Source organism: Chryseobacterium lathyri, assembly GCF_003290185.1.
In the GTDB taxonomy this organism is placed as follows: Bacteria; Bacteroidota; Bacteroidia; order Flavobacteriales; family Weeksellaceae; genus Chryseobacterium; species Chryseobacterium lathyri.
On record NZ_QNFY01000002.1, the window covers coordinates 346,030 to 403,700 of the forward strand.

Below are 57,671 nucleotides of genomic sequence, written 5' to 3' on the forward strand. Positions count from 1 at the left end.
TGAAAAAGAATTTCACCTTCCGTTACCTCATACTCCTCTTTTCCTGCAATCACAGAAGAAAGAGTAGATTTTCCAGCTCCGTTAGGTCCCATGATGGCATGAACTTCTCCCGGTTTTATTTCAAGATTAATACCTTTTAAAATTTCTGCGCCATCTTCAATTTTGGCGTGCAAGTTTTTTATTTCTAACATTTTTATTTGCTAAACAAATTATTTTTGAATTCTATATACTAAACTTTCAGGCTGACCGGGAACATCATTAAGCTTTCCTATACGTATCATACCTGCCTTTTCCAAAACTTTAACAGAAGCTATATTGTCAGGACGAACAATTCCAAATATCTCTTCTTTACTGATACTGGTAAATCCAAATTCTATAGCTTTCTTTGTGAACTCTGTTGCATATCCTTTTCCCCATGCTTCAACAGCAAAGCGATATCCGAGATTTAGTTTTTCTTCCTCTCCATACATTTTATAGCTCAAGCCTCCAAAGCCAATAATACTCTTGTTTTCTTTTGCTATAATGGTCCAGCCTCCAAAATTATATTGATCCCAATGTTCCTGCATTCTTTTGAATGTACCTTCTGCTTTTTCAATGTTCATTGGTCCACTTGGGTTATACAGATTGGTCTGTGGATCTCTGTTAATTTCAAAAAACCTTTCAAAATCATCATTTTCAGGTTTTCTTAAAATTAGGTTTTCTGTAGTTTCCATCCTCAAATTATCCAACAGAACCCTCAAGAGAAATCTCCAATAATTTCTGAGCCTCAATTGCAAATTCCATTGGAAGCTTATTCAATACTTCTTTACTGAAACCATTTACAATCAATGCAATAGCTCTTTCTGTATCAATACCCCTCTGGTTGCAGTAGAAGATCTGATCTTCTCCAATTTTTGAAGTAGTAGCTTCATGTTCCAGCTGGGCAGTAGGATCTTTGATTTCAATATAAGGGAAGGTATGCGCACCGCATTCATTACCCATCAACAGGGAATCACACTGGGAGAAGTTTCTTGCTCCTTTTGCTGAAGGCATTACTTTTACCAGTCCTCTGTATGAATTCTGAGATTTTCCTGCAGAAATACCTTTTGAAATGATCGTAGATCTGGTATTTTTCCCAATGTGGATCATTTTTGTTCCCGTATCTGCATATTGGTGATTGTTGGTTACTGCAATAGAGTAGAACTCACCAATAGAATTGTCTCCTTTCAGGATACAAGACGGATATTTCCATGTTACGGCAGAACCTGTTTCAACCTGCGTCCAGGAGATTTTTGCATTTTTCTCGCAAAGTCCTCTTTTTGTTACAAAATTGAACACCCCGCCTTTTCCTTCTTCATTACCCGGATACCAGTTTTGAACAGTGGAATATTTAATTTCGGCATTATCCATTGCAATCAATTCAACAACAGCTGCGTGAAGCTGGTTTTCGTCTCTTGATGGGGCAGTACAGCCTTCAAGGTAAGATACATAACTTCCTTCGTCAGCAATCACAAGCGTTCTTTCGAACTGGCCTGTTCCCGCCTGGTTGATACGGAAATAGGTTGAAAGCTCCATCGGGCATCTTACACCTTTTGGAATATAGCAGAAACTTCCGTCAGAAAATACTGCGGAATTCAGTGCTGAATAAAAATTATCTCCTCTTGGAACTACTTTTCCAAGGTATTTTCTTACTAGATCAGGATGGTTTTTAATAGCTTCTGAAATAGAACAGAAAATAATTCCTTTTTCCATTAAGGTATCCTGGAAAGTGGTTTTCACAGAAACGGAATCCATTACGATGTCTACTGCAACTCCTGAAAGTCTTTTTTGTTCTTCGATATTGATTCCTAATTTTGCAAAAGTGGCCAACAATTCGGGATCTACCTCATCTAAGCTCTCCAATTCTGGTTTCGCTTTCGGTGCGGCATAATATTTAATAGCCTGAAAATCAGGTTTTTCATATTTAATATTTGCCCAGGTAGGCTCTGCCATTTTCAGCCAGATTCTGAAAGACTCCAGACGCCATTCTGTCATCCATTCCGGCTCCTCTTTTTTCGCGGAGATCGCACGGACAATATCTTCGTTTAAACCGATTGGAAACTCTTCATAATCGATCTTCGTTTCCCACCCGAATTCATATTTTTTATTTTCTAGATCGACTCTTAAATCGTCTTCAGTATATTTACTCATTGTTTTTTTAATTTCAGATATTAGACTTAAAATCTCAGAAACAGGTCTGATATCCAGTGTCTAATGTCTTTTCTATAAAGAAAAACTCTCTCCACAACCACACGTTCTGGATGCATTAGGATTGTTAAAAACAAACCCCTTTCCGTTTAATCCTCCTGAGTATTCAAGAGTTGTTCCTGCTAAATAGAGGATAGATTTTTTATCTACAACAATTTTGATTTCATTATCTTCAAAAACCTGATCTGCATCTGTTTTTTTATTGTCGAAACCCAAAACATATTCTAAACCAGAGCATCCTCCACTTTTTACCCCTACTCTTATATAATCCTCAGCAGCGTTGAAACCATCCTCTGTCATCAGCTGAATGGCTTTTGCTTTTGCTTGATCTGATACTTTTATCATTGTATTTATTTAGAATGATTTAATTATGCAAAAATACGTACAATAATTAGGAAATAAAAATCCGGAATTTTATTTTATCGATTTTTATTATTGATGGCTTAACTTTGTTAACCTTTTGAAATCCAAACAATAAATTTATTCTATAATGAAAAAAATTGGCATCATTGCTTTAGCGCTGTTTATGCAGCATATTTCTGCACAGAACAACCGGTTTGTATATCAGGTTACCATGAAACCGGATGCAGAAAATAAAAGCGATATTAAAACTGAAAATGCATATTTAGATATTTCCGCCGAAAAGTCTCTTTTTTATTCTGAAAACAGATACAAGAGAGATTCTATCCTGCAGAAAGCTTTCCAGGGTGGAGGAGGCAGAGGCTCAGTAAGCAGAGAGCAGATGGAAGGAGTAAGAACCAATATCAATTATTCTGTAGAAAAAGATAAGGCCAGCCAAAAGACCTACTTTAAGGACAGAATAGGCAGAGACGTCTACGTTTATGAGGAAGACCGTCCTTTGAACTGGAAAATGTCTTCTGAAACAACGAAGATAGGAGATTATAAAGTTCAGAAAGCAACAACGGATTTTGCCGGAAGAACATGGACGGCCTGGTTTACTACAGATCTGCCTTATCAGGATGGACCGTATAAGTTTGGAGGGCTTCCTGGGCTGATTGTGAAAGCAGAGGATGATAAAGGTGATTATTCTTTTGATTTAATGAAGAATTATAAAATTGCTGAAATCGTAACTTTGAGCCAGTTTGGAAATACTTTGAAAGTAAAAAGATCGGATTACCTGAAACAGCAGGAAAAATTTAAAACAGATCCGATGTCATTCATGCAGAGTGGCGGTGGAGGAGGCTTTCCTGCGCCACCGAGAGCTGGCGGAGGAAGAGGTGGAAATCAGAATCCAGCTGATATGAGGAAGAGAATGGAAGAGAGAGTGAAAGAGGAAGCGAAGAAAAACAGCAACCCGATTGAACTGCAATAAAAAAATAACCCCTGGAGAATTTCTTCAGGGGTTTAATTTTATATGTGTTTTTTCCAAAATTATCTTATTGTAATACATTAATTCTGGTATAGCTACACAATTTTTATTAATAATATGGATGTTATTTTTCGTAAGTAGTGCTTTGTTATTTTCAGACAATGGGAGCGTGCCAAAATGATAATATTTCATTCTCTTTTTGATATAATCATTTATAGCAATTTTCTTCATATTTAAAAAGAGGGCATCATTTTTTTGAATGCTATAATATTCAGCCGCTGGAATATTAATACATAAAAAGATTGCAATAATAATGTTGAAGCTTTTATTTTTCATTGTGTAGAATTGAAACGAAAAAATCAAGGCTTTAAGCCTTGATTTTTTCGTTTTTTATTATAAATGATCAGGGCAATACATAAAATTGTGAGCAAATGTTTCTAGTTTCTGAATCCACAAAGCTGAAGCTCCGGGTCTTCTATCTTCGACATTATACGAGTGGCATGGTGTATGTCTCATTCCTCCACCAATATTTTTCATTACATCTTTAGAAAGTTTAATAGCCTTGTTTTCGAAATTTCTTGTTTTTTTCATTGAAATATATTTTTATATTGTAGATTACTAATATAAGAAAAGTTGTTTATAACAACAAATTACTTTAAAAGTTGGTTAAAAGTATCTCCCTGTTTGATGTCTCCGGTATTATATCCTTTCATAAACCATTCTTTACGCTGGGCGGATGATCCATGGGTAAAGCTTTCCTGATTTACATAGCCTTGGGATCTTTTTTGAATGTTATCATCACCAACAGCTTGGGCTGCATCTATGGCAGATTGTATATCGCCCGGTTCAAGAATACCTTTTGTATCATTTGTTCTTTTTGCCCAAACACCAGCATAAAAATCTGCCTGAAGTTCGGTGGCAACAGAAACTCTGTTCATTTCTGCCTCAGAATATCTTCCGCTTCTTCTCAGTTGGTCTACCTTTTGTGTGGTTCCAAGAAGAGTCTGCACGTGATGTCCTACTTCATGAGCTAAAACATAAGCAACAGTAAATTCAGTTACTTTGGCTCCAAATCTTTGTTGAAGCTCATTAAAAAAGCTCATATCCATATAGATTTTCTGGTCTGCAGGGCAATAAAACGGCCCCATGGCAGATTGAGCTGTTCCGCATCCGGATTGTGTGGTTTCTTCAAAAAGAACAATCCCCGGCTTTGTATATGTCATTCCATTTTCTTTAAAGATCTGGTCCCAGGTAACGATGTTCCATTTACCCATCATATCAACCATTTCTCCAATTTTGTTTTCTTGGGCAGTAAGTTCCCGTTGTTGTTCGTTTCCGGAAGATTGTACACTGCCGGAGTTCAAAATCCCTGATGGATCACCTCCCAAAAAGAAAATAATCGCAGCTACAATTAAAGTTCCAAGTCCTCCACCTACAATCATACCTCCGCTGCCCCCAGAGCCACGGCGGTCGTCTACGTTCCCGCCTCTATCGTCTGTCCATTTCATAATAAAAATTTTTGTCCTGTAAATTTAAAATAATATCATTACTAAATTACTACTTTTGTGAAAAATTACAGCCGACGTGAAAAAAATTAAACTTTGCCTGTTATCAGTTGGGATCATGGCATTTACAGCATGTAAAAAAGAAAAAGAAGATGAAGTAAATAGTGTAGATAAGACTGGCTCTATTGAAACAGTACTTTCTGTTGAGCACCTGGATACTGCGGATGTTCTTATTACGAAACACAAGATATGGAAAGATAAAAAGCTTTTTAAAGAGATCGTTAAAAAAGATACTATTCCTAGTTTGGGTGATACCCTTGTTGGCGGCGAAGACAATGACGGCAATGATCATATTGCCAAAACGAAAAAAGACTATGAATTTTTTATAACGGTTCAATAATGAAAAAGTCAAGTTCTATAAAATTACTTTTCGTAACGGGTGTATTGGCTGCCTGTTCCCAGGAGAAGCCTAAAGAGAAAGCCGAAAAGAAAGTCTATATGAGGTCCGACACTACAGCTTCTTACACGAGGAGTCATGGTTTTTTGACGGGAGTCCTTCTTTATCATGCGTTCAGACCGTATGGTGCTTATAGCTATGGATCTTATCAGAAGGCCGGTTATTACAGTGATGCGATAAGCAGCAAATCCAATATCGGAAGAAATAATTTCAAAGGAAATGTAGTAAGAGGGCAATTGGGAAGAAGCGGTTTCAGTGCATCATCATAAAATATGGAAAGAATTCAATCACAGTTCAGAAAAAACTGGCAGCATAAACTAGAGAATCTTGGTTTCGGGTATCACTCCCTGGATGGCCTTTATTGGGATGAAAGTCATTATTACCAGTTTAGCGCAGAAGAAATTAATACAATAGAAAAGGCTACTGCAGAACTCTGGCAGATGTGCCTGGAGGCGGTGGATCATATCATTGAAAAAAAACTTTGGGAAAAGTTCAATATTCCTGACTGGTTCCGGAATTATATCGTTACAAGCTGGGAAGAAGATCATCCTTCTATTTATGGAAGATTTGATTTTGGTTTTGACGGAAAAAATTTAAAGCTGCTGGAATTTAATGCTGACACGCCGACTTCACTATATGAAGGTTCGGTGATACAATGGTACTGGCTTCAGGAGCTGTTTCCTTATAAAGATCAGTTTAATTCCATTCATGAGAAACTGGTAGATTACTGGAAGCATCTTAAAAATTACATGAACCCACATCATATTTATTTTGCTTCTCTTACCAATATTGAAGATGTTACCAATGTGGAATACATGCGTGACTGTGCTTCTCAGGCAGGATTCGATACGGAATTTATTCCTATTCAGGATATTGGCTGGGCTGAGGATATCTCTGAATTCATTGCAGCTGACCGGTCGATCATGGAATATATTTTCAAGCTTTATCCTTACGAATGGATTCTTGCAGACGGTTTTGGAGAAAAACTTGTAAAAAACGGTTTCCGATCGCAATGGATTGAGCCTGCATGGAAAATTTTACTTTCATCCAAGGCTCTTCTTCCGATCCTTTGGGAGATGTATCCCAATCATCCTTACCTGTTGGAATCTTATTTTGAACCGAAACATCTGAAAGATTTTGCTAAAAAGCCTGTTTATTCCAGAGAGGGAGCCAATGTAATTTTGTATAAAAATAATATTCCTGTCGAGGAAAATGATGGTGTATATGGTAAAGAAGGTTTTATTTACCAGCAATTATTTGATCTCCCCAATTTTGATGGCAATTATCCGGTGATTGGCAGCTGGGTAATAGGGCAGGAGCCTGCCGGTATCGGGATCAGGGAAAGTGTTCACCTGATCACCAATAACCAGAGCCGTTTTGTTCCTCACCTTATCGGTTAAGTTTCTTTTCTTTAAGCCAGAATGATGTAGACTGATAGGCGGAAATAGCATCATTAACGAGTTTCTGCTCAGGCTTCTTGATCAGCTTTTCATCATAATAGAGTTTGAATTCAGGGGCAAGGCTGCTGGATTCAAGCTGTAAAGAATACTGTTTTACTTTTTTAACCGGTGAAATGATTGTTAAATGTCCATCTTTTACCAAACCGAGGTCCTGATAAGTGGCTATATAAGCTTTTGGCTGGAATTCTTTTTTGAAGACATCCTGACCAAGGAATTTGGATTTATAGTTAAAATTCAGCAGTCCGAAAAGGGTAGGCATAATATCTATCTGAGACATCAGCTTATCAAACTTCTGAGGCTGGATAAAGTCTTCTGAAAAAATCATCGCCGGAATTCTGTATTTGTCCATAGGAAGTTCTGTTTTCCCTGCACTGGATGCGCAATGATCGGCAATGATCACGAAGACCGTGTTTTTGTACCAGTCCTGTTTTTTAGCCATTTCAAAGAACATTCTAAGTGAATAATCAGTGTATTTTACCCCTCCGTCACGGGATTTTGCTGTTCCTGGAATATCAATCCTTCCATCTGGATACGTAAAAGGCCTGTGGTTGGAAACCGTCATCCAATGATTGAAAAAAGGTTTGCCGGATTTGGCCTCAGCATTCATGGTCTGAATTGCTTTTTTAGCCATATCTTCATCGGCAACGCCCCAGACATTGGCAAAGGTGATTTCTTCGGGTTTAAAATTGTTTCTGTCAACAATATCATAACCGTTTCCGGCAAAGAAGTCCTGCATATTATCGAAATAGCTGTAACCTCCGTACAGGAATTTCACATCATATCCTTTGGATTTGAATACACTTCCTGTTGTAAATTTATTTTTATTGTCATCTCTTTTTATAACACTTTCCCCTGCAGTGGGAGGAATGCACAATGTTAAAGCTTCAAGTCCCCTTACGGTTCTGTTTCCGGTGGCATAAAGATTGGTAAACATGATCGAGCGGTCTGCCAGGCTGTCCAGGAAAGGAGTAATCTTTAAAGTACCCCCATAATGTTCCATAAAATCGGCGGATAAGCTTTCTATAGAGATGAGAACTACATTTTTCTTAAGTTCCGGCTGCTCTGAAATTATATTTCTTGACAACACAGGTTCCGAATACTGGCTTAAAAAGTTCTTTTCTGCTTCCTGTTGTCCTATTTGCGGATAAAACTGAAAATAATCCAGCTCGTTGTGGGTGAAGGCCCAGTAGAATTTGGGAAGACCATTGCTTTCGATCTCATCAGCAAAAACATTGTCTGAACGGATCTGCATTAAAGAAGATACTCCTAAAATACTGAGGCTGGCCATAACAATAAAAGTTCCCAGTAATACCATTTTTTGCTTAAAATCGGGCAGTTCCAGCAGCTCATCTTTTGTTTTTTTATAGATGAACCATGTAATGGCTAAAGTAACAATAAGAATTGCAGAAAACAGGGGAACAACCGGATAGCTTTCCATGATGTTTCCAATGACCTCATTGGTGTATATCAAATAATCTACCGCAATGAAGTTATAGCGTACCCCGAACTCATTATAGAAAAAGTATTCACTTACAGCGTTAAAGATAATGAGAAGAACGTACAGCAACAGTGTGATGAAATACAGAACATTCCGGATCCTGATCCTTTTTGAAGGGAGAAAAAGCATCAAACCAAATAAAATGGTTTTGAGTCCTACAAAAGCTAAGGCGACTTCTGATATAGAGCCTCCATACTGGTTGAAAATATTATTCGGAATGAGCAGAATGTATAGAAAAAACAGTACTAAAACTCCAAAAATAATATATCCATACGGCTTATTATATTTTGAATTGGATAGAAATAAAAAGTAAACGGCCAATAATGTACTGGCTAAAATAAAAACAAAAATATCATTCAACAGGCCGATTGACAGGACTTTTATGATCTCAAAAAATCCGAAAGTGGCCGTAGTGATTGGATGAAATAAAAACACGATCCGTACAATAAGCGAAATGATAAGATAGAAAATCCCTAAATATAAGAATGGTTTTATTTTACTTGAAAACATGTACGTTAGATTAATTTCCGCAAAGATAGTTTTTGTATATAACTTTTAATGAAAAAAAATGGAAACATGCTATTTCTTATCATTTTTTTGAATTATTAATGAAGATTTAACGTATTATGTAGTGAATGATTGGTAATATAAAAAGTAATGGTACGCTGAATATCAATAAAAAAGGACTATTAAAAATAGTCCTGTATATTGTTAAGATGTATTAAAGATTAAGAATGCCCGAAACCGATGTTTCCTTTTTTATCAGAAAGATTCTTTTTAAAATCGATCATTCTCAAAGCGGTTACAGCTGCTTCTACACCTTTATTTCCTAGGTCTCCACCGCTTCTGGCAATGGACTGTTCTTTATTATCATCGGTCAGAACGCAGAAAATAGTAGGAGTGTCCGTTAAGACATTGCAGTCTTTAATTCCCTGTGCCACTGCTGAACAAACAAAATCAAAGTGAGGGGTTTCGCCGCGGATTACACACCCGATAGCAATTACTGCGTCGTATTTTCTTTCTTTGCAGAGCTGCATGCTTGCATAGTTGAGCTCAAAAGCACCCGGAACCGGAAAAAGCTTAATGTTTTCTGGTTTTACCCCTTCTTTTTCTAAGATTTCAAGGGCTGCATCACGAAGATTGTAGGTTACAAAATCATTCCACTCAGAAAAAACAATGCCGATAGAAAAATCTTCGGCATTTGTTATATGAAGTGGCTTGTAATCGGAAAGATTAACTGTTGCCATTTTTTAAAAGTATTTAGTCATTTCAATATAAGAGTCAGACATTCCGTTATCATAGTCCTGATACTTCTCGTCAATTGCAGAGAAATATTTTTTAGCTTCTGCATTTTTCTTCAATCCTAATGCTACAATACCTGCTTTTCTTGTGAAATAGTAAGTGGTATAAGGATCATCAGAAGCAGTTGAAGCTTTGTCTAATAAGGAAAGAGCTTCATCGTTTTTGTTAAGACCTGATTTTGCATCTGCCATAGCACCGAATTTCAATGCCATTAATGTTTTGTTGTCAGATGAAAATTTATCTAAAAGATCGTAAGCTTCCTGGAATTTTCCTTCTTTGAATTTTAATAAACCTGCATTATAAGCAGAAAGTTCACCAACCTTCGTGTTCGAATATTCATTATATGTTCCTATAAAACCTGGATTAGCTGCAGATTTTCCGCCTAAAGCTTCTTTATCTTTCCCTTCTGTCTGTTTTTTCTGAGCAGCGAGGAAACTTTTTACAGCTTCAACGTTCTTAGGAGCTACTACAAACTGTTTGTAAGCAAAGAATCCTAAAACACCCAAAACCAGTACCCCGAATACAATACCCAACTGCTTGGAGTATTTCTCAAGGAATCTTTCAGTGTTTAAAGCTTCTCTGTCAAGGTCTTTGAAGAACTCAACCGTTTCTTTACCTTCTTGCTCATTTGGAGCATTCTTTCCCAATTTTGCCATAAATTTTTAAAAATTGAAATGCAAATTTAATTGTTTCTGAATGATTTACAAAATACTTTGTGAGTATTATTGTTATTCCCGGAAAAATTATTCTGTTTTATTATAAAATTTCAATCTGAAGATTTTATATTTTGTCCTTTTTTCTTTTGGTAAATGGATCTGTGAGATGGTGAAATATAAATTTCCGGCCTTATCGAAGGCAAAAGAATCCGGCCATTTTATTTCCGGGTCGCTGATGATTTCTGATAAAATTCTGTTTTTATCAATTCTGCTGATGGCATTTTTCTCTAAACTGCTTAGATACAAATTTCCCTTTTTGTCAAATATGATTCCATCATTGGCCGTACTTTCTGCATATTTTTCTACTGTTGCCTGAAGTGAACCATCGGGGAGATTTTTATTCAGTAGCGATGATATCGGTATTCTGTATATGTTTTTGCCCATAAGTGCGCAGTAATAGAGGTGTTTTTTATCAGGATCTATCGCAATTCCGTCAGAATGTACCGGATGTTTTCTTTCATATCCTTCTATTACTATTTTATCTACTTCTGCAAGTGTGGAATGGTGATTGGAAAGTACTCTCCTTACATCAGCAGTTATCATATCCAAAATCACAATTCCGCCAACCTGCGAATCGGTAAAATAAACGGAGTGATTTTGATTATCAATCCTGAAGTCATTTAAATAAGCCTTTGGGCTGATCTTCTCAACAGATAATGTATATTTTACTTTTAGATTATTATTTCGTAGATCAAAGCAATATAAAAAGGCTCCTTGGGTTGCATCTGTCTTTAAGTCATATCCCGTGTCTAAAATCCACAGCTGGTTAAGTTCGTCAATGTAAACACTTTGGACACAGATAAACTGATTTTTGCTGCCTGCATTTTCATTCCATCGGTTCCATGCTGCATCCGGAAACGGGATGGTTTTTCCGTTAATGATTTCTGCCACTGAAACGGGAGTGTCTGCAGACCATCTTGGAAAACTCACAAAAACACGATTGTTCTTTGAAATGGCAATTCCTGTCCATTGGTTTTTGCTTTCTGCAAAAAGACTCATATGAACTTTTGGTGAAATGGGACTAGTGTTTTTTTTCTGGCAGCCCACTGCTGCATGTATAAATAATACAAAAACAAGGATTATATTTTTCATGGAGAAGATATTTATGTAAATAATTGAAGGTACTATATGCCTGTAAAAGCCATTTTTATTGCTAATGCCATTAAAATACCGGCAATGGCCCAGTTCTGGACCTTTATCAGTTTTGGATTTTTACTCAGCCTTATCTTTGATTTCGAGGCGCTGAAAATAATCAGAGAATTTATTAAAAGACTGATTGTAATAAAGAAGGAGCCCAAAAGTAAAAACTGATGTCCTATGTCTCCGGATTTCGGATCCAGGAACTGTGAAAATACAGAAACAAAAAACAATGCCACTTTAGGGTTTGAAATGGTGGTTAGCAAACCTATGACAAATAATTTTTGCGGCTTATCTTTTATCAAACCTTTGTGTGATTTTGTGCTGTCAAAAGAAGGGACTCGTACGGCCTGATAAGCAAGATAAATCAAGTATAGGGCACCGGATAGCTTTAGTATATGAAACAATAAAGGAAATGTAAAAAGTGCGGTTGAAAGTCCGAATGAGGATAACAGGATGTAAAAAAGATCACCTGTAACAATTCCAAGCAGAGAAATCATTCCTGCTTTTTGCCCTTGCAGTAAGGAGCGGGAAATCAGATACAGCATTGTCGGGCCTGGAATAATGATCAGCACTATAACAGACAATGAAAAATAAATAAGTTGAGTAATCGGTAACATGTATAAACTAAATTGTATTAAAATTGAATACAAAGATCAGTTTATAGCATTGCAGGTAAAAGGAGCAAAGTCACAATTATTTTGTGATGTATCTCACAATCTGGAATTTAAACGGCTTAAAGATTCTCTTGAAACTCCCAGATAGGAAGCAATTATGGTTTTTGATACCCGTTGAAAAAGATCCGGGTACTGTGAAAGAAGAATTTCGTAGCGTTCTTTTATATTATTTGACAGAAAGGAAAGCATCCTTTTTTGTAAGGCAACAAATCCGCTATTCGCTTTTTTCCTGAAAAAATATTCTACTTTCTGCAGTTCAGAACAAAGCTTTTCCCGGTTTTCGTAGGACAGGCAATATAATTCGGAGTCTTCCAGGCAGTCAACATTTACAATAGCCTGTGTTTGGGTAAAGTAAGCCTGATAATCGGTGATCCACCAGTTTTCCATTGCAAACTGAATGATATGCTCTTTTTCTTTCTCATCTATAAAGGTTGCTTTCAGTAATCCTTTTTTTACCCAGTAGGAATGATGTACATGATCGCCGGTCTGTATAAGAAACTGATGTTTTTTTAATTTTTTTACAGTGAAGTAAGAAAGTATGGACGCAAATTCTTCATCAGTTAAATGAATGAGTTCTTCAAAATGCGCCCTCAGTTCTTGTGCATCGGAAATTTTGATTGAACTCATATTTTCCTGATTATCATTTAGAATTCTAAAATATGATAGATCTCGGCATTGAACTTTTTCAGTTTTTCATCCCCGTTCAAACCTTTCAGACCAATAAGGAAACTGAATTGCGAAACAGTTGCCCCTTGTTTTTCCACAAGTTTTGCTGCAGCTTCTGTAGTTCCTCCTGTAGCCAATAAATCGTCATGGATCAGAATTCTTTGTCCCGGCTTTATCTGCCCTTCACGGGTTTCGATGACAGCACTTCCATATTCCAGGTCATAATTTTCTGAAATAATGGGTGGCGGTAGCTTCCCTGCTTTTCTGATTAAAATGAAAGGGACTTCCAATGCTACTGCAATGGCAATTCCGAACAGGTAGCCTCTGCTTTCTATTCCGCATACGGCATCTATTTTTCCTTTGCTGAAAGCAACAAGGTCTGCAATGACTTCTTCATATAGCTTTGGATTCAGGAAAATAGGTGAAATATCCTTGAACTGAATTCCCGGGATAGGAAAATCAGGAACATTTTCAATAGTTTCTTCCAGTTTTTTAATCAGTTCTTGTGAAGCCATTAATTATGGGTTTATTTTATAGCTGGAAATTTTCCAGTCTCCGTTTACATTTTTAAGTCCGAAAGTTACCTTTAAAGAAGTGGTTTTCCCGTTCTTGTCTGTAACATCGTATGTTGCATTTACACTTGCTCCGTTGGCCGTAGTACCATTGGTGGTAATGTTTTTAACACTTACGTTTTTCACTGATCCGAAACCTGAAGTAGGGTTGGAGAACGATTCATAGCTTCCCCAGCTAGGGTTGCTTGACGTTTCATAGGCTGCCTTAAGGTTTTGTGAGCTTACACTGTTTAAGAATTTGCTTACTGTACTTTTTGGATCTGCTGCCGGCTGTTTAGGAGCAGCTGGGGTTGTAGTAGTAGCATTTGGATCTGTAGGTGTTGTAGGTGTAGCTGTGGGATTGTTTGGGTCGATTACAGCATTAGGATCCTGTGTTACAGAAGTTGAGTCCGTTTTAGGCACAGCGGGAACTTTTAAGGCAGATGCATTGACATCGAGTCCAATCTTAGACATTTTGAATGTCTTTGCTGTGGTTTTTACTGAAACGGTAATATCTATTTTATTGTCTACCACTTTAGCTGCAGGAATTGAAGAGAATTTTAGATTGAATCCTTTAAAATTATTATCCTGCATCAGGTTTTTCGCGGTAGAAAGTTTTACTCCATTACTGAATACTTCCAAAGTAGCTTCGAGTCCGGCTCCGGTAAATGAAACAGGGTTTCCTGAACCATCTACAAGTCTAGGTACGATCTGAATGGCCGTTGGTGCTCCGGATCCGTCATCGCCGGTTGGTCTGGTGATAATGCTAAGTGAGCTTGCTTTTACATCATTCGCATCGGTTTCTTTGGCTTTATCGTCTCCAAAGATATTCATTTCTCCAAGAGAAGGTGGGGATGTGCTGGCCCATTCAATTCCGTTTTTCTGTGCAACTTCATCGGCCAACGCAAGAATTTCAGGGACTTTTTTTCCGTCGATAAGCTTTCCAAGGGCTTTAAGTTCCTCTACATCACCTTCTGCCTCTACACCAAACGTCTTTAGGATATAAAGCGCTTCATTGAACTTGATTTGTTTAATGGTTGAAAGACTGGAAGTCATGTCATTGATACTTGACTGCAGCGTTTTAGTATTCGTAGCATCTACATGATCCTTCTTGCATGCCGTAAATAGCAACAGACTGAGAACAAGTAGAAAAGAAAACTTTTTCATTTTATTTTGTTTATTGCAAATTTAATAAAACCTTTATTAATAGTGAGTTTTTATTTTTGTTTTGTGTTTTTAGGGAACAAAAGTAATTGATCATTAAAGTTTTTAATAAGGGAATGGTGAAATACCCGGATCATCCGGAACAGACTTTATGTGGTTTAAGTTATTATTGGGCAGTATTAAATTGAATGATAATGAGAACTTTCAATAATCAATGACTCTTGTTTTTTGAAAAAATATTTTTTGGAATTTCTATAGCTCTATAACATGAGGTTTCATGCCTGGATCATGATTGGCAATGGCTTCTATACAAGTTGGTTTTTCACTTTCACTTTTAATCCACTTTAATGAGCTTACCACTTTATGCTTATTTACCTGGACACCGGGTAAAATCATTTGTTCCCATGATTTTTTTGCATAACCAACATCACTAGCTAAGAGTACAAAATTTTCTTTATTTTTTATTATAGTCGAGGCAAGTCCCATTGTGTGGCCTGGTGTAGAAACAAATACTACTGTCCCGTCATCAAACAAATCGTAAGACAACCCTTCCGGCCCTATTCCTGTCTTGTTAAAGTTAAATAATTCAAAATCAACATCCTCCCACATACTTTTCACGTATCGCATTGATCTGTCTTGGGTTTCTTTCCATTCTAAATCACTTACCAGAATCTTTTTAGCGTCTTTTACCAGTTTTATGCCGCTTACATGGTCAGCGTGCATATGGCTCAGTACTAAATAATCAATATCGGAGGTTTTATACCCTAATTTTTCTAATTGCTCATTTATAGCATCACCATCCGGTAATAAGGCTCTGCTTACAGAATATTGCAGAAATCCGAGATGCTCTTTTTGATGGTTTCTAACATCAGAATGCCATCCCGTATCTATCAGGACAAGACCCTTTGGATGTTCTATTAGGTAAACTGAAACAGGAAGCCAGACCTGATGCTTTTTGCTTCTAAATAATCCGGTATAGGCTAAAGGATTAATGCTGTTTTCGTGAAAAGGGAGTGAGCTGTCTACTCTTACCTGCCCGCAATGTAATAGGTGTACCTTGATCATTATGAATTTATTTTTGGGTAAATTTATAATGACTTTTGGATAAGATTTTTGATTGAAATCAAAAGCGGGTTATTTTTTATTCCTCAATCTACTTAATGTCTCTTGCGTCATTCCCAGGTAAGAGGCGATATTTCCCAATGGTACATCTGAAAGATTATCGGGCATTTCGAGTAGGAAAGTTTCATATCTTTCTTTTGGCGTTTGAAATTTAAGGTTGTAAATCCGGTCATTTGATTTTTTGATATAGTCAATCATTCCGCGATAAATGAATTCCTGCATGGGTGCATTATTGCTGATAATATTGATCCACTGTTCATAGTCAATCATCGCAACCTTTGTTTCCGATAAAGCTTCAATTCCGAACTTACAGATATTATGATAAAAAATACTCTCAATGGGAAGCCCTATCATATTTTCCTGCAAGAAGTATAAAGTTACGTCTTTCTCTTTTTTATTATAAAATACTCGTGCTATGCCCTGTTCAATAAAATAAAGCTGTTTGGAAGTATTTTCAATACTCAGAATTAATTCTTTCTTAGGGATTTTTTTTCTACGTATACATTTTGCCAATTCTTTTGCCTCTATGTCATTCAATAAGTTCTTTGATTCAAAAAAATCTACAATGTTCATGTTTGTAAGGTATAATGGTTGTAAAATTTCATTAAAGTCCCAGCAGTTTGCGGAGTAGCGGAATGAAAAGCCAGAACTTTCAATTATTTACTACCGTAAGTAAAACAGTGAGGGTTTACTAAATTACAAAAACAAAAGTACACACTAGATGATTTTTTTTGCTTAACCAGCACTTTTACTGAACTGTTTGATGAAAACCATCTTTTGTGTATCATGCTTTTTATTTTTTGATTCCCCTATTTCTTATTCTGCTGTTCTTTCAAATCATCTTTGAAAAAAGAGCTAAAAATAGTCTGCATATTTGGAAAAGAAGGCTCCTGCCAGTATTGGGTTTTATAGTTACTGTTTTCTTTATCAAATTTCACTTTTTCTATATAATCATCGTTACTGAAATTAAGTTCTGATGGATAAAAATTATTGTAGAGAATGATCTGGTTATAATCAGGTTCACTTTTATGCTTAAGTTTTACAAAAGCCACCTCATTGTATTCAAGGAAATCTTTGAGGCTTTTTTCTGATCCTTTTTCGAAAGACATATTGAGGATTGTTCTGATATCAAAAAACCTGAACCCAAATAGAGAAAACTCCTTTTCCTGGAGTGCAGCACCTGTTACCTCGATCTGATCCCTGCGGTCACCTTTTAATTCTTTGATGGTATTTCTTTTGGTTTTGTATTCTTCGGGATTTCCGACATTTTTGAGTTTCGGAAGCTGTAAGGAATTGCCGTAATCCCATGTTGAAGTTTCTTTCTTCTCATTTTTGGCTTGTAATCTGAAGACTCTATACTGCTCAACATTTGTACTTTTCAGTTTTTTGGTTTTATTGTCAAAAATATAAGTGACAATTCCATCTGTATAGCTGTTAAGTTTATTGTTCACCGTTACATAGGCATTAAAATTTCCTTTGATCATAATATATTTTGCCGGCTTCGTGTTCTTGATGACCACAGTTTCTATTTCCTTAACCTGATCATTGATTTTAATAACATCCTGATTGAGTTCCGAAAAAGTGAGAAGGGCGACGGGAAAATTATTATAAACCAATTGAAATTTTTCCTGAGCAGGCGATATTGCCTGTTTATCAATTTTACCGTCAATATCAGAAAAAGCAAGAATGCTTCCGTCTTTTCCGAAGACTGAAACTTTAGGCAGAGGTTTGTTCGTCTGTTCGGAAACGAACGTTATGGATTGCGCCTGAATAAGGCTAAATAAAAAAATGAACAGGGCGAATAGGTGATAACGTCTTTTCATAGTGATAATTTGTTTATGGTTTACTGAAATAATTCATCGATCTTTATTATGAAGACCCCAAAAATTCAAAATGGTTGCCTGAACAGCTTAAAATATTCACTTGTGTGCATAAAAAAAGACTGATCATTATAATCAGTCTTTTTTATTTTATTTCTGTTACAAGTCCTTAGAAAGGATACTCATAAATTTCAGATTCATGTAAGAATGGGTTTCCTGTAGGAATTAACTTTAATTTAGATAAAGCTGATAGTACAGTAAACATAAATAATCCTGCTACAAATAGAACAGCTCCTGCTATTAATAGGAATACTTCAGGATTTTTCCAGTAAGGTCCTACCGTTCCAGGCATTACCATATTGAAGTAATCTAAAAGGTGACCTAGAATAACCACTACAGCCATAGTTGTTACTACTTTGTAGTTCCTCTTGATGCTGCTGCTTACTAATACCAATAAAGGTAATAAGAAGTTGATGATCAACATTGGTAAGAACGTAGGTCCATAGTGCTGGAATCTTCCAAAGAAGTAGTTAACTTCTTCCGGAACGTTCGCATACCAGTAAAGCATAAACTGAGCAAACCATGTATATGTCCAAAGCATACTTGTAGCGAAAAGGAATACTCCTAAATCGTGTAAGTGATTGTCATTGAACTGAGGTAAGAATCCGTTTTTCTTCAGGTAAACACTTAGAAGGATAATCACAGCGATTCCACTTGAAAGGCAGCTCACCATTGAATACCAGATATACATTGTAGAATACCAGTGTGGATCAATAGACATCAACCAGTCCCAAGCCCAAGCTGCAGAAGCAAATCCGAAGAATGCAATATATCCTACTGCCCATCTGTAAAGCATCTGATAATCTACTTTAGATTTAGTCTCATCTACTTTCTTAGACTGAGCTTTAAGTTTCCATGCAAAGAAAGAAGCACCTACTACATAAATGATCGTTCTGATAGCATAGAAAGGAATGTTTAAGAATCTTTTCTTTTCGAAAAGGATCACATCGAAATGTGCAGAATTAGGATCTGTCAATTCGGGATCCATCCAGTGGAATAAATGGCCATTGTGAGTGATATTCAATATCATCATAATAACCAGAATGGCACCACCATATGGGATATAAGAAGCAATAGCTTCCATTACTCTTGTAATAATAATAGGCCAACCTGCATGTGCAGCATGCTGAATACAGTAGAAAAACAATACAGCACAACTAACTCCAAAGAAAAAGACAGCTACAAAATGCAGCGATGCAAGAGGCTGGTTGTGAACCTGAAGCTCTGCGTGCTCTAAATGAGACGCATGGTCCTGAGGTCCTACCATTTCACTTGAGTGTGTAGGGGCAGTATGACCGGCAGAATGAACCGCTTCCATCATGTGCTCTATTTTCTCAGTAGTCATTCCTTTATTCATAAAGAAACCGATAGCAAATAGAACTAAACCTACAACAAGAAGGATTATAGAAGTTGATTTTAATTTTGGTGAAAAACTATACATTTCTTTTCTTATTTTTTAGTTGCGGTAGTAGTCTCTGTTGTTGCGGCCGCTGGTGTAGCTGTAGCCGTTGTAGCTGCTGCAGGTGCTGCTGCTCCTTTTTTGAAGGCACTCATCACATACATTGCCACTCTCCATCTGTCACCAGGGTTAAGCTGGCCAGCATAAGATCCCATTGCATTTCTACCGTTAGTTAATACATAATGAACAGATCCTACAGTAATTTCTCTGTCAGCATAGTTGGGTACACCAGAGAAAGCTCCGCTTTGTACAATTGGACCTTGCCCATCTCCACCAGTTCCGTGGCAGGCTGCACAAGTATGATCAAACAGCATTTTTCCTCTTTCAATATCTTTAGCTGCATTAGCTGGATTAAGAGGTGATGTTGTCATTGTTTTGGAGGCGTCATAACCTGCATTATATTCATCTGCATTTTTAGGCAGAAGACTTTCTTCAAAAATCCCGTCTTTATTTTGAGCGACACTTCCTTCTACAGGAGAAAGACCTGTTGCACCATTATTTTTTACAAATGCAGGGATTTCATTTTCATGATCTGAATAAGCATCCTGAGCTTTCATCAATGGATCGTAAGCTACCGGAAAGTACATATCAGGAAAATATACCAATGGTGTATTTTCTTTTGGTCCGCAAGAATTAAGTAAAACCGTTGTTAAACCTAAAACAGCTGTAATTTTTAATACATTCTTTTTCATTTTAAGTATCTTTAACAGTTATTTCTTCAACCCCGGTTTCAATCAGCAACTGTTTTACAGACTCTACGTCATCAGTTACAAATTCCATCATGAATTTATCATCAGTAGTTCTTGGATCAGGATTCTGAGCCGGAGCTCCCGGATACATTTTGTTTCTAACAAGGAATGTTAGAGACATCATGTGAGCTGCACAGAATACCATTAATTCAAACATTGGAACCACAAATGCAGGCATGTTGTGTGCCCAGTCAAAAGCAGGTTTACCACCAATATTTTGAGGCCAGTCATGATTCATCACATACCATGTTACAGTAGCACCGATGGTAACACCGTAAAGAGCATAGAAGAAAGCAGCATCAGAAATTCTGGTTTTCTTTAACCCTAAAGCTTTATCAAGTCCGTGAACCGGGAATGGAGTATAAACTTCGTTTATCGCAATCCCTTTATCGTTGAATGCTTTAACGCCGTTCATCAAATCGTCGTCGTCAGCATAAAGTCCGTATACAATTTTAGTGGTGCTCATCTCCTTCTTTTGCTTTATAAGTTTCACCTGAAATTTTCAGAATCGATTTTAATTCAGCCTGTGCAATTACAGGGAACGTTCTTGCGTATAGTAAGAATAATACAGAGAAGAATCCGATTGTTCCTAAATATACACCCACATCAATGATCGTTGGCTTAAACATAGTCCAAGATCCTGGTAAGTAATCTCTAGAAAGGTTGATAACGATGATATCGAAACGCTCGAACCACATACCAATATTGATGATCAATGCAACGATGAAAGTCCAGATAATGTTCGTTCTCAGTCTCTTGAACCAGAATGAAGCAGGAATGATCAAGTTACAAGTAATCAATGCCCAGAAAGCCCACCAGTAAGGTCCAACAGCAGCACCAGGAGAAAGATAAGTAAAATCTTCAAATCTGGATCCTGAGTACCATCCAATGAAGTATTCAGTAGCATAAGCTACCGTTACCATACCCCCTGTAAGGATAATTACAATGTTCATAATTTCAATATGATACATTGTGATGTATTCTTCAAGGTGACATACTTTTCTGGCAACCAGCAACAGGGTCTGTACCATTGCGAATCCTGAGAAGATTGCACCGGCAACGAAGTAAGGAGGGTAGATCGTAGAGTGCCATCCTTTAATAACCGAAGTTGCGAAGTCAAAAGATACCGTGGTGTGTACCGAGAATACAAGTGGAGTTGCCAAACCTGCAAGAACCAAAGAAAGTTCTTCGAATCTCTGCCAGTGTTTTGCTTTACCACCCCAACCGAAAGCCAGGAATGTATAAATTTTTCTTGTCCAAGGAGTTTTTGCTCTATCTCTGATCATTGCAAAGTCAGGGATTAGTCCCATGAACCAGAATACAGTTGATACTGAGAAATACGTGGAGATTGCAAATACGTCCCAAAGTAGAGGAGAGTTGAAGTTCCCCCAAAGAGAACCAAACTGGTTAGGTAATGGGAATACCCAGTATCCTACCCAAACTCTACCCATGTGGATTACAGGGAAGATGGCCGCCTGTACAACCGCAAAGATCGTCATTGCCTCTGCAGATCTGTTTACAGACATTCTCCAACGCTGTCTAAATAATAATAATACTGCGGAGATTAGGGTTCCGGCGTGACCGATACCTACCCACCATACGAAGTTGGTAATATCCCAACCCCAGTTAATAGTTCTGTTAAGCCCCCATGCTCCAATACCTGTTCCGATAGTATAAGCGATACAGCCAAATCCGTAGATGAATAGAACTAAGGCTGCATATAGTGAAATCCACCATAGTTTACCTGCTCTTTCTTCGATAGGTCGTGCAATATCTTCTGTGATATCGTGATAAGTTTTGTGACCAATAATTAGAGGTTCCCTTATCGGAGCTTCGTAATGTCCTGACATTTTTTACCTATTTATTATTTAAACTTTATTTTTCTACTCTGTTTCTTACTTTAGTGTGATAGAACACATTTGGTTTTGTGCCAATCTCTTCAAGTAAATAATATCTTCTGTTGCTGGAGTATAATTCTCTCACTTCAGATTCTTTGTCATTCATGTCTCCAAACGTCATTGCTCCGGTAGAACAAGCAGCAGCACAAGCACAAGAATTTTTGAATTCGTTGTCTGTTACTTTTCTGTTTTCTCTCTTAGCAGCTAAGATTGTAGCTTGAGTTTCCTGGATACACATTGAACATTTCTCCATTACCCCTCTCGTTCTTACCACAACATCCGGGTTAAGTACCATTCTTCCAAGATCGTTGTTCATGTTGAAATCGAACTTGTCATTCAGGTTATACGTAAACCAGTTGAAACGTCTTACTTTATAAGGACAGTTGTTAGCACAATATCTTGTACCGATACATCTGTTATAAGCCATATGGTTCTGACCTTGCTTACCGTGTGAAGTAGCCGCTACCGGACATACAGTTTCACAAGGAGCATGGTTACAGTGCTGACACATTACCGGCTGGAAGATTACATCTGGATTGTCTGCAGGGTGGTTGAGTGCACCTCCGTCTCCGAATGCCGTACCATACAATTCTGGTACTGCCATTCCTTCTTTCAATCCTTCGTATACTTCTACTTTCTGTCTTGAAGAATAGTAACGGTCAATTCTTAACCAATACATATCTCTGGACATTCTGATCTCTTCTTTACCTACTACAGGAACGTTGTTTTCTGCCTGACAAGCAATGATACATGCTCCACAACCCGTACAAGAGTTTAAGTCGATTGATAGGTTGAAGTGAGGTCCGTCCGTATCATCGAAAGCATCCCAAAGGTCAATCTTTCTTGCCGGAAGAGCTCCGCTGATGGTGTGATATTCCAAAGGCTTGTTCCATCCTTTGTGCTCATCATCAAATGCTACGTTTAAGAATTCTGCCAAAGGAACTTCCTTGGCGATTTCGTAACGTCCCATTAATGTATTCTGAAGCTGGATACCTGCAAATTCGTGGTCTTCTCCAGTTTTTTCGATCTTAACTCCTGAAACAGTTAAGTTAGAACCGTCAAATAATGGATAAGCGTTTACCCCAGTATCAGCAGTTGTTCCTGAGTCTTTTTTACCGTATCCAAGCGCAAGACCTACAGATCCTTCTGCCTGTCCCGGTTGAATGAATACAGGAACATCTTTTATTGTTACTCCGTTTACAGTAAGGTTTACGATAGAACCGTCCAGCTGCATTCTTGCATTAAGGTCGTTTTCAATCGCGAATTTTTCTGCATCTTTAGGAGAAATTGTTAAATAGTTATCCCAAGACATTCTTGTGATAGGATCCGGTAATTCCTGAAGCCAAGGGTTGTTAGCCTGAGTACCGTCACCCATTGAAGGCTTGGTGTATAATACTAATTCTAATTCGGAAGCTTTGAAGTTTCCTAGTTCAGCAATAGCCTGGGCAGCATTTCCTCCGGCGTAAGATAATGCAGTTGCATTATTTGAAGTCGTGATACCGTTATATAGGGCTTTATTGAAAGAAGTAGCTCCTAAGATAGAGGCAGAACTGGCTTTCAGATAGTCATAATAATTATTGGCAGTATTGTTCTTCCCGTTTTTCCAAACCAGTAAAGATTCTTCAATCTGTCTTGATTTGTAGATTTTCTGGATGGTTGGCTGCATTAATGAATATACTCCTGTCTGAGGTTCAATATCACCCCAAGATTCTAACCAGTTAGCTACAGGAATTACAGCTTTCGCTGCTTTGTACATTTCATTTTTCTTATCAGCTACAGCTACTACACAAGCAACTTTAGCTAAGGATTTTTTGAAATCTTCTCCTTTTGGATGGGAGTAGATAGGGTCTACGTTGTTTGCAATCAATACGCCAACCTGACCTGCATTTATCCATCCTAAGAATTCCTGGTATCTTGCTTTATCAAATTCTTTAAGGAAGTTAGCTTTACCTGTGAAAGCTACTGAACCTAATTTTTGGTTGATTAAGTGTGCTAAAACCTGTGCTCCTTTAGAACCGTCGGCAAAAACAACAGCTTTGCTGCCTTTTGCTTGAAGTTCTTTTGCAATTTCAGAAGCAGTCTTATCAGAAGTACCACCACCTACGATTGCGTTGTAAACTTCCACTAAAGTTTTATTGACAAGGCTTGGCTTTAATCTAACTCTTTCATCTGCATTAGCACCAGTCAATGACATGTTGGATTCCACCTGAATGTGTCTCAACATGTTTGGTCCCGGTTTTCTTGCTGCTGCATAAGAAGTTTCTAAGCTTGAAGCGTTATAATCTCCTAAGAAATCTGCCTGGAAAGAAACAACCAATTCTGAACCTTTAAGGTCATAAACCGGTAATGCTCTCTGTCCGAATACCTCCTGAGCTGCATCTAAAGCCGCAGCGTGAGGATAAGCATCATACGTTACAAGTTCAGCAGTCGGATATTTAGCTTTGAACTCAGCAAATAACTTTTTGAAAGTAGGAGAAGGGAAAGAGTGTGACAAAAGCACAATCTTTTTACCTGCTGCATTGGCATCTGCCAGACCTTTAAGGATAAAACTGTCTACTTTATCGAAAGTTTCATCTTTACCGTCCAGTTTAGGCTGTTTTACTTTATCATTATCATAAAGAGAAAGTACACTTGCCTGAGCTCTTGCGTTGGTTTTTCCTAAATCTCCTGCTGCCGGGTTCGGATCTATTTTGATAGGTCTTCCTTCACGGGTCTTTACTAAAACGCTGGCGAAGTCGAATCCGTCAAAATAAGTTGAAGCGTAATAATTCGGAACCCCCGGAATAATATCGTGTGGTTTTACCACGTAAGGAATCGTTTTGATCACCGGAGCTTCACAGGCAGCCAATGTTACGGCTGCTGTAGAGAATCCTAATATTTTTAAGAAATCTCTTCTTGAAGTACTGGATCCGTTCTGTTCAGCATCTCCAAGGAAATCTTCTACCGGAATTTCTTCCTGAAACTCTTTCTGAGCCAGCTTATTGTTCAAAGCCGGATCTTTAAGTTCATGAATACTTCTAAATTGTATTTTGTTTGAAGCCATTTATACTTCTAATTTTTTAGTTATTAATAATGACATTTACCACACTCAAGACCTCCAATTGCATCTACAGTGATCTTACCGCCATCCTGAGGATATTGTTTTTTCAACTTGTCATGTAGATTCTTGAAGTATTCTTTATTATAACCGTTGTTCATATCAACCTCAGTAGTTCTGTGGCACTCGATACACCATCCCATCGTGAAGTCATTAGCCATCTGAACAACATTCATTGTATCAATTTTTCCGTGACAAGCTTTACATACAACATCAATTTTGTTGTTTGGATTCTTTTTATTGAAAGAATTGATGATCGCCTGCTCACCCGCTACTACGTGCTGAGAGTGGTTGAAGTACACGAAGTCTGGCATGTTGTGAATTCTAGTCCATTCAACTGGCTGTGTTTTTCCAGTGTACTGCTGTTTTGCAGGATCCCAGCCTGTAGCTGCATAGATCTTCTGGATCTCACCGTCGTAGAATGCTTTATCTTTTCCTGGCTCCATGTAGTGATCTGCGTTATACTCAGAAATTGTTCTGTGACAGTTCATACACACGTTCATGGAAGGAATTTCAGATACTTTTCCGTATTTGGCACTGGAGTGACACAACTGACAGTCAATTTTCTGTTCTCCTGCGTGAATTTTGTGAGAGAAGTAGATAGGCTGTTCCGGCTTATATCCTTTGTAAACCCCGATCCACATGATCCAGTTCCAAACTCCATAAGCGGCCAGAAGGGCAAGGATACCCAGTACTGCTTTACCGATGTAGTGGTATTTCTCGTAGATTTCGCTGAAAGATTTAACTCTTGTTTCGTTAAGGCCGGCTAAGTCTTCAGATTGACCTAATTTAACCAATTGTCTCAGTTTAATTAAGATCCAAACTAATAAACCTGCTATTGCAATAAGCGAAATAATAACAACGCTTGTGGTTGTTTTGTCTGCCGATGCTGCAGCTGCTCCGTCTGTTGCAGGCGCTTTGGCGTCAGTTTTTGCTGGCTCGGGAGCCGGAGGATTAGTTGTAAACGCTAAAATGTCGTCAATATCCTTATCTGTAAGATTTGGAAACTGTAACATTTCGGTTTTGTTGTACTTTTCAAAAATCTCATTGGCGTATTTATCCCCAGAAGCTCTAAGAGCTTTGTTGTCTTTGATCCACTTGTGAAGCCAATCTTTGTCTACACCACCTTCTGTCTTTACTCGCTCTACAACCCCTTTTAAAGGAGGTCCTATTACTTGTTTATCCAGCGCGTGACATGCCGTACAATTCGCTTTGAAAAGTTTTTCGCCGTTTTTAGGATCGCCGTCTTGCCCGTAAATTGAAGCACTGGTTGATAGCAATAAGCCTATCGCGATCAACGTTTGTTTATAATGCTTTCTCCAACTAATCATTTAAATTATCTTATGTTAGTAAAATATTGAACCAATCAATTCGGCAAAAATAATATTTTTAACAGGAATTTAACGGTATATGGAAAAGGGAAAATATCATTTACGTTTAATTTGTATTGATTCTAAATAGTGTTGTTTGGTATAATTTTTTAATTTTAATAGATTTGCAGAAACAAGTTTAAATGAGAAATTTAATCAAAATATTTTCAATATTATCTTTATTTGGGTTTTATAGTGTTGAAGCCCAACAGGTTGTTCAGAAAGATACTCTTGCCGGAACAGAGCTGATTATGACTATGGATTCCAAAGTAAGCACTGCTTTGGGGGGAATTGAAGACAAATGTTCAAGGACTGCAGGTGGTCCTTCGGTGAGAGAAAATAATACAGACAGTGGAATTGTGACGAGTCCAAGGCCTCCAAAAATTTATGTTCCGAGCAGAGAACTGAGCAATGCGGAAATTTGTCGTAAGAATCCAAGGATTTTAGGATTTAAGATCCAGATCACAACGGTGAAAAGTAACGAAGAGGCTAACGAAGTGAAATCTTATTTCAGAAAAAGATTCCCGAACCTAAAAGTGGAAACGGATGCTTCTTTAAGACCGAATTATAAAATTCTGGCAGGAAGTTATTTTACGAAACAAAGTGCAGCTTCAGACCTGTCAAAAATACGAGAATACTTCAAATCGGCCATCGCTGTACAATACAGAATTTTCTGTTCTGAAGCAAGATAACGGAGATGAGATAACAAACTAAAGCTGGGAATTTTCCCGGCTTTTTTTATTGGTAATAAGTATCTAAAAACTGGAAGAAATCAGACATTCTGAACAGGTTATTAGTCAGTAAAAAAGCAAATAGAATAACCAGTGTCAACACTAAAAATGATAAAATTTTTGGTTTCGTTCTGTAAGCGTAAAAAAGCCATCCCAAAAGCAGCGGATAGACAAAAATAAAATGCCCCGCGTAGATATAAGAAGTATGGAGTCCGAATCGCATAATGCAGTGAATCAGAATGTCAAACATGAATGAAATGGCAATAATCTGTACCAGTTTATTCTTAAAATTTTTAAAATAACTCCATAAAATAAGGGCGAGCAATATTATGATAAAAGCATAACAGAAAAAGGATGAATAGGGCTCCATTAAAAGGCCTTTGAAATTAAATCCTTTCATATTATGCTTATCCGTCGTCATAAAACTGGGAAACAGAATACTGCCCCCGAAAAAATAAGAAAGCATCATGTCCCAGTCCGGAATGGATTCTACATTGGAGAACTTTTCATACTGCTGGTTGGTTTTGGAGAAGATATTTTCATATTTAAAATCTATTCTGAGCAAGTAAAGAAATGCAAAGCACACCGTGGCAAGTGCAACACGGAAAACTGCGTTTCCAAATTTTTTCCAGCTTCTGAAAACATCCTTTTCAAATAAAACGGGAATAAAAACTTTAGCCAGATTGGTGATGGTAATACCTCCAATGGTAATTCCGGCAAGCGTTAAGGCGGGTCCGGGTATCTTTTCTTCTTTTCTGAGTTTTACGGCTGCATAATAATTGTAAATACATAGCAACAGCAAGGTGTAGGTGAAATTCTCCGGAGTAAAAGAAAGAATAATACTTGTAGAAAAAAATCCAAAAAACAAAACAAGCAGTAAGGTGATCTTTAATGGAAGTCTGATGATATTATTTAGGTACTTAAAAATCTGAACGATGCATAAGCTTATGGCTATATTGCTAAGCCATGCCAGGGTTAGTCTGAATGTTGCATTCATTTTTCCACCAGAAACAAAAAGAGAAAACTCCCGGACCCAATTGAAAAAATAGTAGGCCAAAGGATGTCTCTCAAAGCTTCCGCCGGTCATTACAATCGCTTTGTTGTCAAAGCTGAAGTAGGCATCCCAGGGAATTCTGCTGTCAAAAATGATCCTGTAATGAAGAGCAATATAGGTGCCCAGTATTCCGTAACAGAGCAGGAAGAACATAAATACTGCTAATTCTGTGTAAGAAGATGGGAAGACCTGTTTTAATAGGTTGATGAGTTTTGTTTTAGTAAAAGACACGTGTCAGTTTTTTGCAAAAATAAAATAAAAAAGCTCACCAGACTTGGTGAGCTTTAAAGATTATATGGAAAGTAATTATTCTTTAATTATTTTTTCTGCTGTAGCTGTTCCATCTGCAAATTCAACCTGAAGCAAATATGCTCCTTTTGAAAGAGAAGAGATATCTACTTTGTCAGATGTTGATTTCAATACTGATTTTCCAGAAAGGTCTAAAACTGTTGAAGATTTGATTTTTTTATCAGTTTTAATATTGATCTCTCCTTTTGTTGGGTTAGGATAGATGTTTGTTGCTTTTGTTTTTGCTCCTACTTCATCAGTTGCAAGAGTTCCAGTTGTGATTTTTACATCATCAACCATAAACATATAAGCATTAGGGGAAACACACTGAATACCAATACGAACTGTTTGTCCAGCATAAGCATCTAGAGAATACGTTTTTTGTTCCCAGTTTGGATAAGGAGCTGATAATGAGGCGGCACCTGAAATAATAGTAAAATTTGCAGAAGATGTAGGGGTACCTGAACCAATATATACGCCAATTTTATATTTCTCCAATCCATACGAGTTAGACATTGATTTTACCCATAATGAAAGTGAATTAGAAGCGGCTCCTAATGTTACGGAAGGAGATATAAGCCAGTCATTGTTGGCAGTAGCAATATCTGGAACACCTGCCCAACAAGCAGCATATTTTTGACCACTGTGAGGATCGAAATTTCTCACCTCTGTTCCTGTTGTTGCATTAGTTACACCAGCAGCAGCAGGGTTAAAAATTTGATATGCCATAGGGGCACCAGCGTTATTCCATGTTGGGTCGTCTGTTCCTCCTGTATAAGTGTTAAGTTGGTCTAGATCTAAGGTTTGCCAGTTACCAAATCCCGTAATTACGAAATCTGTGTAAGAATCGAAATTTTCATTTAATAATACCGTTTGTGCTTGAGTAGTGGCTCCTGTAAGCATTAAGCTTAGAGATAGTAGAATTTTTTTCATAATATTAATTTTTTCTAAAATTAGTAAAATTAATAATATGATGTAAATAATTTAGCAAAAGTGATGTAAAATTGTAATTTATTCGTCAAGAACTGCAGGAAAGTGTAGAACATCCGGTGGTGTCATCATAAGCTGCAGGCCTTTTTACAGAAAATTCGGGATACAATTCTTGATAAGGATTTTCCAGAGCACGAGTGAGTTTTCCCAGCATTTCTGTTTTTCCGGTATCTATCTCTTCGATGCACTGATAAAGAAGATAATTTCTCAGTGTAAATTTTGGGTTTGACTGTTGCATAAGTGATAATGATTCTTCTTTTGAAATCGTGTTGGATGATAATCTTGCCTCATATTTCTTTGTAAAATCTTCAAGCTTTTTTATTTTCTCGTCATTCAAAACAGAGTAGGAAATATTTTCAAAAAGAGATTTAATATCGCTATTGGGACTCAATTTTTCCAGCTGATTAAAAAACAGCTTATAATCTAGGTGAAGTTCTTGCATCAACCCCTGCCAGTTAGTAAAAAATTCTTCATCACTCTCCCTCAATTCATCGAATCCAAATTTTTTGCATAGCATTTTATCATGAGCTTCCCAGAAATAGGTTCCATACCGGTTTAAAGTGTCTTCTAAAAACTTTTCGTCTTTAATGAGTGGATGAAGGGCATTTGCCAGCTGCCAGAGATTCCACTGCGATATCTGACCCTGTTTTCCAAAGGCGTATCTTCTTCCCGGAAGGTCAGTTGTATTCGGGGTAAAGTTCAGATCATATTCATCCATCATCGAATAGGGTCCGTAATCTATGGTCAGGCCTAAAACAGACATATTATCAGTATTCATCACGCCATGAACAAACCCGACCCTGAACCATTCAGTCATAAGGTCTGCTGTCCTGGTGCCTATTTTTTCAAAAAAGTCTTTGTATTTCTGAACTCCGTCTGTTGTAATTTCCGGATAATAATTTTCAATCGTAAAATCTGCCAGATCCTGCAGGGTATTGTATTCCTTTTGTGCAGAAAGCAGTTCAAAATGCCCGAAACGGAGAAAGCTTTCTGCAGTTCTGATTACAACTGCTCCTTTTTCCAGCTGAGGATTTCCGTTATACATCATGTCCCTTACCACATCTTCACCGGTAAAAGCAAGGCTTAAGGCTCTGGTTGTAGGAACTCCCAGGTGGTACATAGCTTCGCTCATCAGGTATTCACGTACTGAAGACCTCAGCACCGCTCTTCCGTCTGCATGCCTTGAGTATGGTGTTGCCCCGGCACCTTTCCATTGAATTTCTGTTTTCTTCCCATCTTTATTGATGATTTCCCCGGCCAGTATCGCTCTTCCGTCTCCCAGCTGTCCTGCCCAGTTTCCGAACTGATGCCCGGCATAAGCGGTAGCATACGTTTTTACATTTTCAGGAAGGTTATTTCCTACGAGAAAATCCAGGTCTTTTTCTTCATATTGTCCTAGTCCGATCTCTTCGGATAAAACTTCATTAAGGGCAATTAGCTCTGGCTCATCAAAACCGGCCGGCTTTACAGTTGCAAATAAAACTTTAGGGGTGTTTCTCTGCATCGGGTTGCCGGAAAGATCTCCTGGAAATATATCGGTAAAAGGCTGTTTGATCTGTTCAATATTCATAGATCAAAGATATTAATTATAAAAGAAAAGACCTTCCAGATTATTGAAAGGTCTTGTATATTTCTAAAAGAGAATTTATTTATTGAAATCTACCTCATCGGTGGAGTGAAGATTGTCATTGATATTTTCTTCTTTCTTTTCCGGATTGTTTCTAGGTGTTGGCTCTACCGGTCTTGGATTTTTGATCTCATCAATAGTCTGAAGTCCACCATCATCTCCATATCCTTCACCCAGGCCTTTTAAATTCGAACATCCGTCTTTCCAGTCTGATGGTCTGGTGAACTTATCGTCAGGACTAATTCCCAGAGACTTGTCTGCCCATACCTTCTTCATGAAAATGGCCCATATTGGTAATGCCATTTTCGCACCCTGGCCTTCACCGGTTCCGAAGAAGTGAGTTGCTCTGTCTTCCCAACCTACCCAGGCTCCTGTTGCCAGTTTCGGGGTGATTCCCATGAACCAACCGTCAGAGTTGTTCTGTGTAGTACCTGTTTTAGCCGCGATTTCCACGCCTTTTGAGATCCCTCTTCTTCCTAATTCTCCTGAAGCGGTACCGTATTGCGCAACACCCTTCATCAGCTCGATCATGGTATAGGCGTACATTGGGTTCATTACTTCTTTCGGTTCTACATTTACTTCTTTGATCACTCTTCCGTTGGCATCTTCAATTCTCCAGATCATTTCCGGTTTATTGTAGTTTCCGTAGTTGGCGAAAGTACTGTAGGCACCAAGCATTTCATAAATGGTAATATCTGATGAACCTAAAGCAATAGTATTGTTTCTAGGGATGTCTTCTGTAACTCCCAGGTCTCTTGCTGTCTGAATAACGGCATCTACACCCGTCATTTCAATAAGACGAGCAGCTACCGGGTTTTGAGAGTGAGCCAGGGCATCTTTTAAAGTAAGCATTCCTCCTCTTCCCGGAACATGCCATCCTTTATGGTCATAAGTACCGTTGGAAACCGTAGAGCATGGCGTCATACCAAGTTTCATGATTGCTGTAGCATATACGAAAGGCTTGAATGTAGATCCCACCTGTCTTTTACCCTGCTTGATGTGGTCATACTGGAAATGCTGCCAGTCTATGCCTCCTACCCATGCTTTGATCTCTCCACTTCCCGGAACCATAGACATTAAGCCTGCCTGTGCAATCTGTTTGTGGTATCTGATGGAGTCCCAAGGTGACATTTCAACCTCTTCTTCACCAGCCCACGTAAAGCGGGAAGTTTTTATTGGCTTATGGAATTCCAGTAAGATAGAATCTTCAGAAACTCCGGCGGCCTTCAGTTGTTTGTAACGACCGGTTCTTTTCATCGCCTGAGTCATTACGCTGGTTACCTGCTTATCCGTTAAATAGTAGAACGGTCTGTTTTTTCTGCCTCTCTGTTCAGCATCAAATCTTTTTTGAAGGTCTGTTAAATGCTCTTTGATGGACTCTTCTGCATATTTCTGCATTTTTGAATCAAGAGTTACATATATTTTTAAACCGTCTTTGTAAAGATTAAGCTTCTTTCCTGTTTCTTTCTCGTAACCTTCAAGATACTTGTCGATTTCCTTTCTTAAATAGAATTTATAGTAAGCAGAATAGTCATCATTGATGTTTTTGATCGGATGATAATCTACCTCAACAGGTGTATTAATTGCCTTATCATAGGTTGCCTGGTCTATATAACCCGTTTCAAACATTTGCTGCAAAACAACATCTCTTCTTCGTTTTGCTCGTTCAGGATTTCTCATAGGGTTATTAGCGATAGGCGCTTCTAACATGGCTACGAAAACTGCTGCCTCCGGAAGGGTAAGTTGGGAAGTTGTTTTATTAAAATAAATTTTGGAAGCCATTTCAATACCGTTCGCATTGTATGTAAAGTCGAACTTGTTGAAATATAATGTGATAATTTCTTCCTTAGTATATCGTTTTTCCAAGCTTACTGCAACGGACCATTCCTTTAGTTTCTGTATAACCCTTTTGATAGGGTTTTTAGATGGCTCTTTGGTAAATAGTAGTTTAGCAAGCTGCTGCGTGATTGTAGAACCCCCACCTCTGTCTCCTCCATATCTGACAGCTCTTAGAATAGATTTTAAATCAATTCCCGAATGCTCTTTAAAACGCTCATCTTCCTTTGCCTGTAATGCATAGATAAGATAGGGAGGAAGCTGTTTGTAGGTAATTGGCTGTGTTTTTTCCTTTTCAAACTTCCCCAGTAAAATACCGTCCGATGAAATGATTTCAGAGGCGACATAGATATCAGGGTTTTCAAGTTCCTTTACATCCGGCATTTCTCCAAGAAATCCCTGGGAAACAGCAAAGAAAAGTCCTGAAATACCTAAAACTACCGCAATGAGTCCGATCCAAATGAATCTAACCCATCTTTTCCAAGAGGTATCTTTCTTTTTTTTGGGAGGAAGGGGGAAGGTTTTTCCCTTGTTTCCTGCATTTTGTCTGTTGTCTTCCATTTATGGTTACGGTTTAGCCGTTTCTACTTTTACTCCAACGTCTTCAATTCCCGGAAGGTTGTCATTTCTCATCGCCTGGATCAGGCTGATTTCATATTTTCCTTTTCCCGGAAATTTATAGTTCATTTTATACTGAAATAATGCCTCCTTCGTATCACCAAAACCTGTACCAAGCCATTCTCCGTTTGGTTTTGCCAGTACATAGTTCAGGGTATCTGTTTCCTTATTTTTGTTCTGGAGATTGGTGAAATTGACAATAAATCTTATATTGCTGTAAGGGTAACTGTTGTTATTTCTTACAACAAATATAATATTTTTAGGATTCTGCGGATCTGAAACTTCAAGATTAAATTTTTGCTCACTTTTCTTATTCCATTTGTTATTAACGGAATTCATTATGACATTCTCTCCTGAAGAGGAATTGCAGCTAAAGAAAAGAATAAGAGGTAATAATCCTAAAATTTTACGCATTTTTATCTTTTTTTGGGGGGTATTTCTTTTTAAAATTTTTCTTGTTCGGGTTCTGTTGTTTTTTTTCAGGGTCTGAAGAAACATCCGTTTTTTCCGTTTGTGCTTTTGGCTGCGGTTTAGGCTGCTGCTTTTGCTGTTGTCTTGGCTGATTTCCGGCATTAGCATTAGGATTTTCTGCTCTGTCAGGTCTCTCGGATCTCTCCGTTCTTTTCTTTGGTCCCTGGCCTTGCCCCTGCTGTCCTCCCTGGTTTTGCCCGTTGTTGGGTCTGTTCTGGTTTCTGTTCCTGTTGTTGCCTCTGTTCTTCTTTTCGAACCTGTCCATGTTGTTTTCCTGGATCAGGTCGATGGTCTGAATTGGGCTGTCAGGCTGCTTAAGATCTTCTAAAGGAAGGATTTTTTCGCCTCTTTTATTTTTGGCGATTAATTTCTTAACAAGGTCGATATCAAAATCATACCATGCCATAGAACTGTCTACGTAAGCAAACCACATTTTCTTTTTGAAAACATCTATTTTAATGCAGAATGCTCTTCCTTTTTCCGTATCCAGGGTAGTTGAAGAAGAAGGGAAGTGGCTTAGTGCATCAAGGTAGCTGTCCAGTTCATAATTCAGGCAGCATTTCAGCTTACCGCATTGTCCTGCAAGCTTTTGAGGATTAATGCTCAGCTGCTGATATCTGGCGACATTCGTGTTCACAGATCTGAAATCCGTAAGCCAGGTCGAGCAGCAAAGCTCCCTTCCACATGAACCTATACCTCCAACTTTTGCAGCTTCCTGTCTGAACCCGATCTGTTTCATGTCGATCTTGGTTCTGAAAGCACCAGCGTACTCTTTGATCAACTGTCTGAAATCCACTCGGTTGTCAGCGGTATAATAGAATGTGATCTTGGAAGAATCTCCCTGATATTCCACATCCGTGACTTTCATTTCAAGACCTATTCTATGAGCGATTTTTCTCGCCTCAATCTTTACACTGTCTTCTTTTTTTCTGGCTTCCTGCCAAACCTCAAGGTCTTTCTGGTTAGCCTGTCTGTATATTTTAAGTATAGATTCTTCAGGAAATTTTTTCTTTTTCATCTGAATCTTTACTAATTCTCCGGTGAGGCTTACAACGCCTACATCGTGTCCGGGACTCGATTCTACTGTTACTACGCTACCTATATGTAAAGGAATATTATTTACATTTTTATAAAACGATTTTCTGTCATTTTTAAATCTAACTTCCACAAGATCACACCTGTTCGATGCGGGGTTGTTGATGTTAGAAAGCCAGTCGAAAACACTTAATTTATAACTATTACCACAGGTATTTACACTTTCACAGCCATTCGCGGTTTTTTTTGGTCCGCAAGAATGGGCAGAATCGCCGGATGTTTTGCATCCACAACTCATATAACTATTTTTTATAATCTTGCAAATTTATGTAAATTTATCTTTATGCAATTCTAAAATACTTAAATATTCAATATCGTGATTGTTTAACCTTAAACGTGAAAAATATAGACTGCTTCAAAAGCCGATAAGTTGCTAGTGTCTATGTGTTTATATAGATATATTTTTAAAGTACTATTTTAAACATAATTTTCTTTTGGCATATTGTTTAAAATATTAAGAAATATTAACAGCTGTATCTAAAATAATTTTATATTTGGGTTATATAATAAACAGTCTATGAAAAAAATATTAGTATCAACTGCTTTATTGGCGGGTGTTTTATCTTACGCGGGAGGCTTCAGGGTATCTCTGCAGGGAGTGAAACAATTGGCAATGGCGCATACTAGTGCTCATGCCGAAGATGCAAGTGTGGCATTCTTTAACCCGGCGGGGATGTCATTTATTCCTTCCAAACTGAGTATAGTAGCAGGAGGGTTCGGTGCAAGTAATAAAGTTACTTTTCAAAACTTAAATACTTTGCAGAGTACAGAAACAGATAATCCTATTGGTACTCCGTTATATGCTGCGGTTGCTTATAGACCGATAGAGAATTTATCTGTTGGTTTCAGTTTTACAACACCTTTCGGAAGTACAATCCAGTGGCCAAGCGATTGGGAGGGGAAAGAAATGGTTCAAAAACTGGAGCTTAAGAGCTTCTATTTTCAGCCGATGGTCTCTGTAAAGCTGGCACCTTGGATGTCATTCGGGGCGAGCTATATTTATGCAAAAGGTAAAGTAGACTGGGATAAAGCGGTAACGCAGTTTGGAGGTGAATTAAATATTAAAGACGAAAAGGCAAGCGGACACGGTTACGGATTCGGTTTCTATTTCAGACCTGATCCTAAATTAGATATCAGTATTGCTTACCGTTCACCTATAGATATGAAGGCTAAAAAAGGAACTGCAACATTCAAGTTCCCATCAGCATCTATTTATCCGTTATTAGGACTGGACCCAAGTACAGGACAGGATAAATTTACAGCAACACTTCCTTTAGTAGAAGAATATACCATTGGTTTAACATATAAAGTAACACCGAAATGGTTAATTTCAGCTGACTTTAACTACCACGGATGGGAAAGATACAGCAAGCTGACTCTGGATTTTGCTACTGCTCCAGTGGGGAATCAGCCAGATCCAACAATTCTTGTGTCTCCTAAAAACTTTAGAAACTCAAAAACATTCAGATTGGGTACTCAGTACGCGTTCACGGATATGATCTTCGGACGTCTGGGAGCTTATTATGATGAGTCACCATACACTGACGAGAATTTCATCCCGGAAACGCCATCATTTAATACATATGTAATTACCGGAGGTCTTGGCTTTAAACTAAAGCAGTTTGGAGTTGATATAGCAGGAGGATATGCCCTTCCTCAGGCCAGAGATGTAAGAAATGCTAGTCTTGGCTTTAATGGACAGGCAAAAGCTAGAGCATTTTACTTTGGTTTAGGTTTATCGTACAACCCTTTTTAATTGAAAGACTATGAAAAAAATTATAATATCAACACTTGCCGTTTCCGCACTTCTTTTTACAACAAGCTGTGAGAATGATTTTGATACTGATGTAAAAGATATCCAGATAACAAGCGGCGAGGCAAACTTTTCTAATTATGTTTCTTTGGGGAACTCGTTGACATCCGGTTACAGGGATGGGGCTCTTTATAGCAGCGGACAAAATGAATCATACCCAAGTATTATTGCAATGCAGATGAAGCTTGCGGGCGGCGGAGCATTTAAACAACCTTTAATGCCAAATGATGTAGGTGGATTTATCGGATTGCCTGGCTTTCCTGGAAAATTGACTCTTCAGGTGACAGCAAGCGGAAGCTTGGGTCCGGTTGCAAGCAGTCCTGCAGCAGCATTAGATAATGTAACTGCCGGTGGACCTTACCACAATATGGGGGTTCCGGGGGCGAAATCTTTCCATTTGGTTGCGCCAGGTTACGGAAGCTCTGCGAACCTTGCTCTAGGTGCTGCTAATCCTTATTTCGTGCGATTTGCTACTTCTCCGACAACTTCTGTTTTACAGGACGCAATGGCTCAGAAACCTACATTTTTCTCTCTTTGGATTGGTAATAATGATGTATTGTCTTATGCGACCAATGGAGGTGCGAATTCTCAGACTGTAGGAGGGGTTACTACTTATACTCCGGCAACAGTTCAGAGTGGGAATGTAAACCCGTTAACTTATAAATCCAATGATATTTCTGATCCTAATCTTGTAGCAGGATCTATTAAAAATGTACTGGATGGTCTTAAAAGTGTAGGAACAACAAAAGGAGTTATTGCTAATATTCCTTATGTTACTTCTATTCCTTTTTTTACGACAGTTCCTTACAATCCTTTAACACCAACAACTTTAGGAGCAAATTTAGCCACTCTTAATACAAACTTATATGGGCCATTGAAACAGGCGCTTACTGCTTTTGGAGCTGGAGACAGAATTAATCTGCTTTCTTCTACTTCTTCCAATCCTGTTTTGATAAAAGATGTTGCTCTTACGAATCTGTCTGCACAGCTTACGGCTGCTCTGACTCCTTCTTTAGGATTGCCTACAGCAACTGCGTTTGGACAAATCTTTGGACAGGCAAGACAGGCTACATCAGAAGATTATATCCTTCTTACAACAAGTTCTCTAATTGGAACTCCTGCACCTGGTGCGCCAGCGCCTGCAAATGTTTATGGAATTTCTTATCCGCTGCAAAATCAGCATGTATTGACGAAAACAGAGGCTTCTTATGTAAAAACGGCTGTAGATGCCTATAATAATTCTATAAAATCACTTGCTGATTCTTATGGGTTAGCTTTTGTAGATGGGAATGCTAAAATGGTTGAGCTTAATGGAAAGTCGGGTATCCTCTACGATGGGGTAAGATATACTGCCAAATTTGTGACCGGTGGAGCTTTCTCTCTTGATGGTGTACACCTTACAGGAAGAGGTTATGCGGTTATTGCCAACGAGTTTATCAAATCGATTAATCAAAAGTATAAATCTACACTGCCACAGGTAGATCCTAATAAATATTCAGGAGTAAAATTCCCGTAATAATAGCAGGAAAATAAAAACTTAGAAACCACAAGAGTAATTCTTGTGGTTTTTTTTTAAATTTGCAAAATCTTTAAAAAGTAAAAATGGCCGATCAGTTAAGTTATCTATTTTGTACAAGAACCAGTAAGGACTTGGCAGAAAACATTGCCCAATATTATGGGAAAGAGTTAGGGAAAATCAACTTTCAGGAGTTCAGCGACGGGGAATTCGAGCCTGTTTTGGATGAGTCAGTAAGAGGAGGACGAGTTTTCCTAATCGGATCTACCTTCCCGCCTGCAGACAATCTGCTGGAACTACTATTGATGATTGATGCTGCGAAAAGAGCTTCCGCAAAAAGCATTACTGTTGTAATTCCTTATTTCGGACTTGCGAGACAGGACAGAAAAGACAAGCCAAGAGCTCCGATAGGCGCAAAACTGGTTGCTAATTTATTAACAGCTGCAGGAGCAACAAGAATTATGACAATGGATCTGCATGCAGACCAGATTCAGGGATTCTTTGAAATTCCGGTAGATCATCTGTATGCTTCAAGTATCTTCGTAGATTATATCAGAGCTTTAAACCTGGATAATCTTACCATTGCTTCACCGGATATGGGAGGAGCAAAAAGAGCGAAGAACTATGCAGGTCACCTGAGTGCTGAAGTAGTAATTGCCTATAAAGAAAGAAAAAAAGCAAATGTTGTAGAAGAGATGTTCCTTATCGGTGATGTGGAAGGCAAAAATGTGATCCTTATTGATGATATGATCGATACTGCGGGTACACTTTGTAAAGCGGCAGATATCTTAATGGAAAAAGGAGCAAAATCAGTAAGAGCGATGGCTACTCACGGAGTACTTTCCGGAAAAGCATACGAAAATATTGAAAACTCTAAATTGCTGGAAGTTATTGTAACTGACTCAATTCCTGTTAAAAATAATTTGTCAACTAAAATAAAAGTGCTATCTTGCGCCCCATTATTTGCGGACGTTATGAAGATGGTTCATGAGCATCAATCAATTAGTAGTAAGTTTGTTATTTAATTGATTTTTAGCGAATTGCAAAATTAAACAAAAACAATTTTTTAAATTTTTATAAATGAAATCTATTACAATTCAAGGTACAAAAAGAGAAAGCGTGGGCAAAAAGTCTACAAAAGCTTTACGTGATGCTGAATTAGTTCCTTGTGTTGTTTATGGAGGTGAAGCACCTTTAAACTTCTCTGCTGAAGAGAAAGCTTTCAAAGGTTTAGTATACACTCCTGAAGCACACACGGTATCTATTGAACTAGACGGAAAAACAATTTCAGCTGTTCTTCAGGATATTCAGTTCCACCCAATTACGGACAAAATTTTACATGCAGACTTCTATCAGTTATCTGCTGATAAGCCAGTGATTATGGAAGTTCCTGTAAGAATTACCGGACGTTCTAAAGGTGTTGTGGCTGGTGGTGTTTTACGTCAGTCTTTCAGAAAATTAAAAGTGAAAGCTATCCCTGCAAACTTACCTGATGAGGTAGTTGTAGATGTTACTCCATTAAGAATCGGTAACAAGATTTATGTAGGAGGGATCAAAGCTGAAGGATATTCTTTCGTACACCCTGACAATGCAGTTGTAGTGGCTGTTAAGATGTCTAGAAATGCAATGAAAGGTGGTGCAGTAGCAGAAGATGATGAAGATGAAGAAGCAGCAGAAGAAGTGGCAACACAGTCTCCTGACGTTCCTACAACAGAAGAAAAATCTGCAGAATAATATTTGCTTATTCAACAAACAATATAAACCTGTCAATCTATTGGCAGGTTTTTATTTTGTGATAAAATGATGATAATTATATGAGGGCTATTCTGTTCATCGAATTTTTCTATCGCCTGACCAATATCAGCCTTTAAGCCACTATGTCCTTTCAGAAAAAAAGCCGTAAATTTGAAGTGTTCTAAATAAGAGCAATCTAATTTAAAATTTTAATAAATGTTTGACATTCAGGAAATAAGAAGTCAGTTTACTATATTAAACCGCGAAGTGAATGGTAAACCATTGGTTTACTTAGATAATGCAGCAACATCACAGAAACCGGTTTCTGTTTTAAAGGTCTGGAATGACTATTATACAGAGATTAATGCCAATGTTCATAGAGGAATTCATACATTAAGCCAGTTAGCTACCGAAGAAATGGAGCTTTCAAGAAGAAAGATTCAGAAATTTATCAATGCTAAACATGATTTTGAAGTCATTTTTACAAAGGGAACAACGGAAGGTCTGAACCTTATCGCCTACATTCTGACGCAGAAGCTTAAAAAAGATGATGAGATTATCATTTCTTACCTGGAACACCATTCCAATATTGTTCCATGGCAGCTGCTTTGCGAAAGGACTGGGGCAAAGCTAAGAGTAATCCCGATTGATGAAAATGGTATTCTTCAATTGAACTATCTGGATGAATTTCTTAGCGAGAAGACAAAAGTGGTTTCTGTAAACCAGGTTTCCAATGCTTTGGGAATTGTAAATCCTGTAGAAGAGATTATTGCCAGGACAAGAAAAAATTCAGATGCTTATATTGTGATTGACGGTGCCCAGTCTGCACCTCACTTCGATATCGATGTACAGCGGATGGACTGTGATTTCTTTGTTTTTTCAGGACATAAGATGTATGCTCCGATGGGAACAGGCATCCTTTATGGAAAACAGGAAATCCTGGAAGATCTTCCGCCATTTCACGGAGGAGGGGAGATGATTGCTACATGTTCTTTCGATGGAACTACGTATGCCGGGCTTCCTTTTAAGTACGAAGCAGGAACTCCAAATGTTGGAGGGAATATTGCACTGGGTGCGGCTGTTGATTTTATTGAAAAAATAGGCAGACAAAATATCCAGAATCATGAAAATGCCTTACTGGAATATGCCCAGAGAAAACTCTTGGAGCTGGAAAACATAAAGATTTATGGAGAGAAGGCTAAAAGAGTAGGTGTAGTTTCCTTTAATCTGGAAGGAGTAGGAATATCTTCAGATGTAGGAATGATCCTGGATAAAATGGGAATTGCTGTGAGAACAGGCCACCACTGTACACAACCTATCATGGATTTTTTCAATATAGCCGGAACGGTAAGAGCCAGTTTTGCGGTTTACAATACTTTTGATGAAATCGACAGGCTTGTAGAAGGCGTAAAGAAAGCCCAGAAAATGTTGGGATAAACAATATAAAAAGCAGTTAATCGACTGCTTTTTTTAATTTAACATGCTGTTTGTGAGTAAATATTATGTTAAATGTTGGTTTTCTAGTGAATATTAATTGATAATTTTATTGAAACTAATAATTAATATATCATGAAAAAACAAATACTATTTTTTCTGATCACTTGTGGATTTTATAATGCACAGGTATTCTCTGAGAACTTTAACGGAGCCGTATTGCCTTCGGGATGGACTACTAATAATCCGGATACCGTCTACAACTGGGAGGTGGGAACTGTGAGCGGTTTTGCCTCGTTTCCCAGCGGGGCAGCCTTTTTTGATGATGATAATGCAGGGCCAAACAGTGTAAATACCAATGCGAGATTAATATCACCTGTTATTAATCTTTCTGCAGTTTCAAATCCAAAGCTTTCATTTAAATATGCCAACCAGATTTATGAACTTAATTCTACCTTGAAGGTTGAAGTCTTTAACGGGACATCCTGGGTACAGATATTTGCCTCTTCAGGAGCTTCCGGAACCTGGATTATTGACCTCAGTACACTCTCCTATATTCTTACAGCCTATAGCCTGGCAGGAAGTATCAATTTAGCTCCATATGCCAATGCTAACTTTCAACTGAGATTTATATATGATGACGCGGGAGATTACTCCTTTGGAGTTGCGGTAGATGATGTAGTTATTACATCAGGAGTATTGGGAACTTCGGAAGTTTCTCTTGCAGATAAAATACAGGTGTATCCCAATCCGGTACAAGACTATCTATATATTCAATCGGATAATTTGAAATTTGATTCTGAGGTCGCGGTAGTTGATATGGCGGGCAGGAAAGTCAAAAGCTTCATTGGAGCGCACGAAAGATATGATCTTTCTGATTTGCAAAAAGGATACTATTTCATTCGGATAGATAATAAAAAAGAAATAACAAGTAAAAAGATCAGAAAAGAATAAAATTATTGTAAATGTTATTTAATTATATTCATTACAATAGATTCTGCCAATAGCACAAATAGCAATTTTTGTGTACATGTATTTTACTTCTTGAGCTAATTTTGTCTGGTCTAAATTTAACTTAATGGAATTAATTGAAAAACTGAACTGGAGATTTGCCACCAAAGCAATGAACGGTCAGAAAGTACCACAGGGAAAAGTGGATAAAATATTAGAAGCTGCAAGACTGGCACCTACATCCAGCGGACTTCAGCCTTTTGAGATTATCGTGGTTACCAACCCGGAAGTAAAGGAACAGATTAAGCCTCACGCATGGAACCAGCCGCAGATTACAGACTGCTCTCACCTTCTGGTGTTTGCTGCCTGGGATAATTATACGGAAGAAAGAATCAACAGTATGTTTGACCTTACCAACGAGATTAGAGGCTTTAAAAACGAAGGCTGGGAAAACTACAGACAGATGCTGTTGGGAACCTATCCTCAGAGATCAGCGGAAGAAAACTTTACCCATGCTGCCAAACAGGCCTACATTTCATTTGGTGCTGCCATTATCGCAGCAGCCTTTGAAGAAGTGGATTCTACACCAATGGAAGGTTTTTCTCCCGAAGCTGTAGATGAAGTTTTGAATCTGAAAGAAAAAGGACTAAAGAGCGTATTGTTGCTGCCAATCGGTTACAGAGATGCATCAAATGACTGGTTGGTGAATCTTACGAAAGTGAGAAAGCCTAAAGAAGCTTTTATTACAGAAATGAATTAATCAGTTGATAAAAAAAATCCCTTTCAATTGTTTTGAAAGGGATTTTTTTATGATTTTTAATTTAAAGATTCGGTTTCCAGTCAACAACCGCTCTGATGAATGCTTCTGCGTTTTCAACGGGAATATTAGGTAAAATTCCGTGTCCGAGGTTAGCAATATATCTGTCTTTTCCAAAACGGTTGATCATCTCAGTTACCATTTTTTTGATGGTTTCCGGAGTAGAATGTAATCTTGCAGGATCAAAATTTCCCTGAAGCGTCATCGTATGGTTCGTTAATGTTCTTGCAAATTCCGGAGTAATCGTCCAGTCCACACCCAAAGCAGATGCTTTAGACATCGTCATGTCCTCAAGAGCAAACCAGCATCCTTTTCCAAATACCACGACATGGGTAAGAGGGCTTAATGCTTCAACGATCTGATTGATATACTGCCATGAGAACTCCTGATAATCCGTAGGAGAAAGCATTCCACCCCATGAATCAAAAACCTGAACCGCAGAAACTCCTTTTTCAACTTTTCTTTTTAAATATGCAATGGTAGTGTCTGTGATCTTCTGAAGCAGTAAATGAGCTGCTTCCGGCTGCTGGAAACAGAATGATTTTGCAATATCAAACGCTTTGCTTCCCTTTCCTTCCACACAATAGCACAGGATCGTCCATGGAGACCCCGCAAAACCGATCAATGGAATTTCATTATCCAGCTTTTGAAGAGTCAGTTCAATTGCATCAAAAACATAACCTAGCGTATCATTAACATCAGGAACTTCAATATTCTGCACCTGTTCCGCCGTTCTGATAGGATTGTCCAGCCACGGGCCAACTGATTCCTTCATTTTGAAATCAATTCCCATTGCCTGAGGAACTACAAGAATGTCAGAGAAAAGGATCGCAGCATCCAACGGAAATCTTTTGATGGGCTGTATCGTGATTTCAGCAGCCAGCTCGGGAGTCTGACATCTTGTGAAGAAGTCATACTTATCCCGGAGAGCAATGAATTCCGGCAGATATCTTCCGGCCTGTCTCATCATCCATACCGGCGGTCTTTCTACAGTTTCTCCGCGGAGTGCTTTTAAATATAAGTCGTTTTTAATCATAATTTATTTAAACTAATACGGCCGTTGCCGGCACTCATTATTTTTACCAGCCAGGCGTGCGGCTGTTTAAAGTTCCTTTTTTATCAATTCAAAAATGGAAGCCAGATTGTTTTCTTCTGATGTAAAGATTTCTTCTGTAGTGTGCTTTCTGAGCTCACCTGAGGTAGTTTCCCCGATGGAAAAAATCTTCATTCCTTCTAAAGAGTTGAGTTTTGCAAAACTACGAACTCCGCTTGGACTAAAAAAAACTGCAGCATGATATTTTTCAGGTACGGAAGGATAGAGCTCTTCGGTTTTATAAATCGTGATCTTTTTGTAGCTGATATTCTGCAAAGGAAGATCATTATCCAGGACATCTATGGCAAGATTACCGCAGAAGTGAAGGAATTGTTCGTGCTGGCAGTTTCCGATGATAAATCTTGAAAGGGTTTCCGCATTTTTCAGAACTTTAAATGTTCCGAAACCGTGTTTTCTCAGTTCACGTTTCGTCTTTTCACCAACGCAATATATTTTATTGTAGTTTTTTGCTGTAAAATCCTCGTTGGGTTTAAACTGATTGTTGAAAAATGAAATCACTCCGTTGACACTGGTGAAAATCAGGGAATAATTCTTTAAATCAAATGCAGCTGTTTTTATAGGCTCTGTCTTGATTACCTCAATACATTCAGCCGAAATATCCGATCCTAATTCTTTGGATAACAGCGAGGCATCTATAATTTTGGTAAACAGAATTTTCATTAAATTAAGGTTTGTCTTTTAAATGCAGATCAGTCACTAACAGTCTTACTTTCGTCATAAAATCTTTCCCCGGATCGTCTTTGACAGTAAAATAATCCGGATCCGTCTCTTTCCAAAGTTTAGAACCTCTGAATACACCATATTCTGAATGGCCTATCAGATATTCTATATTGTATTTTTTAGTCAAATGCCTAATCAGCTGAGCATTGGATAAAACCTGTTTTTCTGTAAGCGGCTGCTTCCTGCTTCCTATATTTTCAATGCCGATTGCACAGTAATTAAGGCCTATCGTGTGTCTTGCAAACATATTAGGCTCCATAAGCTGGTAAATGGTGCCATCCCGGTCTACAATAAACTGCGAAGAGACATTTAAAGTGCTCTGTTTCTTTAAAACATTTCTGGCAGATTCCAGGTGAGTTTTATTGAAATATTTATAATTGGTTTCAACAGTCCCTCCTGCAGTATAATGCAGAACAATTATTTTAGGAGAAATTGTTGGTGAGTTTTGTACAATATGATGATGATCTTTAAGGTACTCCAAACTTAAACGGACTCTCTCCTGAGAATAATCGATAGGCTTGCTGACGATTTTAAACTCGTTGGTTTGAGCTTTCGTATAACATGATAACAATACAAATAAAGCATAGATGAGGTTTTTCATAAAAGCAGCTTATTTGGGGTATTGATAATGTCCTGTGATGGTATATTTAAAGAGACAGTCTTCCAAAACCTGTCCGCCTCCTATATTATGCACAATCAGGAATCTTTTTCCGTCAGCAGATTTTTTATTGACGACAATTCCGATGTGCGTCAGGTTTCCCGGTAAAATCCACGTTACAATATCTCCCGGAACATAAAGTGCAGGATTGGTTTCAGTAGATTTTACTTTTCCAAATTTAGAAAAAAATACGGCAAGATTGGGAACCCTTCTGTGATCAATATTCGTGTCAGGTTTTTTTAATCCCCAGGTTTTCGGATACTTTGAAAAGTTCTTTACCATATCCTCATGTACTTCTTTTTGCAGATCAATACCGAGTTTTCTATAGGCTCTTATAATAACATCTGTGCAAACTCCTTTGTCAGCCGGGACATCACCGTTGGGATATTTGAGGACAAAATAGGCAGGATCGTACTTAACGGAGCCGTCTATTAGCGTCAAAGCAGAACTGGACAGCTGAAGCCCAAATTTATTCTGCGCATTTGCAATAAATGCACAAAATAGAAATATGAATAAAAAAAAGGATTTTTTCATTGTTCTGCACTTACGAATATAAACGTTCAATCTGTTTAAAAATTCTTAATACGAATTCTTAATTTCAGTCATCAGTTCTTTTCCGCCGTTTTCAAGAACGATTTTGGCGAACTTCTCTCCAAAATTTTCAGTGTCATTATATTCAAAGTTCTCATCGGTAGCAATACAGTTTTTGCCATCCAATGAGCAAAGAGCGGCTTTGAAGCGGATCTGGTTTTCGATCATCTCAGCAAAAGCTCCGATTGGGGCGGTGCATCCGCCTTCCAGTGTGCTCAGGAAATTTCTTTCGATCTCTACACAGATCTGGGTTTTCTTATGATTAATCTGGCTTAGGATTTCATTGATCTCTGTTTTATCAGAATGTCCGGCAACAGCAATGACTCCCTGCGAAGCAGCCGGGATCATTAGCGGAAGCATTTCATAATCAATGTCCATTTTCATTCTTTTGATTCCTGCCAGAGAAAGAATAGTAGCATCAAAATCTCCTTCTTCCAGTTTCTGGAGACGGGTCTGGATATTCCCGCGGATATCAGAAAACTCAGCATGAGGATAATTCTTTAACCAGAATGCTCTTCTTCTTAAGCTGCTTGTGGCTAGCTTAAGTTCATGGAACTCTTTATTTCTTGAAGATTCTTTTCTGATCAGTACGTCCTGAGGGAAATCTCTTTCCAGGTAAGCAACGATCTCGATATTTTGAGGCAGTTGCGTCGGAACATCCTTTAAAGAGTGAACGGCAATATCAATTTCGTTATTCAATAGAGCAACATCAAGGTCTCTTGTAAAAACCCCGGTGATTCCTAATGAATAAAGTGGTTGATTTAAGTTTTTGTCGCCGGAAGATACAATAGGAACAATTTCCGTTAAATAATTACGATTTTGAAGGTTCCTGGCAACCTCTCTTGCCTGCCAAAGTGCCAATGCGGAATTTCTTGTTCCGATTCTAATGCTTTTCATTGAATTCGTTGTTTGGTTGTTCAACTAATATTTCGTGCATTAATTTACTAATTTCTTCGGCTTTTAAAGGATTGTCGATGATAAATTTTGCAAAACGGTTGGTGATTTTCTGAATCATTTTGTCAGAAAGCTCCATGTCCGTGATGTTTATGTATTTATTTTTTTTATAAAAATTATGCATTTCATTGCGTTCCATATTCTTGAGAACAGCTTTGAAATGGTGAATATTGGGTGCCAGCTTTCTCTTTTTTTCCCATTCCAGAAACTCTTTCATCAGCTCTTTAATGATTTTTTCAGCTTTTGGAATTTCTTTTTCCCGCTGCTGAATCGTTTCCTGGATTTGTTTGGAAAGCTCATCTACATCAATCAGGGTTACATTTTCATTCTCGGTAACATTTTTTTCAACGTTGTGAGGAATAGAAAGGTCGATCACCAAGGTTTCTTTCCCGTTCGGGAAATGAGATTTGTTGATGATAGGATGTTTGGCTCCTGTGGCAACAATAAGAATGTCCGTGTTTTTTAATTCCCTGTCAAAATCAGAATAATCAACATGAGGAATACTGTATTTCTGGGAAATTTTTTCAGCTTTTTCCTGAGTTCTGTTAGCAATTTTAATTTTTGGCTGATAGACATGTTTGACCAGGTTTTCAACCGTATTTTGCCCGATCTCACCCACACCCAAAAGAAGAATGTTCTTTTCTGTAATTTTCTTCTGGCTGTTTAAAATATAATGAACGGCAGCATAAGACACAGAAGCGGCTCCGTTGGAAATTCCTGTCTCATTTTTAATTCTTTTCGAAATCTGGATCGCTGCATTGATGGCTCTTTCCAGATATGGATTGGAATTCTGTCTTTCTTTTTTAAAACGGCTGTATGCTTTTTTGATTTGTCCGATGATCTCAAAATCTCCGATAATCTGGCTTTCCAGTCCGGCTGCCACCCTGAAAAGATGGATAAGGGCCTCTTCTTTGGTCAGAATATTGGCAAACTGAAGAAAATCTGTAAGGTTTACTCCGATTGTCTTGCAGTATTCTTCTGCAACCAGGAGATAATTTGGAGAAGTGGTATAGATCTCGGTTCTGTTACAGGTAGAAACCACAAATGCATCTCCTAAATCCATAGTATGGACCCTGGCGACAAAATTCTTGATGTTATCATCAAAAAATGCAAACTTCCCTCTCGTTTCCACATCAGCCTTTTCATAGCTAATGGAAAGTACAGCAAAGTTTGAGGTCTGATGGATATTGGAATACTGTAACATAAGCAGCGCAAATTTACGGATTTTTTAATTAACCATTCTCTGATAATGTATATGATAATTATCGTGAAAAACTATGGTGATAAGGAAGAAAAAAGAAGTAGGAAGAGAAAGCTTCTAAGTTTATAAAATAGCTCGTAGCGTAGAAATATTTTATAATCAACCTATTATAATCTTGCTGATGTTATTTTATTGCTTTTAACGGAGGTGTTTTTATCTTTCGGCTCTGTCTTTCCTCCCCGGTCAATTTTAGTTTAAATCAGGCTCCGTAAATGATTAAATCAAAAGTTAATAAACAATTGTGAATTTTAATAAAATTTTAACCAAATTATATTCATGTTAAATTTCTTTAGTGGTGTTAAATTTATATCTTTGTAATCTTAAAATCAGAAGAAAAATATGAGTTTATTTGATATGTTTACGCAAGAAATTGCGATAGACCTTGGTACTGCCAATACCCTTATCATCCATAATAATAAAATTGTTATAGATCAACCGTCAATTGTTGCAATTGAACGTTCTACGGGTAGGCCGATTGCCGTCGGTGAGCAGGCTAAGCATATGCAGGGTAAAACTCATGAGGACATCAAAACAATCCGTCCATTGAAAGATGGTGTTATTGCAGATTTCCACGCTTCTGAACACATGATTAAGGAATTTATCAAAAAGATTCCCGGAATTAAAGGCAGATTTATTCAGCCGGCACTAAGAATCGTTATCTGTATCCCTTCCGGTATTACTGAAGTTGAGAAGAGAGCGGTAAGAGATTCTGCTCAGAAAGTAAACGCAAAAGAAGTAAGACTGATCTACGAGCCAATGGCTGCAGCAATAGGAGTTGGAATCGATGTGCAGAAACCTGAAGGTAATATGATCATCGACATAGGTGGTGGTACTACGGAAATTGCGGTTGTAGCTTTAGGAGGTATTGTATGTGACAAATCTGTGAAAATTGCAGGTGATGTATTTACAAATGACATTGCTTACTATCTGAGAACTCACCATAATCTTTACATTGGGGAAAGAACAGCTGAAAGAATTAAAATTGAAGTTGGTTCCGCAGTGGAAGATCTTGATGTTGATATTGAAGATATCCCGGTACAGGGTAGAGACCTTATTACAGGAAAGCCAAAAGAGATCATGGTAGGATATAAGGAAATTGCACGTGCATTGGACAAATCTATCATCAGAATTGAAGACGCTGTAATGGAAACACTTTCTCTTACTCCGCCGGAATTGGCTGCCGATATTTATAAAACGGGTATCTATCTTGCTGGTGGAGGTGCTTTATTGAGAGGCCTTGCGGACAGATTGCACAAAAAAACCGGTCTTCCTGTATTTGTTGCAGAAGATCCGTTGAGAGCTGTTGTTCGTGGAACAGGTATTGCCCTTAAGAATATGGATAAATTCAATTTCTTAATTAAATAATTTTAACCTTTTACGACTATATATCTGAATGGGATTTTTGCTGAGACTATTTTCGAAGAACGCCCTTTTTGTCTTCTTTATATTCCTGCAGATTGTTGCTCTGGTTCTGATATTCTCTAAAAATGCCATGCAGAAATCATGGGTAGCTGGCCAGTCGGCTGCGCTGAATTCATGGATTTCGGGGTATATTGATGAAGGAGTTTCATATCTGAAGCTGAAGCAGATCAATGAAGATCTTGTTGCCCAGAACAAAGCCCTGATGACCCAGCTTTATGGCAAAGAAGGGGCAAAAAATCCTGTATTCAGAAAAGTACATGATACATTAGGCGGTGGCCAGATCTATACCTTTGTAGATGGCGAAATCGTCTTTAACAGTATCAACAGAAGAAATAATTATTTTACAATTAATCGTGGCCGCAGAGACGGTGTTTTTCCTCAGATGGGCGTAATGGCTCCTAAAGGGATTGCCGGAATTGTAATCAATTCTACGGACAGCTATGCTTTGGTTCAGTCTGTTCTGAGTGTTAACAGGATCAGAATCAACGCTTCGTTGAAAAATTCAGGATATTTCGGAACTTTAACATGGAATGGTGATAATTCAAGAGTAATGCATCTTGCAGACATCCCTAAATATGTAGCCTTAAAAGTAGGTGATACCGTTGTTACAGACGGTAAATCAGCTATTTTCCCTAAAGGGGTAATGATTGGTACTATTGCCGGATATTCTGTAGACAATAAAACAGGTTTCTGGGATATCTCGGTAGAGCTAAGTGAAAAAATGGGAGCTTTAAGCAAAGTATTTGTTGTAAAGAACCTTAAAAAAGCTGAGGTACAGAGAATTCAGGATACATTGCAGACCGTAATAAAAAAAGAAAATGATTAGCAGGACTCTATTTACCGATATATTGATCATGATCTTCCTGGTTGCATTACAGATTTTTGTACTGAACAGGATCACTATTTTCGGAAAGTACACCCCGGTTCTTTATCCGGTATTCGTCATGTTTTATCCTTTCTTCAGAAATAAATATCAGTTTTTAGCTTTAAGCTTTTTAATAGGACTTTCTGTAGACGCATTCCTTTACTCATGGGGAATCAATGCTTTTGCAACAACGCTGATCGCCTATTTCAGAACTTTGATTTTCAGAACTTCCACAGATACTTCTACAGACTTTTTCTCTTTTCAGTCCCTTCAATGGGCGCAGTTTTTACTGTTTCTGTTTTCGAGTATCTTCCTGCATCAGCTTTTAGTGCAGTACATAGAATTTTTTAAATTTAGCCGTTTTTTTGAAATATTACTTAATGTGGTGATCACAAGTATAATTTCCTTTATATTTATAGTGGTTTACGCATTAATATTTAAAATCAAACAAAAAGTTTGAACACACGTTATTTAAAAATCTTTTCTGCCCTCGTAGTCATCGCCCTTATTTTTGTGGCGAGGCTTGCTTATTTGCAGCTGTTTACAGACCGTTATGCTTTAAATGCAGCGAATACATCTATTAAAATTGAATACGTTATCCCACAGAGAGGAGTTGTTTTTGACAGGAACGGAAAGATCCTAGTAGGAAACCAGCCTGCCTATGAGATTTCCTTTACGCAGGCCTTAATGAAACCGGATTTTGATACCGTCGGGTTTTGTAACCTGATGCAGATCAGTAAAGCGGATTTTATTAAAAGAATCGATATCATTAAGAAAGAAAAATACTATTCAAAGCTGACTCCTATGACCTTTCTGAAGGACCTCAGCAGGGAAGATATTGCCAGGGTGCAGGAAATTATTTTCAAGTATCCGGCATTCAGTATTGTTTCCAGACCTCAGCGTCAGTATGAAGTGTCCACTTCCGGAAACCTTTTAGGGTATACCAGTGAAGTTAATGAAAGAGAAATTAAAAAAGATTCCATTTATTACCTTCCCGGAGACTTTATCGGGAAAACAGGAGTTGAGAAATCTTATGAGAAAGATCTTCGCGGTATAAAAGGGATGAAATATATTCAGAAAGATATTAAGCTTCGGAATATTGGTTCATACAAAAACGGTGCATTAGATAAAGATGTGGTTACCGGTAAAGATATTACCTTAACCATTGACTATGACCTGCAAAGGATGGCTGAAGAAATGCTGGTTGATAAGCATGGTGCAATTGTAGCAATAGACCCGAATAATGGGGAAATTCTTACCCTGGCAACAGGCCCGGATATTGATCCCAACTTATTTACAGGTCCTTACAAATCAAAGAACCTTTACGCATTATCAAAAGATACCTTATACGAAAACAAGCCTACATTTGACAGGTCTGTTCAGGCAGCTTACCCTCCAGGTTCTACCTTCAAGTTGCTGACTGCCCTGGCAGGAATGCAAATGGGAGTAATGGACGAAAATACGGTTTTCCCTTGTGGAGGCGGATTTTATTATAAGGGGTTAAGAATTAAAGGACATGGTGGTGCAGATCCTCTTATTCCTTCTATCCAGGTTTCCAGTAACTGTTATTTTTCGCATGCATTTATTGCTATCATGAATAAATATCCGGGTGATCCTTCCAAAGGAGTTGATGAATGGAAAAAAATTATGAGCAGCTTTGGAGTAGGAGAGTATCTGAATAATGATATTGCCGTAGGTTCTCCAGGTAGAATTCCTACCGGGAAGTTTTACGAAAAAAGAAGCGGAAAGAAAAACTGGAGCTCAGACTATACGATGAATGGTTCTATTTTTAATGGAATGGGTCAGGGTGACGTTTTGGTAACTCCTCTTCAGTTGGCAAACTATGTGGCTGCCATTGCCAATAAAGGCTGGTTTTACACCCCCCATATCGTTAAATCTATTGATGGCAAGCCGAATCCTGATCCAAGATTTAAGACTAAACATAAAACCCTTGTAGATCCCAAACATTTCGAACCTGTACTGAAAGGTATGGAGGCTGTGGTCTTGAGAGGTACTGCAAGAAGTTTGAAATCCAACGACTTTACTCAGCTTGCAAAAACAGGTACTGCACAGGTTCCTCAGGGAAAAGACAACTCTATCTTTGTATTGATTGCTCCGGCTGACAAACCAAGGATTGTAGTAGCAGCAGTAATGGAGCATGCCGGATTTGGAGCAACATGGGCTGGTCCCGCCTGTACCGTGATCGCTGAAAAATATATAACCGGGGATCTTAAGAGAGAAAATCTTTACAAGAAAATGACCAGTGCCAGCTTTATGCCTGAGTACAAAAGACAGTGGGTAGCAGATCTCAAACGTAAAGGATTGTATAAAGATCCTAAAGTAGATTCTGTTAAGCTGAAAAGACAACAGGACAGCCTGAACTTTATCAAAGAGCAGAAAGCAAAACTGAAGAAGAAAATAGAAGAAGAAACAAAGAACAACACTAAAAACGTAAAGCGATGAAATGGGCAGAAGGAATAGATAAACTAGGACTCGGGCTGTATTTTCTGCTTTGCATTTTTGCGATTGCAAATATTTATAGTGTTGATCAGAAACTTGGAGAAAAACAGTTGATTTTCTTCTGTATATCCCTATTTGTGGGGCTTATTATATTCGTAGGGAGAAGCAAGTTCTTCGAGAACATGTCTGCGATTATCTACATTGGCGGTGTTTTGCTTCTCATTGGGCTTTTCCCGTTTGGGAAAGAAATCCTTGGCCAGAAAAACTGGTATAAGTTCGGAAGCTTTACCATGCAGCCGGTAGAATTTGCGAAAATAGGAACCGCTCTTATGCTTGCCAACTACGTCTCCGGACCGGATTTTAATTTGAAAGTTAAAAAATCACTTTGGACTGTTTTAGCTATTATCGGGATTCCAGCAGTAGTCGTTTTGGCGATTCCGGATGTGGGTTCCATGCTTGTATTTATAGCATTCTTTATAGCATTATACAGAGAAGGCCTGAATGGGCTTCTGTTTGGAATTGGGTTTATTTTTGCTGGAGTCTTTTTAGTCTCTCTTGCTATACCTCCTGTTTATGTGGCATTGACGGTAGTTGTAATTGCCGGGATTTTGATCGCCATGAATTATCACAGAATGTCTTGGGATGTAATTTCTATTTCAGGAATTGCCGGTTCAATTCTGCTGTTGTGCGGATTGGCTTTCGGCTCACCCTATATTCTGGAAAAACTTCCAAAGCACCAGAGAGAAAGAATTGAGGTTCTTTACAAAGGAGAAAAAGCGTTCAGAGATACTTCCGGGTACAACTTATTATATTCAAAAACAGCTATAGGATCTGGTGGGCTTGTAGGAAAAGGATACCGTGAAGGATCAGTAACACAGGGGAAATTTGTTCCCGAGCAGGAAACCGATTATATTTTCTGTACAGTAGGCGAAGAATGGGGCTTTATAGGAAGTGCCGTGCTGGTTTTATGCTACATGATCTACATCGGACGCATCTATTATCTCGCAGAACAGCAAAAATCTACTTTTAACAGGGTATTTGGGTATTGCTTTGCTTCCATCCTCATGATGCACTTTACCATCAATTTAGGAATGGTTATGGGGCTTTTCCCGACGGTGGGTATTCCGCTTCCGTATTTCAGTTATGGAGGAAGCTCGCTGCTTGCCTTTTCTATGATGACTTTTATTTTCTTTAAACTGAATTATTCGGATAAGAACAGTCTGGTATAACTGTAAGCTCATTTTCATATTCCCTAAATATAGAGGAAATAGACCCATTCGCATAAAGACAGACCTGATGCAAGCATATATTCTGGATCAAAATTATCAAAACATAAACTTTAATGAACAGCCTTTCGAAAAAGGGGAATACGAGAACTGCACCTTCAGAAACTGTAGCTTTGAATATGCAGATCTTTCAGGTTTCAGCTTTACGGACTGCGAATTTTCCGGATGTAATCTGAGTATGGCAAAACTGGTGAAAACCTCTTTTCATGACACAGCTTTCATAGAATGTAAAATGTTCGGGCTTCAGTTTAATGACTGCAACGATTTCGGACTTTCCTTTACATTTGATGAATGTCTACTGAATGATGCCGTATTCTACAAAACTTCAATTAAGAAAACAGTATTTAAAAATTCCAGATTAATTGAAACCGATTTTGCTGAATGCGATGTGTCCAATTCAATATTTTTAGAATGTGATCTTTCCAGAGCCATTTTCGACAATACCAACCTTGAAAAAACAGATTTCAGGACTTCCTTCAATTATTCTATAGATCCTTCCGTAAATCGTCTTAAAAAGGCTAAATTTTCCCTTTCTGAGGTGCATGGACTTCTTTATAAGCTGGACATTGAAATTGATAGGGATTAGACGATAACGGAAGATGTCTTCTGCTTGAATAATTAAAATTTATAGAGGTGGGCTTTAGCCCGCCTTTGTATTTAATATATTCTTCTACGGCTTTAGCCAAAATAATTATTCCTGCGAGCTAAACAAAACAAGTCGTAAACCTCCCTTTTTTACGTTACTTATACGTCATTCCTCTTACTGAAGGCGTGGATTTTGTGCAGGAAAAGACAGAGTAGTAAAAAAGTGGAATAATTAAAAAATAAAAAAGCCATCAGATTCTGATGGCTTCATTATTTAAATCAATTATTTAAAATTAAAAACTTGTCGCTGCGGATGGAGTAGAAGATGCAAGATTATTATAAGCATCTCCGTTCTCGTTGATTACTCTTTTTGCAAACCTGAATTTAGGTCCCCAGTAAGAATCATTCAGCGATGAGATCATTACCCCTTTAGAAGTGGCTGCATGGATGAATTTAATTTCACCTTCTTCAGTTACACTTTCTACGATACCTACGTGAGAGATTCTTCTTCCGTGTGAAAAGAAAATCAGATCTCCTTTCTGAAGCTCACTTTTATCAATGCTTTCTCCTTCCTGAGCCTGAGAAGCTGCTACTCTTGGTAAGCTAAGCCCTGCTGCTGCTCCGAATACAGAAAGAACGAAAGCTGAACAATCAATACCTCTTCTCGTCATTCCTCCGTATCTGTAAGGAGTTCCAAGGTATGTTTCAGCTTCTGTAAGGATATTGTCGATGGTTTTATTGTATTTGACTGCCTTTGCAATCTCAGAATTCTTAATAGCTTTTTTCGCGTTTGCGATAGATGCCGCCTTTTCCGCCAGGAAAGAATCAATAAGTCTTTGCTTATCCTGCTCTATTCTCTTATTATCAATAGAAGCTAGTTTGGCATCTGTTTTGTATTCTTTAGCGTAAGTTGCTGGCTGTGAAACTACATAATTTGTAGCGCAAGATTGAACAGAAACTGTAGACACTAAAGCAACTAAATAAAACAAAACTCTTTTCTTCATATATATTTGATTATCCGTGTTAAAAGGAATATTTATTTTCAAAAGCATTACAAAAGTAGAGATTCCGAGCAAAAGACCCCTGATATGATTATTGTCAGGTTCTTTATTTAACACATTTTAACATATTATTTAAGTATGTTAAAGAAAAACAAACCGCAACCGCCTATTTTTGGCGAGTCTGCGGTTTTTTTTATTAAGATTCTTTAACATAATAAATAGCTTTTCCTTTATTAATCGGATTTCGTGATTTAAAACTCCACTTTTTGTAGCTGTTAATAAATCAAAAAAAATCCCCAGTTTTCCGGGGATTTAACTAATATGGAACTTTACAGATGTTATTTTGTGAATAACATTTCTCTATATTTAGTCATTGGCCAAAGTTCATCATCCACCATCATTTCAAGATCATCAGAAGCTTCTCTGATCACATCGAATAAAGGAATTACTTTGCTGCAGTATGTTTCTGCCTGCTTCTGACTATTTGATACAGCCTTCGCTGCTTCTCTTGCTTTGATAAGGTCCTCAACGCCCAGTTTGATCTTGGAAACGTTTTCAGAGATATTAGTGATTAAGCTCATTTGCTCTTTCGCCAATGTTTTGAATTCTTTATCAGGGAATATTTCTTTAAGACCTTTTACGTTCTCAATCAGTCTGTTCTGATAATTTAAAGCAGAAGGAATGATGTGGTTTCTTGCGATGTCACTTAAAACTCTTGCTTCAATATCAATAACAGTAGAATATTTTTCTAGTTTGATTTCGTTTCTTGCCTCAACCTCTCTGTGCGTAAATACTCCGATTTCTTCATAAAGATCAACGAATTTTTTATCCATTTCCTGCTTAAGTGCTTCCGGAGTAGTTTTTAAGTTATTTAAACCTCTCTTTTTAGCTTCTTTCGCCCAGTCATCAGAATATCCATCACCTTCAAACATAATGCTCTTGCACTGCTTGATGTACTCTCTCAATACATTGAAGATCGCTTCGTCTTTCTTAAGTCCTGTTTCAATCAGAGCATCAACTTCTTTTTTGAAATCGATCAATTGTTTAGCGGCGATCGTATTCATTACAGTCATGGATTCTGCACAGTTGGCAGAAGATCCTACCGCTCTGATCTCGAATTTATTTCCGGTAAATGCAAACGGAGAAGTTCTGTTTCTATCTGTATTATCTAGAAGAATTTCAGGGATTTTTCCAACTACATTTAATTTAAGGTCTGTTTTTTCGTCCGGAGAAAGCTTTCCTTCCGTTACTTTTTCCAGTTCTTCCAATACTCTGAACAGCTGGCTTCCGATAAATACGGAAATAATTGCCGGTGGAGCTTCGTTAGCACCTAATCTGTGGTCGTTGCTTGCAGAGGCGATGCTTGCTCTTAAAAGGTCAGCGTATTCGTAAACCGCTTTGATTGTGTTCACGAAGAATGTTAAGAACTGTAAGTTTTTCTTAGGATTTTTCCCGGGGCTTAGCAGGTTTTCACCAGTATCCGTTGCTAAAGACCAGTTGTTGTGCTTTCCGCTT

Annotated in this window: 56 protein-coding genes (2 of these 56 only partly in view); 18 read left to right on the top strand and 38 right to left on the bottom strand. The window is 38.0% G+C overall.

Features of this window, described 5'->3' with window-relative positions; genetic code table 11:
• From sufC to DRF61_RS03920, 4 genes are all read right to left on the bottom strand, one after another.
• Positions 1 to 191, bottom strand: the 5' portion of a protein-coding gene (gene sufC / locus DRF61_RS03905) for a Fe-S cluster assembly ATPase SufC (protein ID WP_111954245.1). 553 nt of this gene lie to the left of the window's left edge; the window shows 191 of its 744 coding nt (coding positions 1-191); its start codon is at positions 189 to 191; the stop codon falls past the left edge of the window.
• A gap of 18 nt (positions 192 to 209) precedes the next feature.
• The gene (locus DRF61_RS03910) at positions 210 to 713 is read right to left on the bottom strand and encodes a GNAT family N-acetyltransferase (protein ID WP_111954247.1); all 504 of its coding nucleotides are present in this window, start codon (positions 711 to 713) and stop codon (positions 210 to 212) included.
• A 7-nt stretch (positions 714 to 720) separates the two neighbouring features.
• Positions 721 to 2,169: a Fe-S cluster assembly protein SufB gene (gene sufB, locus DRF61_RS03915; protein ID WP_111954249.1), complete on the bottom strand. Its 1,449-nt coding sequence runs from the start codon at positions 2,167 to 2,169 to the stop codon at positions 721 to 723.
• 72 nt (positions 2,170 to 2,241) lie between these two features.
• Complete coding sequence (locus DRF61_RS03920; RefSeq protein ID WP_111954251.1) at positions 2,242 to 2,571, bottom strand: HesB/IscA family protein; 330 nt, start codon at positions 2,569 to 2,571, stop codon at positions 2,242 to 2,244.
• A 145-nt stretch (positions 2,572 to 2,716) separates the two neighbouring features.
• On the opposite strand from DRF61_RS03920, the gene DRF61_RS03925 reads away from it, so the two are divergent.
• Positions 2,717 to 3,559 (top strand): GLPGLI family protein, encoded by an 843-nt coding sequence (locus DRF61_RS03925; RefSeq protein WP_111954253.1) that lies wholly within the window; start codon positions 2,717 to 2,719, stop codon positions 3,557 to 3,559.
• A gap of 24 nt (positions 3,560 to 3,583) precedes the next feature.
• On the opposite strand, the gene DRF61_RS03930 is transcribed toward DRF61_RS03925, so the two are convergent.
• Genes DRF61_RS03930 through ypfJ form a run of 3 tightly spaced genes read right to left on the bottom strand, consistent with a single transcriptional unit; the run spans position 3,584 to position 5,064 of the window.
• On the bottom strand, positions 3,584 to 3,892 hold the full coding sequence (locus DRF61_RS03930) for a hypothetical protein (protein WP_111954255.1): 309 nt from the start codon (positions 3,890 to 3,892) through the stop codon (positions 3,584 to 3,586).
• A 57-nt stretch (positions 3,893 to 3,949) separates the two neighbouring features.
• Positions 3,950 to 4,147 carry a hypothetical protein gene (locus DRF61_RS03935; protein ID WP_111954257.1) on the bottom strand — a complete coding sequence of 66 codons (198 nt, stop codon included), beginning with the start codon at positions 4,145 to 4,147 and terminating at the stop codon, positions 3,950 to 3,952.
• Positions 4,148 to 4,206: 59 nt separating this feature from the next.
• Positions 4,207 to 5,064: a KPN_02809 family neutral zinc metallopeptidase gene (gene ypfJ / locus DRF61_RS03940; RefSeq protein ID WP_111954259.1), complete on the bottom strand. Its 858-nt coding sequence runs from the start codon at positions 5,062 to 5,064 to the stop codon at positions 4,207 to 4,209.
• A 76-nt stretch (positions 5,065 to 5,140) separates the two neighbouring features.
• Here ypfJ and DRF61_RS03945 point away from each other — a divergent pair, with 76 nt between their 5' ends.
• From DRF61_RS03945 to DRF61_RS03955, 3 genes are read left to right on the top strand one after another with little or no spacing between them, the layout of a single operon-like run.
• Entirely contained in the window at positions 5,141 to 5,461 is a 321-nt protein-coding gene (locus DRF61_RS03945) for a hypothetical protein (protein WP_146897052.1), read from the top strand.
• Positions 5,461 to 5,787 (top strand): hypothetical protein, encoded by a 327-nt coding sequence (locus DRF61_RS03950; protein WP_111954263.1) that lies wholly within the window; start codon positions 5,461 to 5,463, stop codon positions 5,785 to 5,787. Before DRF61_RS03945 ends, DRF61_RS03950 begins: the two co-directional genes overlap by 1 nt.
• 3 nt (positions 5,788 to 5,790) lie before the next feature.
• On the top strand, positions 5,791 to 6,918 hold the full coding sequence (locus DRF61_RS03955) for a glutathionylspermidine synthase family protein (protein WP_174772312.1): 1,128 nt from the start codon (positions 5,791 to 5,793) through the stop codon (positions 6,916 to 6,918).
• Here DRF61_RS03955 and DRF61_RS03960 read toward each other — a convergent pair.
• The 17 genes from DRF61_RS03960 to DRF61_RS04040 form a co-directional block, all read right to left on the bottom strand.
• On the bottom strand, positions 6,908 to 8,986 hold the full coding sequence (locus DRF61_RS03960; RefSeq protein ID WP_111954265.1) for an LTA synthase family protein: 2,079 nt from the start codon (positions 8,984 to 8,986) through the stop codon (positions 6,908 to 6,910). The two genes, DRF61_RS03955 and DRF61_RS03960, sit on opposite strands and share 11 nt — an antisense overlap.
• Positions 8,987 to 9,204: 218 nt before the next feature.
• Complete coding sequence (gene ribH, locus DRF61_RS03965; RefSeq protein WP_111954267.1) at positions 9,205 to 9,723, bottom strand: 6,7-dimethyl-8-ribityllumazine synthase; 519 nt, start codon at positions 9,721 to 9,723, stop codon at positions 9,205 to 9,207.
• A 3-nt stretch (positions 9,724 to 9,726) separates the two neighbouring features.
• A complete protein-coding gene (locus DRF61_RS03970; RefSeq protein ID WP_111954269.1) occupies positions 9,727 to 10,434 on the bottom strand; it encodes a YfgM family protein in 708 nt (235 codons plus the stop codon).
• Between the two features lie 87 nt (positions 10,435 to 10,521).
• Complete coding sequence (locus DRF61_RS03975; RefSeq protein ID WP_111954271.1) at positions 10,522 to 11,586, bottom strand: SMP-30/gluconolactonase/LRE family protein; 1,065 nt, start codon at positions 11,584 to 11,586, stop codon at positions 10,522 to 10,524.
• Positions 11,587 to 11,618: 32 nt separating this feature from the next.
• Entirely contained in the window at positions 11,619 to 12,251 is a 633-nt protein-coding gene (locus DRF61_RS03980; protein WP_111954273.1) for a LysE family translocator, read from the bottom strand.
• Positions 12,252 to 12,344: 93 nt separating this feature from the next.
• The gene (locus DRF61_RS03985) at positions 12,345 to 12,935 is read right to left on the bottom strand and encodes a Crp/Fnr family transcriptional regulator (RefSeq protein ID WP_111954275.1); all 591 of its coding nucleotides are present in this window, start codon (positions 12,933 to 12,935) and stop codon (positions 12,345 to 12,347) included.
• A gap of 17 nt (positions 12,936 to 12,952) precedes the next feature.
• The gene (locus DRF61_RS03990) at positions 12,953 to 13,489 is read right to left on the bottom strand and encodes an adenine phosphoribosyltransferase (RefSeq protein ID WP_111954277.1); all 537 of its coding nucleotides are present in this window, start codon (positions 13,487 to 13,489) and stop codon (positions 12,953 to 12,955) included.
• 3 nt (positions 13,490 to 13,492) lie between these two features.
• The gene (locus DRF61_RS03995; protein WP_111954279.1) at positions 13,493 to 14,692 is read right to left on the bottom strand and encodes a hypothetical protein; all 1,200 of its coding nucleotides are present in this window, start codon (positions 14,690 to 14,692) and stop codon (positions 13,493 to 13,495) included.
• 249 nt (positions 14,693 to 14,941) lie between these two features.
• Positions 14,942 to 15,754 carry an N-acyl homoserine lactonase family protein gene (locus DRF61_RS04000; RefSeq protein WP_111954281.1) on the bottom strand — a complete coding sequence of 271 codons (813 nt, stop codon included), beginning with the start codon at positions 15,752 to 15,754 and terminating at the stop codon, positions 14,942 to 14,944.
• Between the two features lie 69 nt (positions 15,755 to 15,823).
• Complete coding sequence (locus tag DRF61_RS04005) at positions 15,824 to 16,384, bottom strand: Crp/Fnr family transcriptional regulator (protein WP_111954283.1); 561 nt, start codon at positions 16,382 to 16,384, stop codon at positions 15,824 to 15,826.
• A 236-nt stretch (positions 16,385 to 16,620) separates the two neighbouring features.
• Positions 16,621 to 17,634 carry a hypothetical protein gene (locus DRF61_RS04010; RefSeq protein WP_111954285.1) on the bottom strand — a complete coding sequence of 338 codons (1,014 nt, stop codon included), beginning with the start codon at positions 17,632 to 17,634 and terminating at the stop codon, positions 16,621 to 16,623.
• A gap of 166 nt (positions 17,635 to 17,800) precedes the next feature.
• Positions 17,801 to 19,132 (bottom strand): quinol:cytochrome C oxidoreductase, encoded by a 1,332-nt coding sequence (locus tag DRF61_RS04015; protein WP_111954287.1) that lies wholly within the window; start codon positions 19,130 to 19,132, stop codon positions 17,801 to 17,803.
• A gap of 8 nt (positions 19,133 to 19,140) precedes the next feature.
• Positions 19,141 to 19,851: a c-type cytochrome gene (locus DRF61_RS04020; RefSeq protein ID WP_111954289.1), complete on the bottom strand. Its 711-nt coding sequence runs from the start codon at positions 19,849 to 19,851 to the stop codon at positions 19,141 to 19,143.
• Positions 19,844 to 20,365: a DUF3341 domain-containing protein gene (locus DRF61_RS04025; protein ID WP_111954291.1), complete on the bottom strand. Its 522-nt coding sequence runs from the start codon at positions 20,363 to 20,365 to the stop codon at positions 19,844 to 19,846. The genes DRF61_RS04020 and DRF61_RS04025 overlap by 8 nt, the downstream gene beginning before the upstream one ends.
• Positions 20,352 to 21,749 (bottom strand): NrfD/PsrC family molybdoenzyme membrane anchor subunit, encoded by a 1,398-nt coding sequence (gene nrfD, locus DRF61_RS04030; protein WP_111954293.1) that lies wholly within the window; start codon positions 21,747 to 21,749, stop codon positions 20,352 to 20,354. The genes DRF61_RS04025 and nrfD overlap by 14 nt, the downstream gene beginning before the upstream one ends.
• Before the next feature lie 25 nt (positions 21,750 to 21,774).
• A complete protein-coding gene (locus DRF61_RS04035) occupies positions 21,775 to 24,840 on the bottom strand; it encodes a TAT-variant-translocated molybdopterin oxidoreductase (protein ID WP_111954295.1) in 3,066 nt (1,021 codons plus the stop codon).
• A gap of 23 nt (positions 24,841 to 24,863) precedes the next feature.
• On the bottom strand, positions 24,864 to 26,225 hold the full coding sequence (locus tag DRF61_RS04040) for a c-type cytochrome (RefSeq protein WP_111954297.1): 1,362 nt from the start codon (positions 26,223 to 26,225) through the stop codon (positions 24,864 to 24,866).
• Positions 26,226 to 26,407: 182 nt separating this feature from the next.
• Here DRF61_RS04040 and DRF61_RS04045 point away from each other — a divergent pair, with 182 nt between their 5' ends.
• Complete coding sequence (locus tag DRF61_RS04045; RefSeq protein ID WP_111954299.1) at positions 26,408 to 26,956, top strand: SPOR domain-containing protein; 549 nt, start codon at positions 26,408 to 26,410, stop codon at positions 26,954 to 26,956.
• Positions 26,957 to 27,002: 46 nt separating this feature from the next.
• Here DRF61_RS04045 and DRF61_RS04050 read toward each other — a convergent pair whose 3' ends face one another.
• The 6 genes from DRF61_RS04050 to DRF61_RS04075 all read right to left on the bottom strand — a co-directional run bounded on the left by DRF61_RS04050 (position 27,003) and on the right by DRF61_RS04075 (position 35,212).
• The gene (locus DRF61_RS04050; protein WP_111954301.1) at positions 27,003 to 28,280 is read right to left on the bottom strand and encodes a DUF6080 domain-containing protein; all 1,278 of its coding nucleotides are present in this window, start codon (positions 28,278 to 28,280) and stop codon (positions 27,003 to 27,005) included.
• 75 nt (positions 28,281 to 28,355) lie between these two features.
• Positions 28,356 to 29,270 carry a T9SS-dependent choice-of-anchor J family protein gene (locus tag DRF61_RS04055; protein WP_111954303.1) on the bottom strand — a complete coding sequence of 305 codons (915 nt, stop codon included), beginning with the start codon at positions 29,268 to 29,270 and terminating at the stop codon, positions 28,356 to 28,358.
• 85 nt (positions 29,271 to 29,355) lie between these two features.
• The gene (locus DRF61_RS04060; protein ID WP_111954305.1) at positions 29,356 to 30,897 is read right to left on the bottom strand and encodes a protein adenylyltransferase SelO; all 1,542 of its coding nucleotides are present in this window, start codon (positions 30,895 to 30,897) and stop codon (positions 29,356 to 29,358) included.
• A 75-nt stretch (positions 30,898 to 30,972) separates the two neighbouring features.
• On the bottom strand, positions 30,973 to 33,351 hold the full coding sequence (locus DRF61_RS04065) for a penicillin-binding protein 1A (protein WP_111954307.1): 2,379 nt from the start codon (positions 33,349 to 33,351) through the stop codon (positions 30,973 to 30,975).
• Positions 33,352 to 33,357: 6 nt separating this feature from the next.
• The gene (locus DRF61_RS04070; protein ID WP_111954309.1) at positions 33,358 to 33,822 is read right to left on the bottom strand and encodes a gliding motility lipoprotein GldH; all 465 of its coding nucleotides are present in this window, start codon (positions 33,820 to 33,822) and stop codon (positions 33,358 to 33,360) included.
• Complete coding sequence (locus tag DRF61_RS04075) at positions 33,815 to 35,212, bottom strand: PSP1 domain-containing protein (RefSeq protein ID WP_111954311.1); 1,398 nt, start codon at positions 35,210 to 35,212, stop codon at positions 33,815 to 33,817. The genes DRF61_RS04070 and DRF61_RS04075 overlap by 8 nt, the downstream gene beginning before the upstream one ends.
• A 279-nt stretch (positions 35,213 to 35,491) precedes the next feature.
• Between DRF61_RS04075 and DRF61_RS04080 the strand changes: the two genes are divergently transcribed.
• The 7 genes from DRF61_RS04080 to DRF61_RS04110 all read left to right on the top strand — a co-directional run bounded on the left by DRF61_RS04080 (position 35,492) and on the right by DRF61_RS04110 (position 43,182).
• Complete coding sequence (locus DRF61_RS04080; RefSeq protein ID WP_111954313.1) at positions 35,492 to 36,730, top strand: OmpP1/FadL family transporter; 1,239 nt, start codon at positions 35,492 to 35,494, stop codon at positions 36,728 to 36,730.
• A gap of 10 nt (positions 36,731 to 36,740) precedes the next feature.
• The gene (locus DRF61_RS04085) at positions 36,741 to 38,303 is read left to right on the top strand and encodes an SGNH/GDSL hydrolase family protein (protein ID WP_111954316.1); all 1,563 of its coding nucleotides are present in this window, start codon (positions 36,741 to 36,743) and stop codon (positions 38,301 to 38,303) included.
• Positions 38,304 to 38,389: 86 nt separating this feature from the next.
• Positions 38,390 to 39,328, top strand: a complete 939-nt coding sequence (locus DRF61_RS04090; protein WP_111954318.1) for a ribose-phosphate pyrophosphokinase — start codon at positions 38,390 to 38,392, stop codon at positions 39,326 to 39,328.
• 55 nt (positions 39,329 to 39,383) lie between these two features.
• Positions 39,384 to 40,037 (top strand): 50S ribosomal protein L25/general stress protein Ctc, encoded by a 654-nt coding sequence (locus tag DRF61_RS04095; RefSeq protein WP_111954320.1) that lies wholly within the window; start codon positions 39,384 to 39,386, stop codon positions 40,035 to 40,037.
• A 216-nt stretch (positions 40,038 to 40,253) separates the two neighbouring features.
• Positions 40,254 to 41,474, top strand: coding sequence for an aminotransferase class V-fold PLP-dependent enzyme (locus DRF61_RS04100; protein WP_111954322.1), 1,221 nt, complete (start codon positions 40,254 to 40,256; stop codon positions 41,472 to 41,474).
• A gap of 132 nt (positions 41,475 to 41,606) precedes the next feature.
• Entirely contained in the window at positions 41,607 to 42,425 is an 819-nt protein-coding gene (locus DRF61_RS04105) for a T9SS-dependent choice-of-anchor J family protein (RefSeq protein ID WP_111954324.1), read from the top strand.
• Positions 42,426 to 42,549: 124 nt separating this feature from the next.
• Positions 42,550 to 43,182, top strand: a complete 633-nt coding sequence (locus DRF61_RS04110; protein WP_111954326.1) for an NAD(P)H-dependent oxidoreductase — start codon at positions 42,550 to 42,552, stop codon at positions 43,180 to 43,182.
• Positions 43,183 to 43,243: 61 nt separating this feature from the next.
• On the opposite strand, the gene hemE is transcribed toward DRF61_RS04110, so the two are convergent.
• The 6 genes from hemE to hemA all read right to left on the bottom strand — a co-directional run bounded on the left by hemE (position 43,244) and on the right by hemA (position 48,480).
• Positions 43,244 to 44,275: a uroporphyrinogen decarboxylase gene (hemE, locus tag DRF61_RS04115; protein ID WP_111954328.1), complete on the bottom strand. Its 1,032-nt coding sequence runs from the start codon at positions 44,273 to 44,275 to the stop codon at positions 43,244 to 43,246.
• Positions 44,276 to 44,341: 66 nt separating this feature from the next.
• Positions 44,342 to 45,013: a uroporphyrinogen-III synthase gene (locus DRF61_RS04120; protein ID WP_111954330.1), complete on the bottom strand. Its 672-nt coding sequence runs from the start codon at positions 45,011 to 45,013 to the stop codon at positions 44,342 to 44,344.
• Between the two features lie 4 nt (positions 45,014 to 45,017).
• The gene (locus DRF61_RS04125) at positions 45,018 to 45,674 is read right to left on the bottom strand and encodes a peptidoglycan recognition protein family protein (RefSeq protein WP_111954332.1); all 657 of its coding nucleotides are present in this window, start codon (positions 45,672 to 45,674) and stop codon (positions 45,018 to 45,020) included.
• 9 nt (positions 45,675 to 45,683) lie between these two features.
• Positions 45,684 to 46,265, bottom strand: coding sequence for a DUF1287 domain-containing protein (locus DRF61_RS04130; RefSeq protein WP_111954334.1), 582 nt, complete (start codon positions 46,263 to 46,265; stop codon positions 45,684 to 45,686).
• 45 nt (positions 46,266 to 46,310) lie between these two features.
• The gene (gene hemC, locus DRF61_RS04135; RefSeq protein WP_111954336.1) at positions 46,311 to 47,219 is read right to left on the bottom strand and encodes a hydroxymethylbilane synthase; all 909 of its coding nucleotides are present in this window, start codon (positions 47,217 to 47,219) and stop codon (positions 46,311 to 46,313) included.
• Complete coding sequence (hemA, locus tag DRF61_RS04140; RefSeq protein ID WP_111954338.1) at positions 47,206 to 48,480, bottom strand: glutamyl-tRNA reductase; 1,275 nt, start codon at positions 48,478 to 48,480, stop codon at positions 47,206 to 47,208. Before hemA ends, hemC begins: the two co-directional genes overlap by 14 nt.
• Positions 48,481 to 48,876: 396 nt before the next feature.
• Here hemA and DRF61_RS04145 point away from each other — a divergent pair, with 396 nt between their 5' ends.
• The 6 genes from DRF61_RS04145 to DRF61_RS04170 all read left to right on the top strand — a co-directional run bounded on the left by DRF61_RS04145 (position 48,877) and on the right by DRF61_RS04170 (position 55,156).
• Positions 48,877 to 49,902, top strand: a complete 1,026-nt coding sequence (locus DRF61_RS04145; protein WP_034700899.1) for a rod shape-determining protein — start codon at positions 48,877 to 48,879, stop codon at positions 49,900 to 49,902.
• Between the two features lie 28 nt (positions 49,903 to 49,930).
• Positions 49,931 to 50,785: a rod shape-determining protein MreC gene (mreC, locus tag DRF61_RS04150; protein WP_111954340.1), complete on the top strand. Its 855-nt coding sequence runs from the start codon at positions 49,931 to 49,933 to the stop codon at positions 50,783 to 50,785.
• Positions 50,778 to 51,284: a hypothetical protein gene (locus tag DRF61_RS04155; RefSeq protein ID WP_034724152.1), complete on the top strand. Its 507-nt coding sequence runs from the start codon at positions 50,778 to 50,780 to the stop codon at positions 51,282 to 51,284. The genes mreC and DRF61_RS04155 overlap by 8 nt, the downstream gene beginning before the upstream one ends.
• Positions 51,281 to 53,287 carry a penicillin-binding transpeptidase domain-containing protein gene (locus DRF61_RS04160; protein ID WP_111954342.1) on the top strand — a complete coding sequence of 669 codons (2,007 nt, stop codon included), beginning with the start codon at positions 51,281 to 51,283 and terminating at the stop codon, positions 53,285 to 53,287. The genes DRF61_RS04155 and DRF61_RS04160 overlap by 4 nt, the downstream gene beginning before the upstream one ends.
• On the top strand, positions 53,284 to 54,513 hold the full coding sequence (gene rodA, locus DRF61_RS04165) for a rod shape-determining protein RodA (protein WP_111954344.1): 1,230 nt from the start codon (positions 53,284 to 53,286) through the stop codon (positions 54,511 to 54,513). The genes DRF61_RS04160 and rodA overlap by 4 nt, the downstream gene beginning before the upstream one ends.
• A 67-nt stretch (positions 54,514 to 54,580) precedes the next feature.
• Positions 54,581 to 55,156, top strand: coding sequence for a pentapeptide repeat-containing protein (locus DRF61_RS04170; RefSeq protein WP_111954346.1), 576 nt, complete (start codon positions 54,581 to 54,583; stop codon positions 55,154 to 55,156).
• A gap of 292 nt (positions 55,157 to 55,448) precedes the next feature.
• Here DRF61_RS04170 and DRF61_RS04175 read toward each other — a convergent pair whose 3' ends face one another.
• On the bottom strand, positions 55,449 to 56,159 hold the full coding sequence (locus DRF61_RS04175) for a C40 family peptidase (RefSeq protein WP_111954416.1): 711 nt from the start codon (positions 56,157 to 56,159) through the stop codon (positions 55,449 to 55,451).
• 335 nt (positions 56,160 to 56,494) lie between these two features.
• Positions 56,495 to 57,671, bottom strand: the 3' portion of a protein-coding gene (locus DRF61_RS04180; RefSeq protein ID WP_111954348.1) for a glutamine synthetase III family protein. 1,019 nt of this gene lie beyond the right edge of the window; the window shows 1,177 of its 2,196 coding nt (coding positions 1,020-2,196); the start codon falls outside the window, past its right edge; it ends in the stop codon at positions 56,495 to 56,497.

Excerpts from the sequence above, each read along its gene's own strand:
- ribH (WP_111954267.1), bottom strand. The coding sequence starts at position 9,723 with ATGGCAACAGTTAATCTTTCCGATTACAAGCCACTTCATATAACAAAT.
- DRF61_RS04130 (WP_111954334.1), bottom strand. The coding sequence starts at position 46,265 with ATGAAAAAATCCTTTTTTTTATTCATATTTCTATTTTGTGCATTTATT.
- DRF61_RS04035 (WP_111954295.1), bottom strand. The coding sequence starts at position 24,840 with ATGGCTTCAAACAAAATACAATTTAGAAGTATTCATGAACTTAAAGAT.
- DRF61_RS04075 (WP_111954311.1), bottom strand. The coding sequence starts at position 35,212 with ATGAGTTGTGGATGCAAAACATCCGGCGATTCTGCCCATTCTTGCGGA.
- nrfD (WP_111954293.1), bottom strand. The coding sequence starts at position 21,749 with ATGTCAGGACATTACGAAGCTCCGATAAGGGAACCTCTAATTATTGGT.
- DRF61_RS03990 (WP_111954277.1), bottom strand. The coding sequence starts at position 13,489 with ATGGCTTCACAAGAACTGATTAAAAAACTGGAAGAAACTATTGAAAAT.
- DRF61_RS04095 (WP_111954320.1), top strand. The coding sequence starts at position 39,384 with ATGAAATCTATTACAATTCAAGGTACAAAAAGAGAAAGCGTGGGCAAA.
- DRF61_RS03970 (WP_111954269.1), bottom strand. The coding sequence starts at position 10,434 with ATGGCAAAATTGGGAAAGAATGCTCCAAATGAGCAAGAAGGTAAAGAA.
- DRF61_RS03935 (WP_111954257.1), bottom strand. The coding sequence starts at position 4,147 with ATGAAAAAAACAAGAAATTTCGAAAACAAGGCTATTAAACTTTCTAAA.
- DRF61_RS03925 (WP_111954253.1), top strand. The coding sequence starts at position 2,717 with ATGAAAAAAATTGGCATCATTGCTTTAGCGCTGTTTATGCAGCATATT.
- DRF61_RS04080 (WP_111954313.1), top strand. The coding sequence starts at position 35,492 with ATGAAAAAAATATTAGTATCAACTGCTTTATTGGCGGGTGTTTTATCT.
- DRF61_RS04045 (WP_111954299.1), top strand. The coding sequence starts at position 26,408 with ATGAGAAATTTAATCAAAATATTTTCAATATTATCTTTATTTGGGTTT.
- DRF61_RS03950 (WP_111954263.1), top strand. The coding sequence starts at position 5,461 with ATGAAAAAGTCAAGTTCTATAAAATTACTTTTCGTAACGGGTGTATTG.
- DRF61_RS04110 (WP_111954326.1), top strand. The coding sequence starts at position 42,550 with ATGGAATTAATTGAAAAACTGAACTGGAGATTTGCCACCAAAGCAATG.
- DRF61_RS04125 (WP_111954332.1), bottom strand. The coding sequence starts at position 45,674 with ATGAAAAACCTCATCTATGCTTTATTTGTATTGTTATCATGTTATACG.
- DRF61_RS04145 (WP_034700899.1), top strand. The coding sequence starts at position 48,877 with ATGAGTTTATTTGATATGTTTACGCAAGAAATTGCGATAGACCTTGGT.
- DRF61_RS04025 (WP_111954291.1), bottom strand. The coding sequence starts at position 20,365 with ATGAGCACCACTAAAATTGTATACGGACTTTATGCTGACGACGACGAT.
- DRF61_RS04155 (WP_034724152.1), top strand. The coding sequence starts at position 50,778 with ATGATTAGCAGGACTCTATTTACCGATATATTGATCATGATCTTCCTG.
- DRF61_RS04090 (WP_111954318.1), top strand. The coding sequence starts at position 38,390 with ATGGCCGATCAGTTAAGTTATCTATTTTGTACAAGAACCAGTAAGGAC.
- DRF61_RS04105 (WP_111954324.1), top strand. The coding sequence starts at position 41,607 with ATGAAAAAACAAATACTATTTTTTCTGATCACTTGTGGATTTTATAAT.
- DRF61_RS03920 (WP_111954251.1), bottom strand. The coding sequence starts at position 2,571 with ATGATAAAAGTATCAGATCAAGCAAAAGCAAAAGCCATTCAGCTGATG.
- sufB (WP_111954249.1), bottom strand. The coding sequence starts at position 2,169 with ATGAGTAAATATACTGAAGACGATTTAAGAGTCGATCTAGAAAATAAA.
- hemE (WP_111954328.1), bottom strand. The coding sequence starts at position 44,275 with ATGATTAAAAACGACTTATATTTAAAAGCACTCCGCGGAGAAACTGTA.
- DRF61_RS04055 (WP_111954303.1), bottom strand. The coding sequence starts at position 29,270 with ATGAAAAAAATTCTACTATCTCTAAGCTTAATGCTTACAGGAGCCACT.
- DRF61_RS04100 (WP_111954322.1), top strand. The coding sequence starts at position 40,254 with ATGTTTGACATTCAGGAAATAAGAAGTCAGTTTACTATATTAAACCGC.
- DRF61_RS04040 (WP_111954297.1), bottom strand. The coding sequence starts at position 26,225 with ATGATTAGTTGGAGAAAGCATTATAAACAAACGTTGATCGCGATAGGC.
- DRF61_RS04005 (WP_111954283.1), bottom strand. The coding sequence starts at position 16,384 with ATGAACATTGTAGATTTTTTTGAATCAAAGAACTTATTGAATGACATA.
- DRF61_RS04170 (WP_111954346.1), top strand. The coding sequence starts at position 54,581 with ATGCAAGCATATATTCTGGATCAAAATTATCAAAACATAAACTTTAAT.
- DRF61_RS04060 (WP_111954305.1), bottom strand. The coding sequence starts at position 30,897 with ATGAATATTGAACAGATCAAACAGCCTTTTACCGATATATTTCCAGGA.
- hemA (WP_111954338.1), bottom strand. The coding sequence starts at position 48,480 with ATGTTACAGTATTCCAATATCCATCAGACCTCAAACTTTGCTGTACTT.
- DRF61_RS04065 (WP_111954307.1), bottom strand. The coding sequence starts at position 33,351 with ATGGAAGACAACAGACAAAATGCAGGAAACAAGGGAAAAACCTTCCCC.
- hemC (WP_111954336.1), bottom strand. The coding sequence starts at position 47,219 with ATGAAAAGCATTAGAATCGGAACAAGAAATTCCGCATTGGCACTTTGG.
- DRF61_RS03910 (WP_111954247.1), bottom strand. The coding sequence starts at position 713 with ATGGAAACTACAGAAAACCTAATTTTAAGAAAACCTGAAAATGATGAT.
- rodA (WP_111954344.1), top strand. The coding sequence starts at position 53,284 with ATGAAATGGGCAGAAGGAATAGATAAACTAGGACTCGGGCTGTATTTT.
- DRF61_RS03930 (WP_111954255.1), bottom strand. The coding sequence starts at position 3,892 with ATGAAAAATAAAAGCTTCAACATTATTATTGCAATCTTTTTATGTATT.
- DRF61_RS03995 (WP_111954279.1), bottom strand. The coding sequence starts at position 14,692 with ATGAAAAAGTTTTCTTTTCTACTTGTTCTCAGTCTGTTGCTATTTACG.
- DRF61_RS03975 (WP_111954271.1), bottom strand. The coding sequence starts at position 11,586 with ATGAAAAATATAATCCTTGTTTTTGTATTATTTATACATGCAGCAGTG.
- DRF61_RS03980 (WP_111954273.1), bottom strand. The coding sequence starts at position 12,251 with ATGTTACCGATTACTCAACTTATTTATTTTTCATTGTCTGTTATAGTG.
- DRF61_RS03955 (WP_174772312.1), top strand. The coding sequence starts at position 5,791 with ATGGAAAGAATTCAATCACAGTTCAGAAAAAACTGGCAGCATAAACTA.
- ypfJ (WP_111954259.1), bottom strand. The coding sequence starts at position 5,064 with ATGAAATGGACAGACGATAGAGGCGGGAACGTAGACGACCGCCGTGGC.
- DRF61_RS04015 (WP_111954287.1), bottom strand. The coding sequence starts at position 19,132 with ATGTATAGTTTTTCACCAAAATTAAAATCAACTTCTATAATCCTTCTT.
- DRF61_RS04010 (WP_111954285.1), bottom strand. The coding sequence starts at position 17,634 with ATGAAAAGACGTTATCACCTATTCGCCCTGTTCATTTTTTTATTTAGC.
- DRF61_RS04070 (WP_111954309.1), bottom strand. The coding sequence starts at position 33,822 with ATGCGTAAAATTTTAGGATTATTACCTCTTATTCTTTTCTTTAGCTGC.
- DRF61_RS03985 (WP_111954275.1), bottom strand. The coding sequence starts at position 12,935 with ATGAGTTCAATCAAAATTTCCGATGCACAAGAACTGAGGGCGCATTTT.
- DRF61_RS04085 (WP_111954316.1), top strand. The coding sequence starts at position 36,741 with ATGAAAAAAATTATAATATCAACACTTGCCGTTTCCGCACTTCTTTTT.
- DRF61_RS03960 (WP_111954265.1), bottom strand. The coding sequence starts at position 8,986 with ATGTTTTCAAGTAAAATAAAACCATTCTTATATTTAGGGATTTTCTAT.
- DRF61_RS04120 (WP_111954330.1), bottom strand. The coding sequence starts at position 45,013 with ATGAAAATTCTGTTTACCAAAATTATAGATGCCTCGCTGTTATCCAAA.
- DRF61_RS04175 (WP_111954416.1), bottom strand. The coding sequence starts at position 56,159 with ATGAAGAAAAGAGTTTTGTTTTATTTAGTTGCTTTAGTGTCTACAGTT.
- DRF61_RS04000 (WP_111954281.1), bottom strand. The coding sequence starts at position 15,754 with ATGATCAAGGTACACCTATTACATTGCGGGCAGGTAAGAGTAGACAGC.
- mreC (WP_111954340.1), top strand. The coding sequence starts at position 49,931 with ATGGGATTTTTGCTGAGACTATTTTCGAAGAACGCCCTTTTTGTCTTC.